The sequence below is a fragment of the Bradyrhizobium sp. S3.3.6 genome (assembly GCF_040546905.1).
Classification (GTDB): Bacteria; Pseudomonadota; Alphaproteobacteria; order Rhizobiales; family Xanthobacteraceae; genus Bradyrhizobium; species Bradyrhizobium cytisi.
On sequence record NZ_JBEPOT010000019.1, the window covers coordinates 1 to 56,084 of the forward strand.

A 56,084-nucleotide genomic window follows, 5' to 3' on the forward strand; every position below is an offset into this window, starting at 1 on the left:
GCTATTGGTCGCATCGTCGACACCTACACGCCCGCAGAATCCACAAACTACTTCGTGGCCGCAGGGTACTTGCAACCTGATCGGCTAACGCTCTAGCGTGTCCAAACGTACCGGACGTCCGGCTCCTTCTCCTCGTTCCGCGTTCCGTCGGTCTCCTCGGCCAGCCTGAACCCGCGCGCTTCATAGAAGCGCCGGCCCGGTGTGTTGCGCTGGAAGGTCCAGAGCTCGAGCCGCTCGCTGGCGGCTTTGGCGATGTCGAGCAGTGCCGTGCCGAAGCCACGGCCCTGCACGCCGGGACGAACGTAGAGCTGCTCGATCCAGCCGTCACGAAACGCGATGATTCCGCCCAGCTCATCGCCGTCGAAGCGTCCCCAGACGCGGCAGGTCGGAAAGACACGCTCGCGGTAGAACCAGCGGTCCTCGTCCGGCGTGTGCAGCCCGGTGAGCCACGGCATCGCCTGGTCGAACGCGATCCGGTGGACCTGCGCAGCCGCGCCCATGTCGGCGAGCGCGAGCGGCCGGAGCATCAGTATTCGATCCCGAGCGCGTTGTAGATCCGCCGGTGCACGGCCGGCAGCGTCTCGGTGAGATCTTCTGCGATCAGCCCGGGCCCCGCTTCGCTCGCGGCCTCGCCGTGCATCCAGACGCCGATGCTGGCGGCCTCGAACGCCGGCACGCCCTGCGCCAGCAGCCCTGCGATGATGCCGGCGAGCACGTCGCCGGCGCCGGCGGTGGCGAGCCATGGCGGGGCGTTGGCGGCGATGGTGGCGCGGCCGTCAGGCGCGGCGATCGTGGTGTCAGGGCCCTTCAAGAGCACGACGGCGCCGGAGCGTTCGGCAGCGGCGCGGACGCGCTCGAGCTTCGAGCGGCCCGGAGTCTTGTTGCTGAGGTCGGAGAACAGCCGCGGAAACTCGCCCTCGTGCGGCGTCAGGACCACCTGGGCCTCTGGCGAAGACTTGATCGTTTCAAACAGTCGCTCGGGATTGGCGGCAAAGCTCGTCAGCGCATCCGCGTCGAGCACGACATGGCGCTGTGCCGAGATGGCGGTATGAACGATATCGCAGGTTTGCTCACCGACGCCGGCGCCGGGACCGATCATGCAGGTGTTGTAGCGCTTGTCGCCGAGCAACTCACCGAACTCGACCACGGTGTCGACGGGGCGAACCATCACGGCGGTCAGCGCGGCTGCATTGATCGCCAGCGCATCGCGCGGGGTCGCGAGCGTCACGAGGCCGGCGCCCGCACGCAAGGCGGCCCGGGCGGCGAGCCGCGCAGCACCGGTCGCGGCCGCATCGCCGGAGATCGCCAGCACATGACCGCGTGCGTATTTATGGCCGTCGATGCGCGGCACCGGAAAGGCGGTGCCCCAGAAATCCGGATCGTTCTCAAAGGTCTGCGGCGCGATCTCGTCGAGCACCTGCGCGTCGATGCCGATGTCGGCGACGCGCACGCGGCCGCAATGCATGCGACCCGGCAGCAGCAAATGCGCGGCCTTCTTGCGAAAGAACGTGACGGTCTCGGCGGCGTTCACCGCCACGCCCAGCACGGCCGCGCTGGTGCCGTTGATGCCGCTTGGGAGATCGACCGCCAGCACCGGCGCGCCATTGGCATTGATCGCCTCGATCATCGCCCGCGCCTCGCCGTCGACGGGACGGCTCAAACCCGCACCGAACAGCGCGTCGATGATCAGCGCCGGTTTTCCAATCGCCTGCGGATTGAACGGCAGCACCGGGTGCTTCCAGCCGCGCGCGGCGGAGGCTGCGTCGCCCTGGAGCTGATCCCGCTCGCACATCAGGATGACCGAGACCTCGCGCCCTTGTGCGGCGAGCTCGGCGGCTGCGACAAAACCGTCACCGCCATTGTTGCCGGGGCCAGCCACGATCAGGATCGGCCCCGCCTCCACCAGTCCTCTGGCGGCGCCCGCGACCGCCTGGCCCGCGCTCAGCATCAGCTTGAAGCCGGGCGTGCCGGCCGTGATGCTGAGTTGATCAGCCCGCTGCATTTCGGCGGTGGTTAGAACTTCCATGCCACTTCCCTGGTCCAAACGCCTTTTCAACAGGCACGTTCCGTGCCGATCCAGACAACGGGACAACGATCTGCATAGATATTGAACCGTTTGCCTATTTCGTAGTCTGCGGTATTTTGAGCGGTCGGCTCCACCTATCAGAGATGCTCGTTAAAAGGCTGATAACGCTCCAATAATCAGGGCATTTGCAACTTGGCATAGACCCTGCTTTCGAGGAAGCCGCTTCGGTTCGTCGTGCTCACTGCAATATCTGGGTGTGGCCGGCCGTTGTTGCCGGGCTGGTCAGGTCCCGGCATAGCGAAGACAAGATCGTGCGTGAGATAAAGCGCATCCTGACGAAGACGTTGCTATTTGATCGACCAGGCCGGGAGGCGCGCAGTGAAGAAAATCGAAGCCATCATCAAGCCGTTCAAGCTCGACGAGGTGAAGGAAGCGCTTCAGGAAGTCGGCCTGCAAGGCATCACCGTGACCGAAGCCAAGGGCTTTGGCCGGCAGAAGGGCCATGCCGAGCTCTACCGGGGCGCAGAATACATCGTCGACTTCCTGCCCAAGGTGAAGATCGAGATCGTGATCGGCGACGACCTGGTCGAGCGCGCGATCGACGCGATCCGCCGCGCCGCGCAAACCGGGCGCATCGGCGACGGCAAGATTTTCGTCTCCAATATCGAGGAGGCGATCCGCATCCGAACGGGCGAATCCGGGCTGGACGCTATCTGAGCCGGGTGCTATCCCGAATCTTGCGACACTCTGAAAGAAAAAAGGCTGCTTCGGCGGCCTGATTTCGTTTGTGCGGTTGCGCCAACTCGCCGAAAGCGAGAACGAATCTGCTCACCTGGAAACCGACCCGCAGAGCCAAAAGGGGTATGCATGAAGACCGCCAAAGACGTCCTGAAATCGATCAAGGACAACGACGTCAAGTACGTCGACCTGCGCTTCACCGATCCGCGCGGCAAGTGGCAGCACGTGACGTTCGACGTCAGCATGATCGATGAGGACATTTTCGCCGAAGGAACGATGTTCGACGGCTCCTCGATCGCCGGCTGGAAGGCGATCAACGAGTCCGACATGTGCCTGATGCCCGATCCGGTGACTGCGACGATCGATCCGTTCTTCGCCGAGACCACCATGGTCATCACCTGCGACGTGCTCGAGCCGACCACCGGCGAGCCCTACAACCGCGACCCCCGCGGCATCGCCAAGAAGGCCGAAGCCATGGTGAAGTCGATGGGCGTGGGCGACACCGTCTTCGTCGGCCCCGAGGCCGAGTTCTTCGTGTTCGACGACGTGCGCTTCTCCTCCGGTCCCTACAACACCGGTTTCAGGCTTGACTCCTCGGAGCTGCCGACCAACACCGACACCGAATATGAGGGCGGCAATCTCGGCCACCGTATCCGCACCAAGAGCGGCTACTTCCCTGTCCCGCCGCAGGACTCCGTGCAGGACATGCGCTCCGAGATGCTCGGCGCCATGGCCAAGATGGGCGTCAAGGTCGAGAAGCATCACCACGAGGTCGCATCAGCCCAGCACGAGCTCGGCATGAAGTTCGACACGCTGACGCTGATGGCCGACCATCTGCAGATCTACAAATACTGCATCCATCAGGTCGCCCACATCTACGGCAAGACCGCCACCTTCATGCCGAAGCCGGTCTTTGGCGACAATGGCTCGGGCATGCACGTGCACCAGTCGATCTGGAAGGACGGCAAGCCGGTGTTCGCCGGCAACAAATACGCCGACCTGTCGGAGACCTGCCTCCACTATATCGGCGGCATCATCAAGCACGCCAAGGCGATCAACGCCTTCACCAACCCGTCGACCAACTCCTACAAACGTCTGGTCCCGGGCTATGAAGCGCCGGTGCTGCTCGCCTACTCCGCGCGCAACCGCTCGGCCTCCTGCCGCATCCCCTACACCGCTTCGCCGAAGGCCAAGCGTGTCGAGGTGCGCTTCCCCGATCCGCTCGCCAATCCCTATCTCGGCTTCGCGGCGATGCTGATGGCCGGCCTCGACGGCATCAAGAACAAGATCGATCCGGGTCCGGCAATGGACAAGGATCTCTACGACCTGCCGAAGGAAGAGCTGAAGCAGATCCCGACGGTGTGCGGCTCGCTCCGCGAGGCGCTGGAAAGCCTCGACAAGGACCGCGCCTTCCTCAAGGCCGGCGGCGTGTTCGACGACGACTTCATCGACAGCTACATCGAGCTGAAAATGACGGAAGTCGAGCGCTTCGAAATGACACCGCACCCGGTCGAGTTCGACATGTACTATTCGGGCTGATCTGGCCCGACTGTATGCGATCAAGCAAAAGGCGCTCCGCGAGGGGCGCCTTTTCGTTTGCGAACGTAGAAACTTGCCAGCTACGGGTTATCCCGTCGCGGAATTAGATGATCGAGCAGGCCTGCCGGCAGCGGGAAGACGATGGTTGACGACCGCTCGCCGGCGATGTCGTGCAGAGCCGCGAAATAGCGCAGCTGCATTGCCTGCGGCTCCTGCGCGAGGATCCGGCCAGCCTCCACAAGCTTCTCCGCGGCCTGCTGCTCGCCCATCGCGTTGATCACCTTGGCGCGCCGCAACCGTTCAGCCTCGGCCTGCTTGGCGATCGCGCGCACCATGTTTTCGTTGAGATCGACATCCTTGATCTCTATGCCGGTGACCTTGATGCCCCAGATGTCGGTCTGCTTGTCGAGTATCTCCTGGATATCGGCGTTCAACCGGTCGCGCTCGGCGAGCATCTCGTCGAGCTCATGCTTGCCAAGCACCGAACGCAGCGTGGTCTGGGCGAGCTGACTGGTCGCGGCCATGTAGTCGCCGACCTTGATGATGGCGCGCTCGGGGTCGACAATGCGGAAGTAGAGAACGGCATTGACCTTGACCGGGACGTTGTCGCGCGAAATCACGTCCTGGGGCGGCACGACCTGCACCATCACCCTGAGATCGAGCTTGACGAGTTGCTGCACGACCGGAATGAGGATGATCAGCCCCGGCCCCCTCACGCCGGTGAAGCGGCCGAGCGTGAAGATAACGCCGCGCTCGTATTCCCTGAGGATGCGAATGGCCTGGGTGAGAAACATCACAACGATTAGCGCAAGCACTGCATAAATCGAATATTCAATCATCAGATTGGTCTCCCTTGCCGCTAGCAGGGTTCGGACGCCGGACCACCAACGTCAAGCCGGCGATATTGGCGACCTCGACCCTCTCGCCGGGCTTGAAGCTGTCGGCGCCGCGCGCTTGCCAGCGTTCGCCATGCGTAAAGACGTGTCCCTCGTTCTCGTTCCAGTCGAGGACCTCGGCGGCCAGGCCTCGCATGGCTTGCGCGCCAACCCTTGGCGGGCCGCGGCGGGCGCGCCGAAGCGCGCCAAGCACGACCAGAACGAGACCGGTGAGCATCGCCGCGACAACGGCGATGACCGACCATGACAGCCGGTAGCCCGGCGCTTCGACCCTGAGCAGCATGATGGCGCCCAGCACAAAGGCGACGACGCCCCCAAGGCCGATCACGACGGTCGGATTGAACGCTTCGATGGCGAGGAGCGCGATTCCGACCATCATCAAGCCGAGTCCGGCATAATTGATCGGCAGCAGGTTGAGGGCGTAAAGGCCGAGCAGCAGGCAGATGGTCCCGACCACCCCCGGAGCGACTGCACCGGGCGACATGAACTCGAAGATCAAGCCGTAGATGCCGACCATCAGGAGAATGAGCGAGACGTTGGGATCGGTGATGACCGCCAGGAATCGGGATATCCACCCGGGGTCGACGGCTTCGATGACCGCGTTCTGCGTTGCCAGGCGTTGCGTCGCGCCGCCCGCGACCTCGACGACGCGACCATCGATTTGCCTGAGCAGGTCAGCCGGATCGCGCGCGACGAGGTCGATGGCGTGCGCCTGCAACGCGCCGTCGGCGGACAGGGTGGCGGCTTCACGGACCGCCTTCTCGGCCCAATCGGCATTGCGGCCGCGCAGTTCGGCGAGGCTGCGGATAAAGGCAACGGCATCGTTCGTCACCTTCGCCGTCATCGGGTCCTTCGGCTCATCCTTCTTGTCCTTGCTGTCCTTGTCGGGTGCACCGCTCGGCAGACCGGGAAGCGGTCCGCCAATCTGCACCGGCGTCGCGGCACCGATGTTGGTGCCTGGCGCCATCGCCGCGATGTGGGTCGCATAGAGGATATAGGTCCCCGCACTCGCCGCATGGGCGCCGGAGGGAGCGACGTAGCCGACGACGGGAACGGACGAGCCGAGCACATCCGCGATGATCTCGCGCATGCTGGAGTTGAGACCGCCGGGCGTATTCATTGTCAGAAGCACGACCTCGGCGCGCCGTTCGCTCGCCTTGGCCAGTGCCTCCTTCACGTAGCTGGCCGACGCCGGCCCAATGGCTCCATCGATTGTGACGGTGAGTGCAAGACGGCGATTCTCCTCCGCCAGGCCGGGACGGAGACAGGACAGAAAAGCGACGATGCCGATCGTCGCAACGAGGGCCGCCTTCATGGTCTGCACGGCAAGGGCTCCCTTGCCGAAGATATGGCGTCCAGTTCCGGAACCTCAATGCCCGAATTAGGAATAAAGGGAATCATGAGCACCGTTGTGCGATGCGATTGATCTGGGCAACCAAAGGACTTTTGGTGCGAGCGCGTTACCAGCAGCGTTCACGACATCTGCTCAATATCCGACTTGAGTGCGACCATGAAGCGGGCAGCTTCACCACCGGTCACGACGCGATGATCGAAGGTAAGCGACAGCGGCAGCGTGCGCCTCACAGCAGGCTGCCCCCGATGCGGGACGACGCCTGGCGAAATCCGTCCGGCACCGATGATGGCCGTCTGGGGCGGCACGACGATCAGATTTGCGAACCGGCCGCCGATCATCCCGAAGTTCGATAGGGTGATCGTCGCGCCACGCAGCTCCTCAGGCGGTATCGAGCGCGCGATGGCATCGGCCTGCAGCCGGTCGAGCCCCGTCCGCAAATCCGATACGCTGCGCTCCGCGACATTGCGCAACACAGGAACAATCAGGCCGCCCTCGGTATCCACGGCAATGCCGAGATCGACACGCGTCATGAGACGCCGTTCTCCTGCGCTGGGATTGTACCAGGCATTAAGGGCGGGCTCCGCCGTGCAGGCGGCAGCAATGGCCCGCACCAGACGGATTGTCACGTCCTCGCCCGTCGGCCAATCGTCGATGTCGGCTTCATCGGTCACCGTGGCGGGAACAACTTGCGCATGGGCTGTTGCCATGCGCTGTGCCATGGCACGCCGCGTGCCTCGGAGCGGCTCGGCGCTGCCGGCTTGGGACACAATCTTCGCGGCCCGCTCGACATCGGCCCGCGTGACGGTGCCGCCGGGACCCGTGGGCTCCACGCTCTCAAGATCGACGTCGAGCTTGCGCGCGAGTGCCCGCACAGCCGGAAACACCTGCGGTCCGGTCAGGGGCTCGGCAGGCGTTCCTGGAGCGGGCCGACGTTCGCCGCTGCCGAGGTCGCCAACGATGGTGCCGGTGTCCTGTTCGGCGCCCTCGGCAAATTCGACGAGCGGCGCGCCGACCTTGACGATATCGCCCTTGGCGCCAAACACGCGTGCGATGCGCCCGCTCGACGGAGATGGTATCTCAACCACCGCCTTGTCGGTCTCGACGGACACGAGGGGCTGATCGGTGACGACGTGATCGCCCTCGCCGACATACCAGCTCACGATCTCCGCCTCCTCGAGGCCTTCTCCAAGATCCGGCAATGTGAACTGGCGCATGGGCCCAAGTCCGTGAAAATCCGGTCCGTTGAAATCCGCTCCGTTGACATCTAGCTGAACTGGCAGACCTTGCGGGCAGCAGTCATGATGCGTTCGACCGACGGCATGTAGTATTGCTCCAGGCGCGCCATCGGAACGACGGTGTCGTAGCCGGTCACGCGGGTCACAGGCGCAAGCAGCGAGGAGAGGCGGCGCTCAGCAATTGTAGCGGCGATCTCGGCGCCAAATCCGCCGGTCCGTGCGGCCTCATGCACGATCACGCAACGGCCGGTCTTGGCGACCGAACCGAGCACGGTGTCTTCGTCGTAGGGCTTGAGCGTGGCGAGATCGATGACCTCCGCGGCGATGCCTTCGACGGAAAGTGCCTCCGCCGCAGCCATGGTTTCCTTCAGCATGGCCCCCCAGCTGATCAGCGTGAGATCGCGGCCTTCCCTCAAGACAAAGGCGGCATCCAACGGCAAGGCTTCGCCATTGTCCTCCACCTCGCCTTTGGCCGCACGGTACAGGCGCGTCGGCTCGAGAAACACGACGGGATCGGGATCGCGGATAGCGGCGAGCAACAATCCATAGGCACGTTCCGGCGAGGAAGGCATGACGACGCGCAAGCCGGGAATATGGGCGAGCATTGCCTCGGTGCTTTCGGAATGATGCTCGGGCGCGCGGATGCCGGCACCGTGCGGCGTGCGCAGAACCATGGGACAGGTGAGCCGTCCCTGGGTCCGGTTGCGCAATCGGGATGCATGGTTCACGAGCTGATCCAGGCAGGGATAGATGAACCCCATGAACTGGATCTCGCCGACCGGTTTCAGTCCCTGCGCGGCCATGCCGACGCAGAGCCCAGAGATCAAGAGCTCGGCAAGCGGCGTATCGAGGACCCGCTCCGTCCCAAACCGTTTCTGCAAACCTGCGGTGGCGCGGAAGACGCCGCCGTTGACGCCAACATCCTCACCAAGCACGACCACGTCAGGATCATCCTCCATGGCGCGAGCGAGCGCCAAGTTGATGGCTTCGACCAACGTTGCCTCAGGCATCGTGCTCTCCCGCAAGTTCGCGGCGTTGCGCGGCATAGGCTGCCGGCAGATCGGCATAAAGGTGATCGAACATGGTTTCGGGACGGCGCGGCGCTGTCGCCAGATAGCGTTCGGCCGCCGCCTCGACGCGCGCATGGCATTCGGCGGCGAGCTGCTCCTCATCCGCCTTGCTCCACATCTTCTGCGCAACGAGATAAGCCCTCAGCCGCGCAATCGGCTCTTCCTTCCAGTGCGCCTGGACCTCCTCGGCGGGGCGATAGCGCGCAGCGTCATCGGATGTGGTGTGGTCGCCGAGCCGGTACGTGACCGCCTCGATGAACCGGGGTCCATTGCCGTCGCGGGCGGCGGCAATGGCCTCCTCGCTGGCGGCCCGGATCGCCACCACGTCACCGCCGTCGACCTGCTCACCGATAAAGCCTGCGGCGATCGCCTTCTGTGCCAGCGTTTCGCACGTGGTCTGCTGTCGCAACGGTACCGATATGGCCCATTGATTGTTGGCGACGACAAAGACGAGTGGTAATCTGTGCACGCCGGCAAAATTCATCGCCTCATAGACGTCGCCTTTCGAGGTGGCACCATCGCCGAACAAGCACACCGCGACACGCGGTTGCTTGCGCAGCTTGAGGGCGTAGGCGACACCGGCGGCATGCGGCGCCTGGGACCCGACCGGAACACAGAATGGGAAATCGTGAACCGGCCCTGAAAACCGGTTGCCGCGTTCGTCGCCGCCCCAGAACAGGAGGATCTCCTCCAGCTTGACGCCGCGCCAGAGCAGAGCCCCGTTGTCGCGATACGACGGCAATAGCACGTCCTCCTTCCGCATCGCACTGGCGATCCCGACCGATACGGCCTCCTGGCCAAGCGAAATGGCGTAAGTCCCAAGCCTGCCCGTGCGCTGCAATGCAACAGCCTTCCGGTCAAACAGCCGCAGCAGCACCATCGACCGGTAAAGCTCAGTCAGCAGCTTGGAATCGGAGGCGAAAGAAGGAAGCGGTCGCTGGATCGAGCCATCTGGCGCGAGGTAATTGCGGTGGCGCACCTCGAAGCGCGCGATGACGGGGAGATCCTGGTTTACCCTTCGGCTGGCCACGCTCTCACTCCCGGAGCGATTGTGCCTTCTACAACTCATTCAGGTGGTGTTTGTGCCAGACGATGCAATACCGCCGAAGGACTACTCCGCAGGGCTCGCAGTCCTTGCTGCACCGCCGCTTGCGGCAATCGATTCACACCATCACAGGTCGCGTCATTGAGAAGGATCAACGAATCGACGCCAGTTTTCTGATGGGGTCTTGGAAGGGTTAGCCCGCGCCACCTCGTGGCACGGCATGAACCATGGGCGGTTGGTCAATCCAAACTATGCCGTCGCGCGCTGTCGCTCCGCCATCGCTTCGCCAAACGCCTCGAACAGCTTGCGGTTGATGGGATTGCGCTGCGGGTCGTATTCGGCGTGCCATTGCACACCGAGTGCGAAGGTCGCGGCTTCCGCGATCTGGATCGCCTCGATGGTGCCGTCCTCGGCGATGCCTTCGATCAGCACGCGCTTGCCGGGATCGAGGATGCCCTGCCCGTGCAGCGAATTGACCCGGATCTTCTCGCAGCCGAGCAGCGTTGCGAACGCTCCGCCCGGCGTGAGGTCGACGTCGTGACGGTCGGCGAACACGACGGTCGGATCGGGATGGATCTCGCCATTCTCGAGTCTGGGCATGCGATGGTTCATGCGGCCCGGGATTTCGCGGATCTCCGGGTGGAGCGAGCCGCCGAAGGCGACGTTCATCTCCTGCAAGCCGCGACAGATGCCGAACAGCGGTATGCCGCGCGCGACGCAGGCGACCGAGAGCGCGAGCGCGACCTCGTCGCGATGGATGTCGTAAGGCTCGTGCTTCTCACAGGGGTCGACGTTGAAGCGGGTCGGGTGCACGTTGGCGCGCGCCCCGGTGAGCACGATGCCGTCGACGGTATCGAGCAGAGCGGCGATATCGGTGATGTCGGGCGAGCCCGCGAACATCACCGGCAAGCCGCCGGAGACCTCGGCCACGGCGCGCAGATTGCGCTCGCCGACCATCTGGACCTGAAATCGATTTTCGACGCGATGGGCGTTCCCGATCACGCCGACGACCGGCTTTCTCATCTCCCGTTCCGACCTCCCCGCCGAAGAAGATTCTCCAAAGATGCCCCTCTGAGGGAACAAATTCAACAGAAGGGATCGCGGGACGGCAATGCTATTTCGCGCAAATGCCCATCAGGTGACGGCCATGGCACTCCTTCAATGGGCCGGCGTTGGCTCTCAGGAGGTCGCGGACGCGTCAAGCCGGCGCGGCCGCAGCCTTTTGCTCCCTGGCGGGATTTCACGAATGAGTGGCCCTGCCGCGCCTTCCGAAAGGAAACGATGTGACCAATCCTGTTGATGAACGGTCCCGGACCCGCACCGACCTGGCCTGGGCCATTTCGGCTGGGGGCATCGGCGTCGTGCTGTTTACCGTCCTGCTGGCCTTCACCTGGTACTTTGCCGCCACCCTGCTCCTGATCTTCGCCGGGATGCTGCTGGGCCTCGGGCTCAACGCGCTGACCAACGCGCTCGGGCGACGCGTGCACCTGCCGCATCCGCTTCGGCTCGCGATCGTCTGCGCTGCACTGGTCCTGATGCTCGCGGGTGTGGCCCATCTCGGCGGCGCCACCATCGCCGAGCAGGCTTCACTGCTCAGCAACACCATCAAATCGCAGATTGCACACGTCAAATCCTTCCTCGACAATCGCGGCATCGACACCAGCTTCTTCGATCTCGGCAGCGCCGCGCCCGCCTCTTCCACCAGCGACACCGCCTCGGCGCCTGCCCCGAGCTCGAATGCACACGGCCCATTGCCGGGCGCAGGCGCGCTTGCCTCCAGCGGCGGGGCGATCGTGAGCCGTACCTTCAAGCTGCTGTTCGGGGCGATCAGCGCCGTCGGCAACATCTTCATCGTGCTGTTCCTGGGGCTGGCCTTCGCGGCGCAGCCCAGCGTCTATCACGACGGCCTGCTGGTTCTCGCACCGGCGAAATATCGCATCCGCACGACCCTTATCATCGACCGCATCGGCGAGACGCTGGAGCGTTGGCTGATCGCGCAGATCATCGTCATGCTGGCGGTCGGCGTGGTGACCTGGATCGGGCTTGCCATCATCGGCATTCCGGGCTCGTTCATCCTGGGAATCCAGGCCGGCCTGCTCGCCTTCATCCCGACCGTCGGCGCCATCATCGCCGGCGTGGTGGTGGTGCTGGCGAGCCTCGCCTCGGGCTGGATTCCCGCGTTATCGGCGCTGATCCTGTTCCTCGGCGTCCACGCGATGGAGAGCTACGTGCTGACGCCGCTACTCCAGCGCCAGGCGCTGGACATTCCGCCGGCCACGCTGTTCGCGTTCCAGATCCTGCTCGGCGTCGTCTTCGGAATCTGGGGCCTGGCGCTGGCGCTGCCCCTCGTCGCCATTGCCAAGGTCATGATCGACCATTTCAAGACGTATGAGACGCCGCCCCTCGCAGAGGTGGCCTGACCTCGCTCAGGTCGTCAGCACGGTCTCGGTGTGCTCGACCTCCGGGGGCGAGGCAAAATACTGACCGACGAGTCCGCGCCATTCCGTGAAATTCTCGGAGCTGCGGAAGTCGACGGTATGGTTCTCCAGCGTCGCCCATTTCACCATCAGCCGATAGCGCTGCGGCTTCTCGATCGATTTGTGCAGCTCAAACCCATGAAAGCCCGTGGAGCGGCCGAAGGCGGCCTTGGCCTTGGCGACGGCGGCCTCAAAATCCTTCTCGCTGCCCGGCTTGACGTCGATTTGCGCGATCTCGGTGATCATCGGTTTCACCCTTTTGCTTGGTGACCGTATCTACCGCAGCCGGCACCAAAGAAAAAGGCGCCGAAACGGCGCCCTGCCCGGCCGAAAATGCGGCGCTCTCAGGCGAATAGCAGCACGGTGCCTGCAACGATGAGCGCGCAACCGAGAAACAGCGCGATCGGCCAATAGCTGCGGCTCGGCGTGTAACGCCCCTGGGCGCGGCGCTCGGCAATCAGGGCGGTCTCGTATTCGTCCGCTGTCGAGAACAGACAGGCAAAGCCGCCGCGCGTCGAGGCCGCGGCGGCTTCGAGCGACATCAGGGCGGCCTGCGGGTTCTGTCGACGGATCGATTCCATGACCGCAATGGTAGGAACCGAATGGTAAACAGAGGATTACCGCGAAGCCCTTTCGTCTCAGGCCGTCGCCGGCTGTGTCTTGGACTCTGGCTTCGCTGCACCGATCCGCGCGGCGCTCTGGCGGCGCCAGTTCTCCAGCGACAACGGCAGCTCCTCCGCGGCCTCGACACGATTACGGCCGCCGCGCTTGGCCTGGTAGAGCGCGGTGTCGGCCGAGGCCAGCAGCACCTCGAGCTCGGTGCCGGCGGGGCCGCCGGCCACACCGATGCTGACGGTGGTGTCGACCGGTCCTTCGTCGACCACGACGCCCGAGGTCTCGAACGCCTCGCGTACGCGCTCGGCGACGAGCACACCCTCCTCCAGCGCGCAGGGCAGCAGTGCGGCGAACTCCTCGCCGCCGATGCGGCCCGACAGGTCCGAGATGCGCAGATTATTGACGACCACGGTCGAGAACAGCTTCAGCATCTCGTCGCCGGCGGGATGGCCGAAGCGGTCGTTGATCGACTTGAAATGGTCGATGTCGAAGATCATCACGGTGACGGGCCGGCCGCCCTTGGCCTCGCGCTCGATCGTCCGCGCACAGGCTTCCGAGAAGCCACGGCGGTTGAGCATGCCAGTCAGCGGATCGGTCGACGCGGCAGTGCGGTGCGCGGTGACGGTGCGCTCTGACACCAGCATGAAGATCACGAACACGGTGCCGACGGCATAGAGCACGAGCTCGACCGCGAACACGGTGACCCAGACGCTGTGGGAGAAGCCGGCATCGTTCGGGCGCAGGAAGCTGCCGAGCAGGATCGGCAGCATCAGCACGCAGCCGTGCATCACCGGCACCACGAAGGCCGGCCAGCGCCGTTGCAGGCTCTTGCGCCGCTCGACCCAGAGCTCGCTCGCGGTCAGCGCCGCATAGACCGAGACGATGCCGGCGCCGATGATCATGCGCAGCATCGACGCGGTGGGATCGAGCAGTGTTACGGTCGCGACCCAGGCGAGTGCACCAAGCACGAGACCGGGCCAGTTCGGCTTGCGGCCGTGGAAGACGCGCGCCGCATTCCACACCATGCCGCAGGCGACGAAACCGACCGCGTTCAATGCGAGATAGAGGTGCGAGCCGAGCTTGTCGCCGGTCGCCGTCCACAGCGCGACGGAAGCTGCGCCGAGCAGATAAGCGGTGCCCCACCATTTCAGCGCGGGGCTGTTCTCCTGTCTGCCGAAAAACACCATCATGGCGCCGAGCAATGCGGCGACCATCGTGGCAACCAAATAGAGCGTCATGCTATCGAGCGACATCATGTCGGCCCCCTCTTGAACATAGCAGTTACGCGATCGGCACATCCGATTTGCGCGCCCTTCCAGATGCGACGCTATGTCCCGCGAGTTCCATTCAGGTTTTCACGCGGCCCCAAGTTTTCGGGAAACTCGTCTTCAATTTGCGTACAAACGAATGACAAAAAGGGCGCTGAAATCAGCGCCCTTTTGCTTCTCATTGAAGCCGCTTTCGCGGCGAATGCGACCGAAGCGATTAACGCTTCGAGAACTGGAAGGACCGGCGGGCCTTGGCCTTGCCGTACTTCTTGCGCTCGACCACGCGCGAGTCGCGGGTGAGGAAGCCGCCCTTCTTGAGCACGGTGCGCAGCTCGGGCTCGAAATAGGTGAGCGCCTTGGAGATGCCGTGACGAACAGCACCAGCCTGACCGGACAGGCCGCCGCCGGCGACGGTGCAGATCACATCATACTGGCCGGAACGGGCGGCCACGGAGAACGGCTGCTCGATCATCATGCGCAGCACGGGACGGGCGAAATAGACCTCGACCTCGCGCGAGTTGACGGTGACCTTGCCGGCGCCCGGCTTGATCCAGACGCGGGCGACTGCGTCCTTGCGCTTGCCGGTGGCGTAGGCGCGGTTGAATTTGTCGACTTTCTTCTCGTGCTTGGGCGCATCGGGCGCCGCCGCGGTCTTGAGCTGCGAGAGCTGGTCGAGCGACTGAATGGATTCGGCCATGATTATGCGGCCCTCGTGTTCTTGCGGTTCAACTTGGCGATGTCGATCTTCTCGGGCGTCTGGGCCTCGTGCGGATGATCAGCACCGCCATAGACGCGGAGGTTGCCCATCTGGACGCGACCGAGCGGACCACGCGGGATCATGCGCTCGACGGCCTTCTCGAGCACGCGCTCGGGATGCTTGCCTTCAAGGATCTGGCGCGCGGTGCGCTCCTTGATGTGGCCGACATAGCCGGTGTGCTTGTAGTAGGTCTTCTGCTCGCGCTTGCGGCCGGTGAGGACTGCATGCTGGGCGTTGATGATGATGACGTTGTCGCCGCAGTCAACGTGCGGGGTGTAGGTCGGGAGATGCTTGCCGCGCAGACGCATGGCAACGATGGTGGCGAGACGGCCGACGACCAGACCCTTGGCGTCGATCAGCACCCACTTCTTCGTCACCTCGGCCGGCTTTGCCGAAAAGGTTTTCATGTCAGAGTTTCCGTGGACGGGGAATAGCGGCGCGAACACCGCACCGGACTGCGCGGGTTTCTAGAGAAGAGACGCGCAACGGTCAATGCCTGGACACGTAAATTATACCAATAAAATCAGTGTCTTAGAAATAAGGTGCTATAATACCTCCAAAAAGATCAAACATTTGGAATGGAATAGGTCGATGTGACATGGGCGATCGGATCGGGCGAGGTCCCCGACAACAAGTTCACCTCCCCGACCGCCAGGCGCTTGCCGAGCTTCAGCAGCCGGGCCTCCGCCAGCACATCCTGCCCCGGCTGGCCCTTGCGCAGGAAATTGATGTTGAGATTGGTGGTCACCGCCAGCCCGATCGGCCCGATGGCCGACAGCAGCACCACGTACATGGCGAAATCCGCCAGAGCCATCAGCGTGGGGCCGGACACCGTTCCGCCCGGCCGCAGCATCCGTTCGCTGTAACGCTGGCGCAAAAGGCAGGTCTGGCCGTCCGCGCTCTCGATCATGATGTCGTCGCCGCTGAAGGCTTGGGGAAATTCGTCGCGGAGAAACTGCTCGAGCTCCGCCACGCTCATTTTCGCTAACGCCATGCCCCCTCACCCTCGCTTCACGTTGCTTGTTACATTAAGTTATCTGCGTCATCCAACTGCAATAACCCAAGCGGAATCTTCAATGTCCGTCCAGCCCGCCCGACCCCCCTCCCCGGAACCGCCGATCTTGCTGCGGGAGATCGTCGGCAGTGTCGCCGTGCTGACACTGAACCGCCCCGCCGCGCGCAACAGCCTGTCGGAGGCGATGATCGGCCAGCTGCATGCAAGCTTCAACGCGATTGCCGAGGACAAGCGCATTCGCGCCGCCGTCATCGCCGCCAACGGCCCGGCCTTTTCCGCTGGCCACGACATGAAGGAGCTGACCGCACGCCGCACCGATCCCGATCGCGGCCGCGCCTATTTCGCCGAGCTCATGAACGCCTGCAGCGCGATGATGCAGGCGATCGTGCACCTGCCGAAGCCGGTGGTCGCAGCAGTCCAGGGCATCGCGACCGCCGCCGGCTGCCAGCTGGTGGCGAGCTGCGATCTTGCGATCGCGTCGGAGGCGGCGAGCTTCGCCACACCCGGCGTCGACATCGGCCTGTTCTGCTCGACGCCGATGGTGGCACTATCGCGCAACGTGCCGCGCAAGCAGGCGATGGAGATGCTGCTCACCGGCGAGCCGGTCCCGGCCCAGCGCGCCCGTGAGATCGGCCTCGTCAATCGCGTGGTCGCCGCCGGCACCGAGCGCGACGCCGCGATCGCGCTGGCGCAACAAGTCGCGCTGAAGTCGGCCTACACCGTCAAGCTCGGCAAGGAGGCGTTCTACCGCCAGGCCGAGATGGGCCTTGCGGACGCCTATCGCTATGCGGCAGAGGTGATGACCGAGAACATGATGGCGCGCGACGCCGAGGAAGGCATCGGCGCCTTCATCGAGAAGCGCGCGCCAACATGGCGGGATGAGTGACAACAAGAAAAGACGCCAGATGAACCACGACGCCTATCCCGACAATTACATCCGCGCCATCCTCAACAGCGTCAAGTCGATCGCGATGGTCGGCGCCTCGCCGGTCAATGTGCGGCCGAGTTATTTTGCGTTCAAATATCTGGCGCAGCGTGGCTACGACATGATCCCGGTCAATCCCGGTCATGTCGGCAAGGACTTGCTCGGAAAGCCCTTCGTCGCCTCGCTGCGCGACATCGGAGGTCCCGTCGACATGATCGATATTTTTCGCAGTTCCAGCCACATCGTGCCCGTCGTCGACGAGGCCCTCACGCTCGATCCGCTGCCGAAGGTGATCTGGATGCAGCTCGGTGCGCGTGACGATGCGGCGGCGGAAAAGGCCGAAGCCGCAGGCATCAAGGTCGTGATGAACCGCTGCCCAAAAATCGAATATGGCAGGCTGTCGTCGGAAATTTCCTGGATGGGCGTCAACTCGCGCACGCTCAGCTCCAAGCGCCCGCCTGCGCCGACGCAGGGCATGCGGCTGTCCCTCAATCGGATGAGTGTCGGCGGCGGCGAGACCGCGGCCTCGGATCGCGCCGCCAAAAACAAGACCGAACAAAACTGACGCAATAAATTTCCATTGCGCGAACGTGACAATGCGTAGCGCCGAGCTGTGAAGCGGCGGCTTGACGGCAGCCGTGACGCCGATCAGCATGCCGCGCGATTTCAGACCATAAGAACAGGACGCCCCCCAAATGAGCGATCGCCTTCCGGGATTTTCGACCCTCGCCGTGCATGCCGGTGCACAGCCCGATCCCACCACCGGTGCGCGCGCGACTCCGATTTATCAGACGACATCGTTCGTGTTCAACGACGCCGACCACGCGGCCTCGCTGTTCGGCCTGCAGGCGTTCGGCAACATCTATACCCGCATCGGCAATCCCACCAATGCTGTGCTGGAGGAGCGCGTGGCCGCGCTCGAGGGCGGCACCGCCGCGCTTGCGGTGGCCTCGGGCCATGCCGCGCAGGTCGTGGTGCTGCAGCAATTGCTCCAGCCCGGCGACGAATTCATCGCCGCGCGAAAACTCTATGGCGGCTCGATCAACCAGTTCTCGCATGCGTTCAAGAGTTTTGGCTGGAACGTTGTGTGGGCCGATCCCGATGACGTCGCAAGCTTCGAGCGCGCGGTGACGCCGCGCACGAAAGCGATCTTCATCGAGTCTATCGCCAATCCCGCCGGCAGCATCACCGATATCGAGGCGATCTCGACGGTGGCGCGCAAGGCGGGCGTGCCCTTGATCGTCGACAACACGCTGGCCTCGCCCTATCTGATCCGCCCGATCGACCACGGCGCCGACATCGTCGTGCACTCGCTGACGAAGTTTCTCGGCGGCCACGGCAATTCGCTCGGCGGCATCATCGTCGATGCCGGCACCTTCGATTGGTCCACCGGCGGAAAATATCCGATGCTGTCGGAGCCGCGGCCGGAATATCACGGCATCCGTCTCCAAGAGACGTTTGGCAATTTCGCCTTTGCCATCGCCTGCCGCGTGCTCGGCCTGCGCGACCTCGGGCCCGCCCTGTCACCGTTCAATGCCTTCATGATCCTCACCGGCATCGAGACGCTGCCGCTGCGCATGCAGAAGCACTGCGACAACGCCAAGGCGGTCGCCGAATTCCTCGCCGGCCACTCCGCGGTGTCCGCGGTGAACTATGCCGGCTTGGCAACCGACAAGTACAACCAGCTCGCGCGCAAATATGCCCCGAAGGGTGCGGGCGCCGTGTTCACCTTCAGCCTGAAGGGTGGCTATGACGCCGGCGTCAATCTGGTGTCGAAACTGCAGCTGTTCTCGCATCTGGCCAATGTCGGCGACACCCGTTCGCTCGTGATCCACCCGGCCTCAACCACGCACAGCCAGCTCGACGACGCCGCCAAGATCAAGTCCGGCGCCGGCCCCGACGTGGTCCGGCTCTCGATCGGCATCGAGGACAAGGAAGACCTGATCGCAGACCTGGAGCAGGCGCTGAGCGCGTAGAGCTTCAACGCTATCCATCCGCACCGGGATTTGGCGCTTCGCCATGCCGAAGGCTCCGCGCCAGCTTCCGTCGCTACCGTCGCTCAACGCTCCCACGACTCAACCGAGCGTGATCGCGACTGCACAAGGATGGCCATGAATATCGCCGTGCCGGACATCGGAACGCTTTTCCCAATTCCCTCGCAAACAAGCGCTCACGATAAAAGGTTCCTGTTGCAGACCATAGCTCTCACCAAGAGAGTCCTGGGATCGTTTTCTTACGTCGAGATCGGCTCTTATCTCGGCGGGAGCCTGACCCCGTTTCTGCTGGACCCCGCATGCAAGGCGGTGCTCTCAATTGATGAAAGAGGGCGGCAACAGCCAGACGAGAGGGGCGCCAAGTACGACTATTCCGGAATTACGCACCAGACCATGATCGATAATCTGGTGTCGCGTGGCGTTCCGACGTCCAAGCTGACAACGTTCGATGGCTCGGTAGATTCGGTCCAAGGGGCGGAAAACAGCTTCGATGTCGCTTTCATCGATGGCGAGCACACCGATATCGCCTGCTTCAGGGACTTCCTGTGGACGCTTCCGCTGGTGAAGAGCGATGCGATCGTTCTCTTTCATGACAGCGCGCTGGTCTACAAGGCTCTCCGCATGATCAGCCTGTACATGAAGAAGTCGGGACAAAAGCATTTGTTCGCGAAGAACAATGAGTCTGACGTCACGGCCCTCTTCCTTGGAAAATTCGCCGAGATCGATTTCGCGAGAGAGTTCGGTCAAGCCGCGAACTGGGATGAGTTTTTCGACAAGTCGGAAACGGAGGTCATCCAGCACGTTCTGAAGAACAGGGTGAGCATTCAATTCGACGCGGTCGTCACCCCGGTCAGGACATTCCCTGCCTGATCAGCGCAGCCCGTGGAAGCGCGCCCGCGGGCGGCAGTTAACAGTCATTAACCATATCTGCCGCATACATGGACTTTGGATCGCGCCTTTGATTCGGAGCCGAAAATGCTGCGCTGGATGGTACCTGCCCTGGCAGCGATGCTGACGGTTTCAGCCGCTGTTGCCGCCGATCTGCCGGCGACGCCGAAGCGACGGGCCGCCGCTCCGCCGCAGGAACCGCCAAAGGTCTATGTCGAGACCGATCCGGATGCGCTGATCTCGCCGGCCTATGGCATCGGCAGCTACATCCGCAATCTGCCGGGCACGCCGCTGCTGCCGGGCTCGCATACCCTGCCGGGTTACTACGGCCGCCCTTGGGACTACGACTATCAGGGCTCGTATTACGGCGGGAAGCAGGTCGATTATTTCTGGCGCCTGCCCTACTCGTGCGGCATCTACGGTTATTGCTGATCAGCCGGGATCAGCCGGCCTGGCCGACCGGCACCACGCGCGGCTGCATCTCGGCCGATCGCCGAGGAGCGAGCCGCTCCGCCTGCATCACCGCAAGCGTGAGCACCACGATCGCAACCGTCTGGTGCGAGAGAGCGAGATCGATCGGCACCTGGTTGAGCAGCGTAAGGATGCCGAGCACCGCCTGCACGCTCACGGCCGCGAACAACCAGAGCGCACCGCTCGCCGCCGAGCCGGCGCGTGAACGCACCGCGTCGAACGCGTGCAGCGCCGCCAGTGCGAACAGCAGATAAGCCGTCATGCGGTGCTCGAACTGCACCGTCAGCACATTGTCGAACATGTTGCGCCACCACGGCGTCTCGAACCACAGCCGCTCCGCAGACGGAATGAAGGCGCCGTCGATCTGCGGCCAGGTGTTGTAGGCGCGTCCGGCGCGCAAGCCCGCGACCAGCGCACCGAAATAGATCTGGATGAAGGTCACGATCACCAGCACCGCGCTCGTGAACCGCAGCCGCGCGGGAACGGCAAGCTGCGGCCGATCGGCGAGCCGCCGCACCGTCCAGACGATGCCGGCGAAGATCAGCAGCGCCAGCACCAGATGCGTCGCGAGCCGATATTGCGACACTTCGACCCGCTCCGACAGACCCGATGCCACCATCCACCAGCCGACCGCGCCCTGGAGACCGCCGAGCCCGAACAGCAGCCACAGCCGCCGCTTCAATTCGCCGGAGAGACCGCCGCGCCACAGGAAGAACAGGAACGGCAGCAGATAGGCAACCCCGATGAAGCGGCCGAGCAGCCGGTGGCTCCATTCCCACCAGAAAATCTGCTTGAACTCGGAGAGCGACATCCCGGCGTTGAGCTCGCGATATTGCGGGATCTTCTTGTAGGCCTCGAACGCGTCGGTCCATTGCGTCTCCGACAGCGGCGGCACGCTGCCGGTGACGGGCTTCCACTCGACGATCGACAGGCCGGATTCCGTCAGCCGCGTCGCGCCGCCGACCAGCACCATCAGCGCGATCAGGGCGGCCACGGAGATCAGCCACCAGCGCACGGCGCGTGAGTTTTTCGGGGCGGAATTCGTCGTCATTTCAGGGGCAAGACCAAGCCTTGTATCTAAGCTACTTGAACCGGACTGCGTGCCCCTTATAGTCCCCCGCTCCCGCAGCGCAAGTTACGCGAAAGCCGCAATATTCCGCCATGACGATCCGCACCCGCAAGTTCTTCGGCGCCATCCTGCTCCTGGTGCTGGCCACCGTCTGGGCCCTGCTCGGCATGGCGGCGGCGCAGATGCCGTGGATCGCCGAGTCCGGCTGGCGACAGGCGATCTACTATGTGGTGGTCGGCATGGGCTGGGTGCTGCCGGCGATGCCGATCGTGAGCTGGATGCAGCGGCCCGATCGCGCCTAACCCCGCAAACGCGCTTGCGCGCTTGTCGGATTTGAAGGCTCTAACCATCGTTGAGTCAGCTCGTAACACTGCCCGTCGGTTTCACCGGCGCAAACGCCACACCGGACACCAGCACGCGCATCATGCGCAGCGAGCGCATCCTCCCGTCCCAGAAAATCCGCGGCAGCGCACGCAGATTGGTGCGGCCTTCCGCATCTACGATTCCCGAAATGGTCGACACCGCGCTGGCAAAACCGGCCTCCTCCGCCATCACGACGTGGCTGCGCCGAAACGAGGCGCGATCGCCGAACGGAAACGCCAGATGCCGAATCTCGCGGCGGAAGGCCGCTTCCGCCACCGCCCTGCCCATCGTCATCTCGCGCAACGCGGCGACGTCCTTTATGTTGGCGAGAACGGGATAGTTCACGGTCGCGCTGCCGATCGTGACACTCGGGTCGGCAGCTAACTTGGCCAGATCCTCCCAGTCCATCGACGCCTCGCGCGAGAGTGCGGCAAGATCGATCCGGTAGCGCGTGCAGAGATCGGCGATCGCCACCGACAAATCTGCCGGCGGCAGCGAGCGCAGCCAGCTCTCGAGGAACGAAAACAGCGCCTGCTTCTCGGCATTATCAGTAACGGTAAAGCGCTGCTCCCTGTCGCCCATTATCAGGTTGATCCGGCTCTCGCGCGCGATCACCTGCTCGAGCCCGAGCCACCACGCCTCGCCGACGCCATCAGGAAAGGCGGTGGGAACGTAGAGCGTGAACGGCACGGCGTGGCGCGCCAGCACCGGATAGGCGAAGCTGATGAGGTCCTTGGCAGCACCGTCGAAGGTGAGCGCCACGAAGCGCCGCTTCTCCGGCAGCGTCACCGCGCGCCGGCAGACCTCGTCCATGCCGAGAAAATCATAATTCCAGCGCTTCAGCGCGCGAATAGCACGATCGAGAAATTGCGGCGTGATCTCGTTTTGGCGCAGTGGCTGGAACGCACCGCTCCGCCGCGGCCGCACGCGCTCGAAGCGCAAGATTGCGCCGGCGCCACGGCTGCGCAGCAGCGGCTGGCCGGTGAACCAGGCCAGCTCGAGCCGCAACCGCTCCAGCCATCTGTCGTCGGATGCCAATATCCCACCTTCGCGTTCGCCGGCGGCCCGTTCCCTCAGCTATTGTCATTACCCTTTGTTGACATTTATTTGCAAAGGTCGGCCACAGGCCGAAATACGCATTTTTCGTTTTCTCGACAGGTTTCGCGGATGACCATGGCTGCGGCGATGCAAAGCCGGACGGCAGAATCGCCAGCGCGGTCGAAAGCGAGCCGTATCGCGCATGTCGACCTCATCAGCGATATTGCAGAGGCTGAGGCGGTCTGGCGCGCCCTCGAGGAGCCCGGTCATCTCTTCACGCCCTATCAGCGGTTCGAGCTCCTGGGCTCGTGGCAACGATCGGTCGGGGAACGCGAAGGCGCCCGTCCCTTCGTCGTGATCGCCCGCGACGCCGGGCAGACACCGCTCGCGCTGCTCCCCCTCGCGCTACGCCAGGGCCACGGTGTGCGCACGGCCTGCTTCATGGGCGGCAAGCACACGACCTTCAACATGGCGCTGTGGAACGCTGAGTTCGCAGCACAGGCTGTCACCGCCGATCTCGACGTACTGTTCGCGCCTTTGCATGACCAGGTCGACGTGCTCGCGCTGAGACAGCAGCCGAAGCGCTGGCACGACCAGCAAAACCCGTTTGCCATGCTGCCGCAGCAGAGCGCGATCAATGGCTGCCCGCTGCTGGCGATGGAGCCGGGCGGCCCGCCGGCATCCCGGATCAGCAACTCCTTCCGCCGCCGGCTGAAGAGCAAGGAGAAGAAACTACAGGCGCTCGCCGGCTATCGCTACCACCTTGCGACGACGGACGCGGACGTCACCCGCCTGCTCGACTGGTTCTTCCGGCTCAAGCCGGTACGGATGGCCGAGCAGAAGCTGCCGAACGTCTTTGCCGAGCCGGGCGTCGAACAGTTCATCCGCAGCGCCTGCCTCGCGCCGCGCGGCGAAGGCCGTGTCATCGACATCCATGCGCTCGAATGCGACGACGAGGTGATCGCGATCTTCGCCGGCGTCGCCGACGGCCAGCGCTTCTCGATGATGTTCAACACCTACACGATGTCGGAGCACGCCCGCTACAGCCCGGGTCTGATCCTGATGCGCTACATCATCGACCGCTACGCCGAGCGCGGCTATCGCTCGCTCGACCTCGGTATCGGCACGGACGAGTACAAGCGCATGTTCTGCAAGGACGACGAGGACATTTTTGACAGCTTCGTGCCCTTGACCTCGCGCGGCAAGCTCGCGGCGATGGCGATGTCCTCACTCAACCACGGTAAGCGCCTGGTCAAGCAGAACCAGATGCTGTTCGACCTGGCGCGACGGCTGCGGCAAGCGTTCGGTTAAGCACCGAGGCGCTCCCTCTCCTTACGCCGCCACCACGCGCGGTCCTTCCATCCCTTCCGACGGCTGCACCGGCCGGCTCAGCATCGTCACTTCGCTGAAGCCGACGGCCTTGAGCTGCTCGCACATCAGCACGCGTGCATCCGCCTCCATCGAGACATCGGGCACCACGACGGCGCGAGCATTCGCCGTCAGCAGCTCTGCAGGCAAGTCTTCGGCACTGCCGGCGTCAACGAGCACGTGGTCGTAGGCGCGCAGCAGGGCATCGATCGCGAGCGTCACCCGCGGCGACTGAAGCAGGCTGCGATCGAAGCTGGGACGGCCAGCCATGACCAGGTGCAGCCGCGAGAGCTTGTCGCGCGTGATGACCTGCGCAAACGAGACCTGCCCTTGCATCAATTCCGCAAGACCGGGCGCCGTCGGATCGACCGACACCGCAGCAATCGTCGGCGAGGACGCGGCGAGATCGACCACGACGACGCGCGCGCTGCGTGCGAGATGGCGGGCGAGCGTCAGGGTCGACAGCGTGATGGCATCGCCCGAGGCGGTGCCGAGCACGGTGATCTTCTTCGCACCCGCCCCTGCAGCAATCAGGCTTTCGGCCAGTTGCCCGATCTCTGCAAACTCGCTGACATCGGCATTGGCCGTCATCGTTGGCTGAAGCGGGGCCGGCTCGATCTCGACCGCATCGACAACCGGCGCATCGACGACCGGCTCCTGGCGAGCCACAGACCGCGGGAGCGCAGCAAGGGCGCGCGGCGCGGTCTGGCGCAGAAGCTCACCGGTGACCACGAGACCTGACGAGAGCAGCAGTGTCGCCAGCGTCGCGATCAGCACGATCGGCAGCTTCTTCGGATAGGCGGGCGTGTTTGAGACGATGGCGCGCGAGATGATGCGGCCTTCCGCCGGCGCGGAATCGATGCTCTCGCGAGTGCTGGCCTCGCGGTATTTTCCAAGATAGGTCTCGAGCAGGTCGCGTTGCGCCTTGGCTTCACGCTCGAGCGCACGCAGCTGAACATCCTGACCGTTGGTCGAGGTCGCCTGCTTCTTGAGCTGCTCGAGGCTCGCGGTCAGGCCGTCGACCCGGCCGCCGGCGATCCGCGCGTCGCTTTCGAGCGAGCGCGAGATCTTGGCCGCCTCGTCACGGATCTGATTGTCGAGGTCGCCGAGCTGCGCCTTCAATTCCTTGATCCGCGGGTGATTGCCTAGCAGCGTAGACGACTGTTCGGCGAGCTGAGCACGCAGCGTCACCCGCTGCTCCGACAACCGCCGCATCAGCTCGGAGTTCACCACCTCGGAGGCCTCGATCGGCTTGCCGCTCTGCAGCATCTCCTTGATCAGCCGAGCCCTGGACTCTGCGTCAGCCCTCATCGAGCGTGCATTGTTGAGCTGGGTGTTGACCTCGCCCATCTGCTGGTTCGACAGCGTGGTGTTGTTGGTGCCGACGAACAGCGACGATTTGGAGCGGAAGTCCTCGACCTTGGCTTCGGCGTCGGAGACCTTCTTGCGCAGGTTCTCGATCTCGCCCGAAAGCCACTGGCTGGCGTTGCGGGCCTGATCCTGGCGCGCATTTTGCTGGAGCACGAGATAGCCATCCGCGATCGAATTGGCGACGCGCACCGCCAGCTCGGGATCCTGCGACTGGAATTCGACCACGATGACGCGCGACTTGTCGACGGAGTAGGCCTGGAGGCGATCGTAATAGGCGTCGAGCACGCGCTCTTCCGGCGTCATCGAAAACGGATCGCGGCCGATGCCGACCAGCGCCGCGAGCGACTTCAGCGGGGAGACGCCTTGCAGCACCGGGTCGAACTCGGGGCGCTCCGCAAGCTTGTTCTTCTTGATGATCTCACGCGCGAGGTCGCGCGACAGCACGAGCTGCACCTGGCTGGTGACGGCCTCGGGGTCGAGCGCCTGCCGCTCCTCGGTGCTGCGGTCGCTGCTCGGGCGCAGGAACACGTTCTCGCGGCCGTCGATCAGGATGCGCGACTCGGATTTGTAGCGCGGCGTGATGAGATTGACGATCGCGACGGAGGCGACGAGAGCCAGCATCGTCGGCACGATGATCCAGCCGCGCTTGCGCGCAAGCGCGCCGCCAAGCGCGTGCAGATCGATGTCACCAGATTCGGCTGATGCCGGCTGCGCAACGGCCGGCGCGGGCCGAGCTTCAACTCTGGGCTTGGTCTCAGGCTTAGCCTCAAGCTTGGCCTTCGAAACGGCCCGCTCGATGACGGCCTTGTCCTTGCCGGCACGCCAGAACGCTAAACGCATCGAACACTCCCGCAGGGCAACGCCACACATGTACCTCAATGGGGCCGATTACACTCCATTAAGGTTGCCGCTGGGTTAATCGCCACGTCTCGCGAGCAACGCACGCGCGCTCGTCACCGTTTGTTAACCACGAGGCCCCTTAATCCATCTCGATATTTCGAGAACATTGTTCGGCATTCGCCGTCGAGCGCTGGCTTTGATCATGCCCCCCTCTCCCGACCAGCCGCTTCGCATCCTTCACGCCGTACGTGCGCCCGTCGGCGGCATCTTCCGGCACATCCTTGACCTCGCCAACGGCCAGGTCGATCGCGGTCATCTTGTCGGGATTCTCGCCGACGGCCTGACCGGCGGCGAACGTGCGGACAAGGCGCTGGCTGAACTCGCGCCGCGGCTGAAGCTCGGCGTGCATCGGCTGGCGATCCGCCGCGAACCCTCGCCGGAGGATTTCCTGGTTTGGCTGCGCATGCGCCGCCTGATCGCCACGCTCAAGCCGGACGTCCTGCACGGCCACGGTGCCAAGGCCGGCGCCTTCGTGCGCATGCGGCGCCGCGCGGACGACACCATCCGCATCTACACCCCGCATGGCGGCTCGCTGCACTATCCGCTCAATACCCTGAAGGGCGAGTTCTACGCGCGGCTCGAGCGTACGCTGATGGATGCGACGGATTTGTTCCTGTTCGAAAGCGCCTTTGCCCGCGACACCTACCAGCGCATCGTCGGCACGCCCAAGGGCGTCGTGCATTGCGTCTTCAACGGCGTGACGCCAGAGGAGTTCGAGCCCGTCGTTATCGCCGACGATGCCACCGACCTCGCCTATGTCGGCGAATTCAGGCACATCAAGGGCGCCGACCTCCTGGTCGACGCAGTGGCGCGGCTGCACGAGAACGGCAAAAGGGTCACGCTGACGCTCGGCGGCGACGGCGAGGAGACGGCGACGTTGAAAGCGCAGGTCGGGCGGCTCGGCCTGGCGGACGCGATCCGCTTCACCGGCCACGTCAAGGCGCGCTACGGCTTTTCCAAGGGGCGCCTGTTGGTCGTTCCCTCGCGCGGCGATTCCATGCCTTATGTCGTGATCGAGGCGGGCGCGGCCGGCGTCCCCATGATCGCAGCGCGCGTCGGCGGCATCCCCGAGATCTTCGGGCCGGAGAGCCCGGCCCTGTTCGCGACGAGCAACGCCGAAGCCATGGCCGAGGCGATCGCGACCGCGCTCGATAATCCGCAGGGAACCGCCCAACGCGCAGTGTCGCTCCGCGAGCGGATCTCGACGCATTTCTCCCAGCAGGCGATGGTTGACGGCGTGATCGCAGGTTACCGCGACGCATTTGCAAATCATTAACCATCATTAAGGCCGCTTTAGAGAATCTTCCGATTTGTCCGATAATCGAGGTGCCAGGGGATGCTTGCCCGGGGATGCAAAGCCGCGCCCGCGGGTCGTTGGAATGGACGTGGACGCCTGTGGAACCGCTCAACGCACGCTCGATGCTCGATGCCGCAACCAGCGCCGCGGCCAAGCCGGCTGACCAGCCGTTTGTCGAGCGACGCCGCCGCCTGACGCCGGCCGCACTCGACGTCGTGAACCAGAAGGTCGCACGCGCCTATTCGCCGATCGTGATCACCGGCTTTGCGCGCGCCATCGATTTCGCGCTGCTGAGCGTGATCGGCATCGCCGTGTATGTCGCATACGTCATGCCGCTCGTCGGCTTCAGCTGGGTCTATCCCGCAGAGATCATAGCCGTCGCGCTCGCCGCCGTGGTCTGCTTCCAGGCCGCCGACATCTATCAGGTGCAGCTGTTCCGCGGCCAGCTTCGACAGATGACGCGGATGATCTCGTCCTGGTCGTTCGTGTTCCTGCTGTTCATCGGCATCTCCTTTTTCGCCAAGTTCGGCAGCGACATGTCGCGGCTGTGGCTTGCCGCGTTCTACTTCCTCGGCCTTGCGGCGCTGGTTGCCGAACGCCTGGTCCTGCGTTCGCTGGTGCGCAGCTGGGCGCGCCAGGGCCGGCTCGATCGCCGCACCATCATCGTCGGCTCCGACAGCAATGGCGAGCAGCTGGTCGAGGCGCTGAAGGCGCAGGAGGATTCCGACATCCACGTGCTCGGCGTGTTCGACGACCGCAACGACAGCCGCGCGCTCGATACCTGCGCCGGCGCGCACAAGCTCGGCAAGGTCGACGACATCGTCGAATTCGCCCGCCGTACCCGGGTCGATCTGGTGCTGTTCGCGCTGCCGATCTCGGCGGAGACGCGAATCCTGGAGATGCTGAAGAAGCTCTGGGTGTTGCCGGTCGACATCCGCCTCTCCGCGCACACCAACAAGCTGCGCTTCCGACCCCGCTCCTATTCCTATCTCGGCGAGGTGCCGACGCTCGACGTGTTCGAGGCGCCGATCACCGACTGGGATCTGGTGATGAAATGGCTGTTCGACCGCGTCGTCGGCAGCCTCGCGCTGCTCGCTGCACTTCCCGTGATGGCGCTGGTGGCGCTGGCGGTGCGGCTCGATAGCCCCGGCCCGGTCCTGTTCCGCCAGAAGCGGTTCGGCTTCAACAACGAGCGTATCGACGTCTACAAGTTCCGCTCGATGTATCACCACCAGACCGACCCGACCGCATCGAAGGTCGTGACCAAGAACGATCCGCGCGTCACCCGCGTCGGCCGCTTCATTCGCAAGACCAGCCTCGACGAGCTGCCGCAGCTCTTCAACGTGTTGTTCTCCGGCAATCTCTCCCTGGTTGGCCCGCGTCCGCATGCGGTACAGGGCAAGCTGCAGAGCCGCCTGTTCGACGAAGCCGTCGATGGCTATTTCGCCCGCCATCGCGTCAAGCCCGGCATCACCGGCTGGGCCCAGATCAATGGCTGGCGCGGCGAGATCGACAACGAAGAGAAGATCCAGAAGCGCGTCGAGTTCGACCTCTATTACATCGAGAACTGGTCGGTGCTGTTCGACCTCGTCATTCTCCTGAAGACGCCGCTCTCGCTGCTGACCAAGAACGAGAACGCGTATTGAGTTGTGGTCCCCCAGCCCCACTGTCATCGCCCGGCTTGACCGGGCGATCCAGTAATCGCCGGCAGCGGAAACTGCCACGAACAGCTCGGAGTACTGGATGCCCCGCCCCAGTGCGCAAGTGCGCACAAGGCGGGGCATGACGACGGAAGTATTGTGTTTCCAGTAGCGTGAGCGTGTGATGGTGTATGCGGCAATAGCCGGGGAAATGAATGCAGCGGTTCGCGCTGCGCCCGGCGTGCTGGCCCTCCAGCGCGCGCTGGTGTGGCTGGTCGGTGCGTCCGGCGCGATCGTCTTCATCGAGCCGAGCCCCTACGAGATCGCGACGCTGCTCGCCACCGTCGCCTTCTTCGCCACCGGCCTGCGGCTCAAGCTCGTGCTGATGCCACTGGTGCTGGCTCTGGTCCTGCTCAATGTCGGCTACACCATCAGCGCGATCCCGCTGCTCGACCAGTCCGAGGTCGCAAGCTGGATCGCGACCTCGTGGTACATGGCGGTGACCGTGGTGTTCTTCGCCATGGTGACCTCCGAGGACACGGCGGCGCGCCTGGACATGCTGCGCCGCGGCCTCGTGGTCGGCGCGATGATCGCATCGCTTTCGGCGATCGCCGGCTACTTCAACCTCGTTCCGGGCGGCCACGATCTCCTGACGCTGTACGAGCGCGCACGCGGCACCTTCAAGGACCCGAACGTGCTCGGCGCCTTCCTGATCCTGCCGGCGCTGTTCGCGCTCCAGAGCGTGGTCTCGGACAAGCTGGCCAAGGCGTTCCGCAACGTCATCGCCTTCGGCATCATGTCGCTGGCGATCCTGCTCGCCTTCTCCCGCGCCGCCTGGGGCGGGCTGGTCCTGACCTCGGCCTTCATGCTGGCGCTGATGGTGCTGACCAGCCGCACCAATGCGCAGCGCTCGCGCATCATCATCATGGCCATCGTCGCGGTGGTGCTGGGTCTCGCGCTGATCGCGGTGCTGCTGTCGTTCGATTCCATCGCCGAGATGTTCAAGCAGCGCGCGAGCTTCGACCAGAGCTATGACGAAGGCCGCTTCGGCCGGTTCGGCCGGCACATTCTCGGCGCGGAGATGGCGCTCGACCTGCCGTTCGGCATCGGTCCCTTACAATTCCACCGGTTCTTTCCCGAGGACACCCACAATTCCTATCTGAACGCCTTCATGTCCGGCGGCTGGCTCTCCGGCGTGTGCTATCCCGCGCTGGTCTTCACCACCGTCATCACGGGCCTCCGCCACGTCTTCGTCCGCGTGCCCTGGCAGCGCGCTTATCTCGCGGTGTTCGCGGCCTTCGTCGGCACCGTCGGCGAGAGTTTCGTGATCGACACCGACCACTGGCGGCACTTCTGGATGATGCTCGGCGCGATGTGGGGCATGATCGCGGCCGCACAGGCCTACAAGATCAAGTCTGGCGAGGATGCTTCTTCAGCTTGAGCGCGGGCCGCTTCTCCGGCGGCGTGTCGAGCAGGCCCTTCAGTGCAGCGGTCGCCGCAAGCACGCCCTTGTAGCCCTCGTTGGCGAAACGCAGCAGCAGGCGCAGTTCCTCGTCGGAATAGGCGTTCCAGACCTTCTCCATCGCCTGTTGCATCGGCACATAGAGCTCGCCGATCTTCATGGCGGTCTCCGGCACGACGGCGATGTAAACCTTGCGGCGATCGGCCTCGTCCCGCTCGCGGCGCACGAGGCCTGCCTTCTCGAGCCGGTCGACTACGCCGGTGATGGCGCCGGTCGTGAGCCCCGTCACCTCGGCAAGCCGACCCGCGGTCACGCGTCCCTCGAGATAGAGGATGTCCATGCATTCGAGGTCGGAGTTGGCAATTCCGGCTACGTTTGCAACGGCTTGCCCATAGAGCACGCCCTGCGCGGACGACCGCCGCATCGCCTCTTCCAATTCTCCCAGTAGTGCCGTGCGCGCCTTCGCCCTTGACAAGGCTCACCTCATCTCTTAGTCGATATATATCTTAGTCACTAAGAGATTTAGTGACCGTAATTTTTCCTAGCATCACGGAAACGTCGGGAGCAAGCCAATGCCTCATCGTCCCCGCAAGGCCCTGATCATCGGCGCCGGCATCGCCGGGCCCGTAGCCGCGATCCTGCTGCGCCGCGCCGGCATCGAATCCGCGATCTACGAGGCCTGGCCCTACTCAAAGGGCATTGGTGGCGGTCTCCAGATCGCGCCGAATGGCATGCAAATCATGGACGAGATCGGGCTCGCTGGCGAATTGATCAGCCGCGGTTCGATCGCAGAGTCCTTCGACTTCTATTCGCAAGAAGGCCGAAGGCTCGGCTCGATCAACCGCGACATGGCTCGGCGCTTCGGCCAGCCGGCGGTCAATGTCTGCCGCGCCACGCTGAACGAGATGCTGATCGACAAGGCCTGGTGCGCCTGTGTCTCGCTCTATTTCGACAAGCGCCTGATCAAGATCGAGGATCGCGGCGACCAGCCGATCATCGCCTATTTCGCCGACGGCACTACTGCCGAGGGCGACTTCCTGATCGGCGCCGATGGCGTGCATTCGATCACGCGGCGTCAGGTGGTGCCGGACGGGCCAACGCCGTTCAACACCGGCCTGATCGGGTTCGGCGGCTTCGTGCCCCATGCCGTGCTCGACGGCCGCGCGATCGGCCGGCATGTCGAGACCACCTTCGGGCAGAGCGGCTTCTTCGGCTACGGCTATTGCAGCCCGGATCCGAGCGACGGCGTGATGTGGTGGAGCACGCAGCCGGCGCACGGCATGGATGCCGCGATGTTCCGTGCGCTCGACGCGGCGACGCTGAAGCAGCATCTGCGCGGCTTCCATCACGGCTGGCACGATCCGATCCCCGCCATCATCGAGGCAGCCGAGAACATCGTGGTCACCGACACGCTCGACGTCGCAACCTTGCCGACCTGGTCACGCAAGCGCTCGCTGCTGATCGGCGATGCCGCGCATGCAACCAGCCCCCATGCCGGCCAGGGCGCTTCGCTCGCGCTGGAAGATGCGATGCGGCTCGCCCGTCTGATGCAGGAGGGCCAGGAGCTAACCGCCACCTTCCAGGCCTTCGAGGCCGAGCGACGCCCGCGCGCGGAAAAGATCGTTGCTCTGGCGCGCCGCAACGGCAACAGCAAGCGCGAATTCAGCGCCACCGGCGCCTGGATGAGAAATCAGATGATGAAATGGCTGTTGCCGTTGGGATCGAAGAGCATGGAGTTCATGTACGCGTACGACGCGCGGGCGGTGTAGGAGTCCTCCTCCCTCTCCCCGTTCTTACGGGGAGAGGGTCGGGGTGAGGGGCTGCCTCCGCGAAAACGGTGAAAGTTGGACTCGCGGAGACTCCCCCTCACCCGCCGCGCGTTCCGCGCGTCGGCCTCTCCCCGCAAGCGGGGCGAGGCGAAGAAGGCACCTACTTCTCCACCGCGAACGTCAGCCCCGCATGCTCCCGCAAGCGCTTGATCAGCTTGTGCTGCATCGCTGCGCCTGGGGTCCAGAGCCCGGCCGGAACATCCGGCGTGTCGCGCAGCAGGCAGATCGCACATTCGGAAACCATCTTCGCCGTTGAGGCATAGCCCGGATCGAGATCGCCCTTCACGGCCGCGCGGACCTGACGGCCGTCGGGCGCAATCGCGACATAAAGCAGGTCGTAATGGCCGTTGTCGCGCTCTTCCTTCGACGGTCCCTCACCGGGCTTGAGCGCCTCGGGGCCGGTCTTTTCGCTGTTGGCGGCCATGACGCGCCTGGCGTTGACCTGTCCTTCGTCCCCCGCTCCCGTCAGCACCATCTCGTCGTAGACGAAATCCCTGCCATACGGGAATCCCATCAGCATGTTGGAGCGATGGACGTTGCGCGTGTTGAGCGTCGCCATCGCGAACGGGGCGGACCAGGATTGCAGGTCCTCCTCGAAAACCGGCTTGTTGCCACGCGGCTGCTTGGGTCCTTCGAAGCCGGGCGTCAATGCAAACGGGTCCTTGAGGATCGAGACCAGGCTGAGGTCCTGCGCAACCGCCTCGAAGGTGACCCTCGCGCTCGCCGAGGTGCCGCCGGAGAACTTCCAGCTGAGGTCGCGGACGCGCCCTTTGACGCGCGGCGCCGGCGCTCCGAACACGCGCCTGGCTTCCTCTTGCACGAAGAACGTACCGAGCTCAAAGGGGATTGAGTCGAAGCCGCAGGAGAATATGACGCGCGCGCCACTCGTCCTGGCGGCCGCTTCATGCTTGTCGATCATCTGCTTAAGCCAGATCGGCTCGCCGCAGAGATCCATGTAGTCGGTACCCGACGCAACGCAGGCGGCAAGCAGGTCGGACCCATAAAGCTGGTACGGACCGACCGTGGTGACGACCAGCTTCGCCTGACCGACCATCGCCCGCAGCGACGCAGGATCGGCGGCATCCGCAACGATGAGCGGTGTGTCCGCGGGTGCGCCGATCGCGTCGCGAACGGATTCGAGCTTGTCTCTGCTGCGCCCCGCCATCGCCCATGCCGGCGCCCCCTCACCGAGGTAGTGCGTGGCGAGATATTCGGCGACGAGCTGGCCGGTATATCCCGTTGCGCCATAGACGACGATGTCGAACTTCGCGGACACGGATCACGCCTCCTTGGGGATCGCAGACCCTATGCTTCCACTGCGAACGTCAGCCCCGCATTGTCCCGCAGCCGCTTGATCAGCTTGTCCTGCATCGCTGCGCCCGGGGTCCAGAAGCCGGCGGCGACATCGGTCACGTCGCGCAGCATGCAGATGGCGCATTCGGAGATCATCTTCGAGGTCGAGCCGTAGCCGGGATCGCGGTCGCCGGTGACACCGGCGCGGACCATGCGGCCGTCGGGCGCGATCGCGACATAAAGCAGATTGAAGAGCCCGTTCTCGCGCTCTTCCTTCGACGGTCCCTCACCCGGCTTCGGCGCGCTCGGGCCAGTCTTCTCGGCGTTGGCCGCCATCACGCGCTTGGCGTTGGCCTCGCCCTTCTCGCCGGGACCTGTCAGAACCATCTCGTCGTAGACGAAGTCCTGACCGTAGGGAAAGCCCATCAGCATGTTGGAGCGATGGACGTTGCGGGTGTTGATCAGCGCCATCATGAACGGCGCGGCCCAGGATTGCAGATCCTCCTCGAGCAGCGACCTGTTGCCCTTCGGCTGCTTCGGACCGGTGAAGCCCGGCGTCAGCGCGAACGGGTCGTTCAGGATTGCAATGAGGCTGATGTCCTTGGCGACAGCATCGAAGGTCGCCTTGGCGCTCGCCGCGGTGCCGCCCGACAGCGTGCCGCGCATGTCGCGCACGCGGCCTTTTACACGCGACGCCGGTGCGCCGAACACGCGTTTGGCCTCTTCCTGCACGAAGAACGTACCGAGCTCGAACGGCACGGAGTCGAAGCCGCAGGAGAATACGATGCGCGCGCCGCTTTCCTTTGCAGCCGCCTCGTACTTGTCGATCATCTGCCGCATCCAGATCGGCTCACCGCAGAGATCGAAATAATCCGTGCCGGTGGCGACGCAGGCCGCGAGCAGTTCCTCGCCGTAGAGCTGATACGGACCGACCGTCGTGATCACCGACATCGTCTGCTCTGCCATCGCCTTCAGCGAGGCGGCATCCGATGCATCCGCGACAATGAGCTGCGTATTGCCAGGCGCGCCGATCGCATCGCGCACCGATTTCAGCTTCCCAAGGCTGCGCCCCGCCATCGCCCATTTGAGTGTCTTGTCGCTCTTATAATGCTTAGTCAGATATTCTGCGACGAGCTGACCGGTGAAACCGGTCGCGCCGTAGACGACGATGTCGAATTTCGCAGAGCTCATGGTCGACCTTTACTTCTTGGCGTAACTCACGCCCATGCCGGCGCGGACGTCGCTTTGAATCCCATAGGGCGGAATCGGATAGCGCAGGCCGTTCCTGGCCAGCGCCTTCATGCCCTCGATCGCCTTGGCGAGATGCGCAGGCTTCAAGGCCATCAGCATCTCCTCGTCCGGCACGCCGCCATAGCGCCGTTCGGCATAGCATGGCAAGGACAGGCTGGGCTCGCCGCTCTTGAGCGCCCGCCCCCAGGAATCCGCGCAAGCGGTCTCACCGACCACCCCCCATTCGAACTTCTTGTAGCCGGTATATTGCAGCCCGTTGATCAGGATGATCATCTGCCCGGGCGTCGCGTAAACGAGGCAGATGTCGGGCGGATCGAGCCGCCCGCTCGCAAGCGGACTGACCGCGAGCGCCTGATATTGCCCGAACGGAACCACGTCCAGTGCCTCCTGGCGCTTGCGCGCATCCTCCGCGGTGCCGTGCCAGACGCCGACATAATTTTCGCCGGCAAGCCATTTCTCGTCCTGCGGGCTGAGCCCGATCACAGCGCGGCACTGCGCGCCGACGAGATCGTCGCCGGTAATGCCGACGGTCCACCCCAGGCGCGAGGCCATGCTGACGATCTGGTCGGTGGTGTGGACCGCATTCGGCCGCCTGATCTTCGGGATCGCCTCCATGTCCGCGGCATGCGCGAACAGCTTCATGCCGATCACCGTGGTCTTCAGCCGCAGCAGGCTGTTGAGATCGGCCACCAGGCCGGCAAGATCGATCGTATCAGCGGCTTGCTGCTGCATGGCATCCTCCCGGCGCGCCGATTCCGGCGCCTCTGTTGGGCCTCTCGGGCCCGTTCTAGTCCTTGGCCGGCCCGGGAAGCAACTCGCTGGTCCGGCCCACGAGGCGGGAGGCCACAAGCCCGATCCATTCGCGCATAGCCGTATCGGTCCGGCCGAGACCATCCGCGCCGATATTGGTGAACGAGAACAGATCGTCGCGTCCGCCCATCCGCCAGTCCACGGGATAGGCTTCGACGTCAAATCCAGCCGTGCGGAAAATTCCGACCGAACGCGGCATGTGATAGGCCGACGTCACCAGCAGCCAGCGCTCGCCCGGCTTCGGCGCCACCAACCGCTTCGTGAAGATCGCATTCTCGTACGTGTTGCGTGACTCGCGCTCCAGGATCAGGCGTTCTCTGGGTATGCCGGTATTTTCCAGGATGGGGGCAGAATAGTCGGCTTCCCTGGCTCCCGTTGCGACCAGGTTGCCAGAGCCCCCTGTAAAGACGATGCGCGCATTCGGATAGCGGCGCGCAAGCTCGGCAGGGGCAAGCAGGCGATCGGCCGCGTGCGAGACCACCGGCGTGTGATGTGCTGCCGACAGATCGGTATCGACTGAGCCGCCCAGCACGACGATGCCGTCGGGGACACCGCGCGACGGATCCCACGCGGGAAAGCGCGACTCCAGCGGATAGAGCAGCAAATTGCCGAGCGGCGAAAACGCGGCGAGCGCGAGCAGAACCAGCGTGGTCGCGGCCAGTTTCCGGCCGAGCCCGGCAAAGCGCGTTGCCATCAGCACGACCGAGATGATCCCGAGCTCGACCAGAAGATTGATCGGCACCATTGCGGCGCCAAACGTCTTGGAAAGAATGAAATACAGGAGAAACCTCGCTGAAATGATCGTGGTGCGCGGGCTTGACCCGCCCGCCCATTCAGAAATCTTCTTGGGAGAGGATCGATTGCCAGGTCAAGCCGGGGCATAACAGGATCTGCATAACAGGATCTCACGACAAGTTCTGATGAAACCGATTGGACGCGGCAAATGACCCATCATCACCTGCATTCAAGTCCCGAAACCTGCCATTGGGGCTTCTTTGAAGCCGCGCTCAAGCCCGCCCTCACCATCGCCAGCGGCGATGAGGTGACAGTCGATACCATCAGCGGCGGCCCGGACATGCTGCCGGACCGCAGCAAGTTTCACATTCCGCCGGAGATGTTCGAGGTTCATGCCAAAAACGAGCGCATGCTTCCCGGCCACATCCTGACCGGCCCGATCGCGGTCGAAGGCGCCGAGACCGGCGATGTGCTCGCAGTCGAGATCCTCGACGTCCAGCTCCGCCAGGACTGGGGCTGGAACATGATCAAGCCGCTGTCCGGCACCCTGCCCGACGACTTCCACGAGACACGAATCCTCAACATCCCGCTGGACCGGTCGCGGATGGTCGGCCGGATGCCGTGGGGCCTCGACCTGCCGCTAAAACCATTCTTCGGCGTGATGGGCGTCTCGCCGCCGCCGGCCTGGGGCCGCATCTCCTCGCTCGTTCCCCGCGCCATGGGCGGCAATCTCGACAACAAGGAGCTCGGCGCCGGCGCGACGTTGTATCTGCCGGTGTTCGTCCCGGGCGCGATGTTCTCCTGCGGTGACGGTCATGGCGTGCAGGGCGACGGCGAGGTCTGCGTCACCGCGATCGAAACGGCGTTGCAGGGCCGCTTCCGGCTGACGCTGCGCAAGGATTTGCGGTTCGACTATCCGCGCGCGGAGACGACGACCCACTACATGACCATGGCGATGGACCCCGACCTCGACCAATGCGCGGTGCGGGCGCTGCGCGACATGATCGTGCTGCTTGGCGAGACGCGAAACCTGTCGCGCGAGGACGCATATACACTGTGCAGTCTCGCGGCCGATCTGCGGGTGACCCAGACCGTCAACGGCTCCAAGGGCATCCATTGCATGATCGAAAAGGCGATCGTGCACGGCTGACCGCGCCGGCACTTCCTGACCACTCCACGCGCGCCCACCGCCTGGACATGCCGGCGGCGCGCTGAATCACGTCTGATTTCGTTCGCGATTCCAACGGGCTAAGCGATGGGCTCAGCCTGCATTTGACTTCTGCCCCTGAACCTAAATAGAGTCTTAATCGTTACTTTTATGTACCCGAGTAAGAGGCTAGCGTTCGGGCCATGGCCACCGAAAAAGCCGAGACTGACCGAATTCCCGTAACCTTGGCGCTCTCGACCATCACCTACCTGGAGAAGTTGGTGAGACAGGGCACCCACGGCACCAGCGTTCCCGGCGTCGCGCGGACATTGATCGAGGAAGGCATCCGTCTCGCCATCAAGGACGGGCTTTTGTCGATTCGCGACAATGGCAGGACGTGAGCGCACGCCGAACGTGAAGCGGACGGATCTCGAGGAGCGGTTGGTCGATTGTCGCAACCTGGGACCGTTACAATGCCTGTTCTCTCACCAACCTGGACCAACGAACGCATCGAACTTCTGAAGCAGCACTTCGAGGCTGGCCTGTCCTGCCGCGAGATCGCCGCCGACATCGGCGTCAGCCGCAACGCCGTGATCGGCAAGCTGTCACGCCTCAATCTCACGCGTGGCCGCTCGGTCGACGAACGCAGGCTCCAGGATAGGAATCAAGACAGGAATCAGAACAGGCCTAGCGCCCCACGCGCGCCAAAAGCGGTGCCCCGGCTGCAATTTGAGATGCTCGCCACGATCTACGGCGAAGCGGATGGGCCTGTCGCGACCGGGCCGATCGACGAGGCCAATCGCTGCTCGCTGATGGAGCTCGGCGAAAACCGTTGCCGCTGGCCGATCTCGACGCCCGGCGCCGAGGATTTCTGCTTCTGCGGCAACGCCGCGCACGACGGACAGTCCTATTGCACCGGCCACAGCCGCCTCGCCTACCGGCCAAACTCGCGTGGGCGTGTCATGCGCGGCTGAAGCCCGCCGTCCCCCTGCCCCACAACGAAAAACCTCCGGCAGGGCACTACCGGAGGTTCTCTGGAGGCTTAGCGTGAAGCTAAGAGCCGAGATCATTTGGAACCGGCTGACAGATATATACCTGAGCAACTCAGGTAAGTAAATAAGTTTGGTGGCGATGGATTCGCATAGCTCGTCTTCGCCGTCCGTGCAGGAGAGTTCGGTTTCTCGAAATCACCACCGCTCCAGAAAAAAGCCCCGGCGGTTTCCCGCCGGGGTCTCTGATCGATTTGCGCGATCGATATTAGAAGTTGCGCTGAGCGCGCAGCATCATGGTCACCGAGTTCTGGTCCTTCAGCTCATACACCGCAGCCGGCTTGGCGGCAGTCGAAATCGCCGGGACAGTGACGGCGCCGGAGTACTTCTGGTCCAGACGCGACCAGCTCAGGTCGGCCGTGAACGCCAGGTTCTTGACCGGAGTCCAGACGGTGTTGACACCGACGACGCCGAAGTTGAAGTCCGGGTTACAGGTCGAACCGGCCACCGCGATCGGAGCGAAGTTGGCGCAGATCAGGGCCTTGCCCGTGGTACCGTACTTCAGCTGGGCATAACCGCCGTACACGGCGCTCGCCCAGTTCGGGCTCCAGTTGTGGGTATAGCCACCACGGATACCCCAGGTCTTGACGGTGTCGATGCTGCCGCCGGCACCGAAGACGCCGTCAGCAAGACCGGCAAAGCCGATGCTCTGGTACGCCGTGCTGCTACCGCCGAACATGAAGAAGCTCTGCGGGAACAGGCTCTGGAAGTTGTAGCGCGTAGCACCGTCCGTGTAGACGGCCTGCAAGTTGACAACGTCGCCCGCACCAGTCGGGATGTTCTTGATCGACAGCGAGCCCTGCACAGCCCAGCCCCACTTGTCCGACGGATGACCGGACGGTTCCGTTTGTGCGTAGTAACCAGGATGCAGGTCATGCGCGGCAACCGAGAACTGGGCAAGCCCCCAGGCCTGGTCAACACGAACAGCACCGGTGATATCGGGGACGCGCGTTCCACCCCAAGCGTTGACGCCGTAGTTGCCCTGGATGAGAGCGTTACCAGCGTTTGTAGCAGCGGAGGAAAACAGCGGGACACCCGCACCACTAACAGAACCGCTGGCCGTGAAGGCGGTAACGTTCCACAGGTTCGACTGGCCGTTCGACGCCGTCGTCTCCTCCTCCAGCGCGATCGAACCGGTGATGCCCTGGCCGAAGTCAGCGGTATAAGCGAACTGGTTTATACCGTTGGTGTGATTGCTGCCGCCCGGAATGGAGTCGGGACCGCCAGCCGGATAGCTCTGCCACGGGGCATCGAAGATCGAGACCGTGCGGCCCATGGTGAACCCGGCGAACTGGATGAACGCATGGAAGAGACCGAGCGCAGGCGCACTCGGCGAGATCGCCGACGGGCTGCTGCCGGTGACGTTGGACGTATCATAGGTGAAAACCATGTCGGCGTAGGTGCGAACAACGCCGTACTCGGTCGCCGTGCGGGTATCGACATTGAGGTCCATACGGGCGCGGCTGTAGTAGTAGTTGGTCAGACGGTTGTTCGACCCACCGTTTGCACTGCTGGTGCTGTTATTGAAACCATAGTCGCCAGCGCCGCCGAGAATGGCGTCAGCGCGGACGTAACCACCCAGCTTGATGCAGGTGTCGGTGCCGGGCATGTAGTAGAAACCCGCACCGTAGAGCGAGCAGATCTTCACGTATTCGACCGCCTTGGCCTTGACCGGAAGATCAGCCGCCTGAGCTCCACCGACGGCGATCAGGGTCGCCGCAGTGCCGAGCAAAAGGCTCTTCACCACTTTCATATTAAAACCTCCAAGTTGCTCATTTTACAGAGACCGGACCGTGAGGCCCCCCAGATCTCCGTCTCTTCAAATCCGCTCGGCCGCTTAGCGCTTTCGGACACACCCGCATTCGACGCGAGGGACGTGGGCGAACCACCTGCAACGGGACGATCGAGAACCCCCCACCGTCACGGATCAATATGCCTGCGCTGTTCCCTTAATCAAAATAGTTTATTAGATCAGGTTTATGGTTTCGCCAGCTCTGTGTCCGTGGCGCAACACCGGATCTGGCGCGCCAAAAAAGCTGATCGGATCATGTTTGTAATTTCGGTGATATAATTACCCTGCTCTGCACTTGCGTCAGGGCAGACTTGCGTGAACTATGGCAGCCACGAACACCAGCCGGAAAGAAATCGGCTCGCGGGAGTGACGCTGTGTCAGCGACGAGGAAAGAAGGGGCGCGCCTCCGCTCCACCGGCAATCTCGATATCATCAGGCGATTCACCTGGGAGATATCGTCGATCAACATGTATCTGGAGGAGCTGCGTCAGTTCTGGGCCAGGACGCTCGGCATCAGCGGACCGCAATGGCTTATCCTGATGGCGATTTCCGACCTCGACAAGGAAGACGGCGTGCCCGTCAACGTGGTCTCCAAGCTGCTTCATGTCGACCCGTCCTTCGTCACCACCCAGTCCAAGCTGCTGGAGAAGAAGGGCCTGCTGCGCCGTCGCCCCTCACCGACCGACGCCCGCGTGGTGCGGCTGTCGCTGGTCGATAAGACCCAGAAGCACATCGCGAGCCTTAACGAGCAGTACACGACGATTCGCGAATTCGTCTTCCAGGAGTTCGATGAGAACGAGCTGACGGAGTTCACCACCAAGCTCGCGACGCTGAAGACCCGGCTCGAAAAGGCCTGCGTCAGGATCTCCCTCGACTTCTGAGGCGCGCATCGGTTCTCGAGCTGGCAGGCCGCGCTCAGACCCGCTTGCCGGCTGCACCGAGTCGCGATTCGAGCCAGTCGAAGATGTATTCGTTGGCAAGGCTCGGATTGTCGGCGTGAGCCTGGGCAGCGCCGGTCTCCGCCGCGGTGAACACTTTCAGCACGATATCCGAGCTGCCGAGCTGGGATCTTTGCAGGATCTGACGCGCCCGATCGGCCTTGAGCCAGCCGTCCTCGCCGAGCGTGATCAACACCGGACATTCGGCGCCGGACGCCATCAGCGGCGCATGCGGCACCGGGACGACGCTGAGGTTGCTCATTGCAAAACGGCTGGCAAAGAAGGACCGCTCGTGCAGGTCCCACAGGCCGCCGTCGCAGACGGCCGCGGCGAGACGCGGCTCCTGCAGCACCGCACGCGCCACGAACGAAGAGCCCCACCCGTCCGCCACGATCGCAACGCGATCGAAATCGACGTCCTTGCGCTGCTCCAGATAATCCATCGCGCTGGCAACCGAGCTTTCGAGATCCCGGCGCTGCATAAGCGTGTCGGCGTAATCGTCACGCTGGTCGCCGAGCAGGTCCAGCGCGAGCATCGACAACCCGCGCTCGCGCGCATGTGGCGCGAGCTTGAACAGGAACTCTTCCTTGCGGTGACCGGGCTCACCGATGCAGATCACCGTCGGAGCGCGACCGTTCGCCGCAGGCGCAGGCAGGAAATAGCCCTGCAACGAATGTCCTTCGATCCACGGGATTGTCACGACTTCGCCGGCCGGCCCGCGCGCCGTGAGGAAACGGCGGGCGCATTCCTGCATCGCGAGCACTGCGACCCAGCGGCGCTCGTCGGCGGGATCGAGAGGCATCGCGGCCGCACCGTAGTAGTTCATCGCGCGCAGCCAGTTGCGCTGTGCCGTCGCCATATGGCCTTCCGCGAACGCCGCCTCGGCACGATGCCGGTTGGCCTGTGCCAGCTTCTTCCACTCGCGATGCCAGGACCGCTCGTCGCCGCGCTTCAGCTGCCGCGCGATCATCAGGCATTCGGCGATGGTGGCGCCGCCCTCTTGCGCCGCCGTAAGCAGCCGCGTGAACTCAGCGGAGATATCCTCTCCCTCCGGGCAGAGGATAAAGTCGTCGGAGAGGCATGCCGGTATCATCGGAGCTACGCTTTGTCGTGGCGCTATCCCGATTCACTAAACTATTTCAGTTCGCCAACCAAGCTGCCGCGCGCCGAATGGGACCCGTTCGAGATCACCATCGCTTGAACGCGTGTCATATGTCGCATGCGCGACATTCCGTATCGTCATAAGAGCATGCACGCGCGTGGCGCAGGTAAAATTTCCAAGTAAAATTTCCAAGTAATTGGCCGAGTAAAATTACCTGAACAAATCACCTGCGCACCTCTTGCGATGATGCTCATCATCCCTACATCTGCGGGCGCTCGCTGACAGTCCCCGCCAGAGAGAGTCAGCCGAGCCGCCAGCCGGCTTCCTGGGTGAAACTTTCGTAGAATGCGCGATCATACGCCTGCTCGGGCGCCGCGCGCACGCGTTCGTCGAGCAGCTTGGCATCCTCGCCGACCAGGATGCGCCAGCGCTCCGCCTTCACGCCGTCAAGGATGATCCTGGCGGCCTGCGCCGCCGTCGTTGGCGCCTCCTCGAGGAAGGTGCGGGCGCGTTCGGCGAACGCCGCCTGGATCTCCTCGTCCGACTTTTTGTCAGCATCTGGCACACCGGCCGCAACCATGCGCTTGCGCGTCAGCACGACCTCCTCGGCGTTGAGACGCTCCGATCCGTCGCCGCTCAGCACCTTGCGTGAGTTGGAGACGATCGAGGTGCCGATATGGCCGGGCATCACCACCGAGCATTTGACGTGCGGCGCGTGCAAGCGGAGGTCGTTGATCAGCGCCTCGCTAAAACCCTTCACCGCGAACTTGGCCGAGCTGTAGGCGGTGTGCGCCTGGTTCATGCCGATCGAGGCCCAGAAGCCGTTGACGCTGGCGGTGTTGATGATGTGGGCTTCGTCGGCCTTGACCAGCATCGGCAGGAAGGTGCGGACGCCGAGATAGACGCCGCCCCAGCAGATGTTGAAAGTGCGCTCCCACTGCTCGCGCGTGTTGGTGAACAGGCTGCCGCCACCGCCGATACCGGCGTTGTTGAACAGCAGATGGATCTTGTCCGTCTTCTGCTGCTCGGCGAGCTCGTCGCGGAAGCGCTTGAGGTGATCCTCGATCGAGACGTCGGCGACATGGGTCGTGACGCGCAGGCCCTGCGGCAGCTTCTCGACCTCGCAGAGCCGCCTGGTCTCCGCCATCGCGGCCTCCGAGACGTCGCACATCGCGACGTTACAGCCCTCGGCAACAAGCTGCCGGGCGAGCTCGCGCCCCATGCCCGTGCCACCACCGGTGATGACGGCGATCTTTCCAGTAAACTCCTTCATGGGACTTCGGCCCCTCCCCTTATCGGCATGTTTCTTCGTCGTTGGCGCGCCGCGCAGGCGACGCGCGTGAAATGTAGCAGCGCCGCCGCCGCAGGTAAAAGCGGATCGGCGCTGCTGCTCGACATCAGTTATTTCGGGGTGCGGGCTATTCGGCCGCCTCGACTTGCGGTCCCTTCAACGCGCCGAGGGCTTCCAGCGCCTTACGGGTCGCAGCCTGCTGTGCTGGCGAGGCCTCCGGCATCGGCGCACGCGGATAGGTTCTGGGCAGGCCCTGGAGGGTCTGCGCGTAGCGGGTGCAGGCCGGCAGATTATCGGCGATAACGGCGTTCCACAGCGTCAGCAGCTTCTTGTGCAGGTCGAGCGCACGCGGATGATCGCCTGCCTTCACCGCATCCCACAGCGCGACGGAGGCGTGCGGCGCCGCGGTCAGGATCGCGGCTATCGAGCCGTGCGCTCCCAACGTGTAAGACGGATACATCAGGGCGTCGACTGCGCTGTAGATCAGCTTGTCCGGCGCCATCATCATGAGGTCTGCGAACAGCTTGAGGTCGCCCGCGCTCTGCTTGACACCGACGACCAGCGGCACCTCGGTCATGATTCGCGTCAGCAAGGCCGGCGACAGGTACGACCACGGCACGACGTTGTAGATGATGATGGGCATGCCGGTCTCATCCGCTATGGCGCGAAAATGCGCCACCATTGCCTCGTCATCAGGCTTGAACAGGTAGTGCACCGGGGTCACCTGGAGCGCTACGACATTCATGTCGCGCACGAGCCTGCCGCGGCGGATCGCATCGCGCGTGGAGTCCACGATGACGCCGGCGATCACGGGAATGCGTCCCTTCACCGCATCCACGGTCGCTTCCATCAAGTCGCGATATTCCTCGTGGTCGAGCGTGTGCCCCTCGCCGGTCGAGCCTCCGGCCGCAACGCCATGCGCGCCGGCGCCGATCATCCAGTCGACCTGGGGCGCCACGAGCTTGGTGTCGATCTCGCCGTCCTTCCGGAACGGCGTCGTCATCGGCGGGATCACGCCGGTCGGTCGCACCTTCATGTTCTGCCCTCGCGTTTCCTTGGTCCCGTGGCGGCCCCGCTCTTTTGACGAGTATCCGCACGGCTGCCGAGCGTATCGGCTGCGCCGGCCTTGTGAAGGGCGGATCGCGCGGCGCTGCCCCCACAATCGCTCATTCCTGCGCCTTGTCCCTGTTGGTTCCCCGTATTTGTCCGGCTTCGGTTTATGGGCAATCTTTTTACAATCCGAATCATCAAATGGGGAACGCTGGGGCGAGCAGGCCCAGCTGGCGTGTCGTTTCCGACACAGGTTGTGGCACTCGGCTTGCATCCTCCTCGTGGTCGAAACTACCGAAGAGGTGACTGGAATGTTTATTACCGTCGTTGCCGTGCTCTGCCGGCTTAGCGCTGCTGCCTCGGGCAGCTGTGTCGAGGAAATCGTGACCGACAGCAACATGACGCCCGATATGTCGATGATGGCGTGTGCGGTCGGTGCGCAGGCACCGCTTGCAAAGTGGATGGGCGAGCATCCGATCTATCACGCCAACTGGCGCCTCGACCGCTACAAATGCGTACCGGGTCACTACGAGATCAAAGGCCACGCCTAAGGCCCCGCAAAACGACGTCTATCGAGGAAACGCCCGGGGCCGCCTTTTCCCCGCGCGAGCACAGCTAGCGCCAGACCCGTTGCGGCGGCGCGCTTTGTGACAATCGTCACGCACCCACCCTCAAGCAATCGCACGCAAGATGATCGCCCGGGCCTGCCGCCCCTCCGGCGTCGGCATCAGCGCGTAATTGTGCGGCTGGTCACGGAGCAGATGCAGCTCGACCGGCACGCCCGCGGCCCTCGCCCGCGCGGCAAGATCGACGCTATCAGGGTACAGCAGATCGCGCGTGCCCGAAAAGATCGTCATCGGTGCCAGCGAACGGAAGGCACCGTTGAGAGGGCTGACGAAGGGATGGCCGACTTCGAGCTCGCCTGCATAGAGCCGCCCCGCTTCGACGATTCCCGGAATGTCCTGTATCGGATCGCGCACAGCGATTTCAACCTGCTCCGGACGGCTCACCGAGGCATCGGCTGCGGGCGAGATCAGGATCAGCCGGTTCGGCTGCCGATGCCCGCGATCGCGCAGCCACTGGCAGGCGGCGAGCGCGAGGCCGGCGCCGGCCGAATTGCCGACCACCGTGACCTTCGCGGATCCCGCATCCTCCAGCAGCATCCGCACCAGCTCGGCCGTCTTCGGCACGACATCCTTCGCGGTCGCGCGCGGCGCGAGCGGATAGATCGGTACGACGCAGACGACGCCCGCCTTGCGCGTCATCTGGCCGACAAAGCGCCAATGCGCCGGCACGATCTCGTTGATGTAGCCGCCGCCATGCAGGAACATCACGTGGTTGCAGCCTTCGTGCCCCGATGACGGCGCCGTGTAATAGACCGGCCACCCGCCCATCTTCGTCAGCGTCACCTCGACGCCGCGGCCCAAACCGGTCGGCTCATGCGAGGCTGGCGCCAATGCGAGCTTCCGCACATGCGCCTGCACGGCCTCGGCTGAGGCAAGCTGCTGCTTGTAGGGAAGCTGCCGCAGCAGCACATTGAAGACGCGGCTCTGCAAGCTCGGCGCGGGATCGTTTGAAGGCTTCGCCTGCGCGAAATTGCCTTCGCAAAGCCGCACGATCGACAGCATCTTCGCAACGCTCATGCTCCTGCCCTCACCTGCTGCGCTTGGCCGGCACCAACTTGCTTCTATCCATCGGCCGCCGATCCTGCCTATAATGCGAGCATTCACTCGCTTTTCCTACTCGCATTCGGAATGCAGGATCATGGCGCGCAAACCTCCGACAAAACCCCGGAAAAATGCCTTGCAGGAGCGATCCCGCGCCACCGTCGACGCGCTGGTCGAGGCAACTGCTCGCATTCTGGTCCGCGAAGGTTTTGAGAAGACGAGCACCAACCGGATCGCCGAAATCGCCGGCGTCAGTGTCGGCTCGCTCTATCAGTATTTCCCGAGCAAGGAGGCGCTCGTCGCCGCCGTGATCAATCGTCACAACGAGGAGATCATGGGCATCGTCCGTTCAGCGCTGATCGAAATCACCGACATGCCGCTCGACAAAGCCGTGCGCCGCCTCGTCACCGTCGCGATCGAGGCGCACCGCATCAACCCCGAACTGCATCGCGTCCTCGCCGAGCAGATCCCGCGCGCCGGAAAGCTCGACGTCGAAGCCTTCAACCGCGAGATCCACACTCTCGTCCGCGCCTATTTCGACAGCCACCGCAAGGAAATCCGCAAGATCGACCTCGATGTCGCAACCTTCATCTGCGTCAGCACGATCGAAGCGATCGCGCACAACACGGTCCTGAACCAGGCCGAGATGCTGTCGGACAAGATGGTGCGGACGCTGGTGGACGAGACGACACGGATGGTGGTGGGGTTTTTGAGGTGACAGATGCTCTTCTCACGCGGTGAGAAGCGAGCATCCGACATTGCTCAGTTCTGAAAGAACGTGACCACGCTACATACCATGTGAAATTCTGCAGAAAGCCGACGGAACTTGCCTTCAGCATCGCGTTTCATGCAACTATCGCGAGTGATTCTTTATACTTGTCTGAATTGGACAGGGCATGCCTGATCTATCGGCTGAAATCCAGCTTCGGCCCACGCGAATGGGTTTCCTTGTTCATCCAACCGATATTTCTTCGGTCCGCAAGATCATGCGGATGTGTACCTGCCTTTGGGGAGGTCTGTTCAATCCCATCATCCCGATTTTCGATCGCCCGCCAGGAGAGTGGAAGTCGCCATACGAACGTCTCAAGGGCTCTGCGATCGCCAAGGGGTACGTAAGGTTTTTTGAGCCTGACGTATACGTCGAGGCCGAAGCAGGTTTGCTAGAAAGGGCTGGTCTTGGCGCGCTCCGACAGGAGCACGGCCTCCACACCCAGGTGATAGTGCTCGCTGACCTATTCAAACCAGAGAATGGCCGAAGCTATTCTGAGCCGGCGTTCGGGCTCAACCTTCACGATGTGCTTGCCCACATCTATCGAACGGAGCAGAGGTTCGTTCTTCGCGATAAGGGAGAAAGTATCTTGGTCAAGCCTCAGCGCGGCAATGCTCTCGCTGAGGCGGTATTTGGCGTTTTTCCTACCACTGATGACCTGAATTATATCCAAGCCGCTTATGCCGACGTCTTAAAGCCGACAACGATAGATGCCAGCCCCGAAGCTTGGAGAAGTACATTTCTCAACGGAGCAGCGGTGCCGCTGCGCGTTACGAGCCACGGTATAGAGACAACTCGTTATTGGCACCACAACTTAATCTTCTTTGTTTTCGATCCGGCACGAGCAACTGATTTAATCGACCTTTGGAATCTCAGACTCGAGCCATCTCCTGTCATCCCCATTCCGATTGAGTGGTTCGAGGCGCTGTCGGGGGACATTCACAAAATGCTTAAAGACGAGCACCGTCCTGTCGTAGGCAATCCAAACGGCATAATGCATAACGCAACTATTGAATTTGGCAGATCAATACAGAAATCCGACGCCGAAGCTTTGATTGACAAATTACCACCAGGACTTCCGCCGGGAGCATTGGCTGTAAAATACTGGCGCAATTCCATTTGGGTCGAGCACCGAGATGATCGAATACACCGCGACGCCCGGATGAAAATTGTAGCGAAGAAAAAGCAGGTCACCTTGAGCGCAAAGGATGACGGGACTGGGCTGCATAGCACGTTCGAAGTGTTGCAGCCGGAGTTCGCTAGTGATTTTGCGCGGAGCGATTGCCGTTGGGTCAACTCTCTTCGTGTATCTACTTTTGGAGAAGAGAGGGTCGCACAAGTACTCCCATTTAACACTTTCGATCACAAGTGGCCCGCCTTGGGGCTTGGGGGCGAGCAAGTTGCGATCGGAAGTGAGGGCTGGATTTACCCCCAGCGCTATGCGGGTAGCAGTCAATTCGTTTCGCTACTGACCTCCGAGCGGGCTATGATTGGCTCTTTGCAGCAGCTTGGCATCAAAGCGAGCCTCTCTGAGCCCGGGCACATCGCGAAGCAGATGCTGGAACACCTTGGCGGTCTCCGCGGCGTCGGTCTGCTTGCTGATCTGAACACGCTCAAGCTTCTAAACAAGATGGCAGGTGGGCTTCGGCGCAGGCATCATGGAGATGAAACCCTAGAGGAAAACTTCGGTCTCAGAACAGCGACGCTGAAGGATTGGACAGATCTAGCTGCGCGTCGACAAGAAGCATGGACGCGGCGGCAATCGGTACTGGCTCGATTTACCGAGCATAGCGTTATTCGGCTCGGCCTAGAAACTGATTGCCCTCACTGCAACGCCGTAAACTGGAATACCCTATCCTCGATTGACTATAGAGTTGTGTGCGAGAGGTGCCTCAAGTCATACGAATTTCCACAAGCACATTTGCGCGAACACAATCGCAATTGGACCTATCGAGTAGTGGGTCCCTTCTCGATCCCCGACTTCGGCAGGGGGTCCTACAGCGCCCTTTTGGCCCTGAGAACCTTAAGTCAACACCGTACTTCGTTGGATCGCATGACTTTCGCCACAGCCATGAACGTCAGCTTTGACGGAGTCGATCGCGAAATTGACTTTCTCGCTTGGTATGGAGATGAGCGGATGCACGATATGAATCGTCCTCCTCAGCTCATCATCGGAGAAGCTAAGTCGCTCGGCAAAGGAGAACTCATCAGTCCGAACGAACTCGCCAAACTCAAAATGGTAGCAAGCAAATTGCCGAACGCGGTAATAGTCATCGCCGTGCTTCGCGACCACTTCACAAATTCCGAAAAATCAACATTGAAGAGCTTCGTCAATTGGGGACGCAGACCAAATGACTACGGCGAGCCGACAAATCCCGTCCTGCTCCTAACCTCGCACGAACTCACGATGGACCTTAGGGTGAGCTCTACTTGGAAGAAGCTGGGAGGCAAGCACGCCGAATTCGAAGGGTATGAGCACACTCGGACACTTTCCAGTTTTGCGGATTCCACCCAGCAGATTTATCTCGATATGCCGTCCTTTAACCAAGTACGTAGAGAGTATTGGAAGAAGCGTCGAGGTCGGCTGGCCAGTACCACACGCCCTCAGACAGCAGAAGCGAGCTCAGTCACAGCCACTCAAGAAATGGCGCCTAAGCCGACTGGCCCATGAGGGCGGCGTTCGCCCGCCGACGTGGGTGAGGGGTCAGCGCGAATATGCAAAGCAGTCCGATACAAGACCCGTCCGATAGGCGGGCATGATGACATCATGCCCCTGTTTTGCCCGACGTGTCAAATCGCTTCGGAAAAACGTCATCCCGCCGATGGTGGCGCTACTGTGCATGGGGTTGTTTTCTGCATTTTAGTTTCCCCAGCCGCCGAAGTAGCCACCCGCTACTCGTCGTCACGCATACGTCACGGGCGGCAGCTGGCTCAGCGCCGGCCGTCAATCCGCCCGACAGATGATTTGAAAAAATGGTCGGAGCGAGAGGATTTGAACCTCCGACCCCTAGTCTCCCAGACTAGTGCGCTAACCGGGCTGCGCCACGCTCCGAACGTCGTTCCATTAGCTAGGATCGCTGCTTTGCGCAAGGCGAGCCAAACCATTTTGGTGTCTTCGCCCAAAGCCCCCGGAACCGACCGCAAAGAGGACGGAAACCGCCTCAGCCGTCCTTCAGCGCCTGATCGAGCATCTCCCGGCAGGCAACGAGGTCGGCGAGCACCCGTCCGAGCCGCTCGCGATCCAGCGCACTGGGGCCGGCGGGCCCGGCGGGGGTGCCGCCTTTGCGGAAGGTGGTGAGGATGTCCTCGTCGTCGACCTCCGCGAAGCGGAAGTCGATGCCCTCCTCTTCGTCGCCCTGGTAGTCGTTTTCGTCGGCTTCAGTGACGCCTTTGATGGGCGCCTCGTCGTCCGGCTCCACCAGGCTTGCCCCGATGGCGTCCTCGATGGCCCCGAACGAGACCGCGGCCGAGCCGTCAGCCAGGCCCTGCACCGATTTGACGCCGTGCTCCTTCAGGATCCGCTGCACCCCGCGGATGGTGTAGCCCTCGCCGTAGAGCAGACGGCGGATGCCCTTGAGCAGATCGACGTCGTCCGGGCGGTAATAGCGGCGACCGCCGCTGCGCTTCATCGGCTTGATCTGGGAGAATCGCGTCTCCCAGAACCGCAGCACGTGCTGCGGAATGTCGAGTTCCTGCGCTACTTCGCTGATGGTTCGGAACGCATCCGGCGCCTTGTCCAAATGCCAAATCCTTCGCGCGGGGCGGCTTACGCCTCGGGTTGAGCCTTGCTGGCGTCGCCATTGGTGCGGTGCTGGGCGTTGATCCGCTGTTTCAGGATCGCCGATGGCTTGAACACCATCACCCGGCGCGGCGAGATCGGCACCTCGGTGCCGGTCTTCGGGTTGCGGCCGATGCGCTGGCCCTTCTTGCGAACCATGAAGGAGCCGAACGAGGACAATTTCACCGTCTCGCCCTTCTCAAGGCAGTCGGTGATCTCCTTCAGCACGAGTTCCACGAAGGCGGACGATTCCGTGCGCGACAGCCCCACCTTCTGGTAGACGGCCTCACAGAGATCAACACGCGTTACGGTTTTACTTGTATCGGTCATCGCCCTGCCCCACATCACGGCGAACAATTGTCGTCTGAAATTATGAGCTTACGTTACAGCGGTCAACACCGCTCATCAATGCAGACGCATCGATAATCGCGGCCAATTCCGGCAAAATTTTATCGAATGTGGCTTTACCAGCGCACCAGCGCGGAGCCCCAGGTGAAGCCGCCGCCCATCGCCTCCATGAGAATCATGTCGCCGCGCTTGATGCGGCCGTCCTTGCGCGCCACCGACAGCGCCAGCGGGATCGAGGCGGCGGAGGTGTTGCCGTGACGGTCCACCGTCAGCACCACCTTCTCCGGCGCGATATGGAGCTTGTGGGCGGAGGCGTCGATGATTCGCTTGTTGGCCTGGTGCGGCACGAACCAGTCGATGCTGTCGGCATTGAGCCCGGTCGCCTCGAAGGCATCGACGATGACGTCGGTGATCATGCCGACCGCATGCTTGAAGACCTCGCGGCCTTCCATGCGCAAATGGCCCACCGTCTGGGTCGAGGACGGCCCGCCGTCGACGAACAGCTTTGCCTTGTGGCGGCCATCGGAGCGCAGATGCGTGGTCACCACGCCGCGGTCGGTTGCAGCTTTGCCCGGCTGCTCCTGCGCCTCCAGCACGACCGCGCCGGCGCCGTCGCCGAACAGCACGCAGGTGCCGCGGTCGTTCCAGTCGAGGATGCGCGAGAAGGTCTCGGCACCGATGACCAAGGCGCGCTTGAAGGCGCCAGAGCGCAGAAAATTATCGGCAGTCGCAAGCGCGAACAGGAAGCCCGAGCACACCGCCTGGAGGTCGAAGGCCGCGCCGTGATTGATGCCGAGCGCGTGCTGCACAGCAACCGCAGTCGCAGGGAACGTGTTGTCCGGCGTCGAGGTCGCGAGCACGATCAGGTCAATCGACTGCGCGCCCAGCCCCGCATCGGCGAGCGCGGCCTGCGCCGCCTTGATCGCGAGGTGCGAGGTGAACTCGCCATCGGCGGCGATGTGGCGCTCGCGGATGCCGGTCCGCTGCACGATCCACTCGTCGGACGTGTCGATGCGCGTCGCCAATTGGGCGTTGGTCATCACCTGCTCCGGCAGATAGGAGCCGCAGCCCAGCACGACCGAACGAATCTTGGTCACGAAACATCCTCCGGCGCGGTTGGCGCGGAACCGAGCGCGCCTCCATCGCGGTTGAGCATCTGATTGATCTTGTTCAGAAGATCGAATTTGGCCATGTCATATCCAACATCGATCGCATAGGCAAAGCCTTCGGCGTTGATCCCGCCATGGCTCTTGACCACGAGCCCGTTCAACCCGAGCAGCACGCCACCGTTCGACTTGTTCGGGTCCATCTTGTCGCGCAGGGCCTGGAAGGCATTGCGGGCAAAGAGATAACCGAGCCTGGAGAGCCAGCTCCGCTGAATCTCGTTCCGAAGCAAGTCCGCCATCTGGCGCGCGGTTCCTTCGGCGGCCTTGAGCGCGATGTTGCCGCTGTAGCCCTCGGTCACGATCACATCGGCCAGCCCCTTGCCGATACCGTCGCCCTCGACGAAGCCAATGTAATCGAGTTCCGGCAGGTTCATCGCGCGCAGGGTTTCACCGGCCTCGCGGATCTCCTCGTGCCCCTTGATCTCCTCGGTCCCGATGTTGAGCAGGCCGACCGTCGGGCGCTTCTTGCCGAACACCACGCTCGCCATCGCCGCGCCCATCACCGCGAGCGCCACCAGATGGCGCGCATCGCCGCCGATCGTGGCGCCGAGATCGAGCACGACGGACGAGCCGCGCATGGTCGGCCACACTGCGGTGATCGCGGGGCGGTCGATGCCAGGCAGCGTGCGCAGATGGAAGCGCGCCATCGCCATCAGCGCGCCGGTATTACCGGCGGAAACGGCAACATCCGCCTCCCCCTTCTTCACCGCGTCGATGGCAAGCCACATCGAGGAGGTCTTGCGGCCGCGGCGCAGTGCCTGGCTCGGCTTGTCCTCGCCGCTGACGGCAACGTCGGTATGAATGATCCGGGAAGCGGCCTTGAGCCTGGGGTGGCGGTCGAGCTCGGGCTCGATCCTGGCGCGGTCCCCGACCAGCAGGAACTCGGTCTCGGGATGCCTGCCGAGCGAGACGGCCGCGCCTGGAATGACGACAGGGGCGCCGACGTCGCCCCCCATGGCGTCAAGCGCAATACGAACCTTGCTTGGCATCAAAATCCCGGAAACCTGGTCTGGCGCGGTCGTCCGCCGCTAGCGGGACCGCGAAATGGGTTCGCCATGGACATGGCGACCGGCCAAGCGCCACGCCGCACCCGGACCGGCCGGGACAATAGCGTTTTGTTATCCCGAAACAACCTCTTGCCCCCAGCCTTTTGGATTAAGGGCGATCCGCTAGCGGATGCTCGAATTCACAAAAATAACTTAAATATCAAATAGATGGAGTGAGCTTTCAAACTAGCGCCGCAAGCACCTCACGCCCCCGTAGCACAGCGGTGTTACGGGGAATGCCCAGCTATTTGTCTTTCTTCTTGCCCTGCTTATTCCCCTGGAGCGCCTCCAGCGCCGCGAACGGATGGTCCTTGGGGTCGAGTGCGGTGACCTCCGCCTCGAACACGGCCCCGGGCTTGCGGGGATAAGGATCGATCGCCAGGAACAGCGCGTCGGTCGCGATACGGCCGAGATCGATGATTCCGTTGACGATGGCCTCCGCCGGATCGGCGACCTCCGTCGGCTCCTCGCCGTCCTGCCCTTCCTCGATCAGCTCTTCCAACCGTCGCGTCTTGGCCTCTGGCGCAAACGTCAGATCGATCTCCTCGTCGATCTCGCTCTCGATCGGATCGAGCGTGACCACGCAGGTCTGGCCGACCCGGGCACGAACACGGCCGGTGACCTGGAGCCGGCCGCCACTCTTCGGCACGACATCAAAGGTGGCCTGAGCCGACAGAATGTCGTGCACGCCCGCAAGACCCGCCATCGCCTGTCGCTCCGCGGCCGAGGCCTCCAGCTCACGGTGCAAGCCGGTGTCGGGAATGTGCGCAACGGTCACAGGCGCGCGCCAGGGGTCGGGCTCAGTTGCGGCTAAAGGTCGGCTCATAACGTTCCATCCTCGCGAGGCGGTGCGGGAAATTTGAAGGATCCGAGCAGTAGCGCGGGATCGTCGATCTGAACGAGACCCGCACTCGCGGCCTGTGCGTAACCGGCAAGCCGCCGCGCCTGATCCAGCCCGACGCCGTTCAAGATATTCTTGCAGATCGCCTGCGCCAGCCCCTCGGCGCCGGCGTCGATCGCCTGGTCGTAAGCCTGGACGCGGCCGTAAAAGGCCTCGCCGAAGGCCCGCATCCGCTTCGGGACGGTCTGGTCGCCTACGCCCATTTCGCGCAGATTGTCGTCCATGTCCTCGCAGAAGCGGTCGAACAGGGCCTGCGACAGCTCCACCCCGCCCTGCGCGGTCCTTAAGCGCCGCAGCAACAGCCAGAGGTGCAGCAGCAACAGGTCGAAACGGCCATTAACCGTATCCGGCACGCCCAAGTCCCGGTAAAATATGGGTTCTCGCGCCTGCGTCACGATCATGCCATAGATGGCCTCAATGGTGCCGGCCGGGGCTAGCCGGGGTTTCGTGAAGTGATTGAACGGCCAAAGCATTGTGGTTTCCGCAAGCGGGCGCGCGCGAGTTGCATTCAGAGCCTCCGCCCGGTACTTCAGCGCCTCGCGCGACGCAAGGGGACGGAATCAGTTCCGCTATGACGATAACGAACCAGACTGGCCTGCGCGCAGACAAGCGGCGCGGCCTTCATGCATGCTGGCGCGGCTTGCGCCTGCTCGCAGCCGTGGCTCTGGTCGGCGGCGCCCTTGCGGCATGCACCGGCGAGCAGTTCCAGAAGGGCTACATCCTGCCGCCGGGCGCACTCGAGCAGATTCCGATCGGCGCGAGCCAGGACCAGGTGCTGATCGTGATGGGCACGCCCTCCACGGTCGCGACGCTGGACGGTGAAGTGTTTTACTACATCTCGCAGCGCTCGGAGCGCATGGTCGCCTTCATGAACCAGAAGGTGGTCGACCAGCGCGTGATCGCCGTCTATTTCGACAAGAATCGGCGCGTGCGCCGCCTTGCGAATTACGGCCTCCAGGACGGCAAGATCTTCGACTCCATCAGCCGAACCACGCCGACCTCGGGTCAGGAGATGAGCTACCTCGCGCCGCTGTTCAAGCTGCTCAGTTTCAACTGAGATCGTGAGCTGACATTTCGGCCTGCGGCGTCGTGCCGCTCTCCGCCCGCCGCCCAATGCGACTTGCCGTTGCACGCCGGGTTCCATACGCTCGCTGCAAAACAAGAAGCAGGGAGTGGATTCGTGCCCAACAAAGTTCTGTCTCGCCGCCGCGTGCTCGCCGGTGCCGCCGGTCTGTCGGCCGCAGCCATTCTGCCGCGGTCGAGTCTTGCGGACTGGAAGCCGACCGAGAACATCCGCGTCA

General features: G+C 63.4%; 56 protein-coding genes and 1 tRNA gene (1 of these 57 running past the window's edge). 23 read left to right on the forward strand and 34 right to left on the reverse strand.

Annotated features, from left to right (window positions below):
- Positions 1-92: 92 nt before the first annotated feature.
- Together ABID59_RS35230 and ABID59_RS35235 are read right to left on the reverse strand one after the other, a co-directional pair.
- Entirely contained in the window at positions 93-527 is a 435-nt protein-coding gene (locus ABID59_RS35230; RefSeq protein ID WP_148753601.1) for a GNAT family N-acetyltransferase, read from the reverse strand.
- Complete coding sequence (locus ABID59_RS35235; protein WP_354086413.1) at positions 527-2,026, reverse strand: NAD(P)H-hydrate dehydratase; 1,500 nt, start codon at positions 2,024-2,026, stop codon at positions 527-529. Before ABID59_RS35235 ends, ABID59_RS35230 begins: the two co-directional genes overlap by 1 nt.
- Positions 2,027-2,404: 378 nt before the next feature.
- On the opposite strand from ABID59_RS35235, the gene ABID59_RS35240 reads away from it, so the two are divergent.
- Together ABID59_RS35240 and glnA are read left to right on the forward strand one after the other, a co-directional pair.
- Complete coding sequence (locus ABID59_RS35240) at positions 2,405-2,743, forward strand: P-II family nitrogen regulator (protein WP_007603495.1); 339 nt, start codon at positions 2,405-2,407, stop codon at positions 2,741-2,743.
- A gap of 150 nt (positions 2,744-2,893) precedes the next feature.
- A complete protein-coding gene (gene glnA, locus ABID59_RS35245) occupies positions 2,894-4,303 on the forward strand; it encodes a type I glutamate--ammonia ligase (protein ID WP_354086414.1) in 1,410 nt (469 codons plus the stop codon).
- Positions 4,304-4,383: 80 nt separating this feature from the next.
- Here the strand turns inward: glnA and ABID59_RS35250 are convergent, their stop codons facing one another.
- The 6 genes from ABID59_RS35250 to ABID59_RS35275 form a co-directional block, all read right to left on the reverse strand.
- Positions 4,384-5,145 (reverse strand): slipin family protein, encoded by a 762-nt coding sequence (locus ABID59_RS35250; RefSeq protein ID WP_354086450.1) that lies wholly within the window; start codon positions 5,143-5,145, stop codon positions 4,384-4,386.
- Positions 5,135-6,523: an NfeD family protein gene (locus ABID59_RS35255; RefSeq protein WP_354032725.1), complete on the reverse strand. Its 1,389-nt coding sequence runs from the start codon at positions 6,521-6,523 to the stop codon at positions 5,135-5,137. The genes ABID59_RS35250 and ABID59_RS35255 overlap by 11 nt, the downstream gene beginning before the upstream one ends.
- A gap of 149 nt (positions 6,524-6,672) precedes the next feature.
- Entirely contained in the window at positions 6,673-7,767 is a 1,095-nt protein-coding gene (locus ABID59_RS35260) for a dihydrolipoamide acetyltransferase family protein (protein ID WP_354086415.1), read from the reverse strand.
- Positions 7,768-7,817: 50 nt separating this feature from the next.
- Complete coding sequence (locus ABID59_RS35265) at positions 7,818-8,798, reverse strand: alpha-ketoacid dehydrogenase subunit beta (protein ID WP_354086416.1); 981 nt, start codon at positions 8,796-8,798, stop codon at positions 7,818-7,820.
- A complete protein-coding gene (gene pdhA, locus ABID59_RS35270) occupies positions 8,791-9,888 on the reverse strand; it encodes a pyruvate dehydrogenase (acetyl-transferring) E1 component subunit alpha (protein WP_502916851.1) in 1,098 nt (365 codons plus the stop codon). The genes ABID59_RS35265 and pdhA overlap by 8 nt, the downstream gene beginning before the upstream one ends.
- A gap of 264 nt (positions 9,889-10,152) precedes the next feature.
- The gene (locus tag ABID59_RS35275) at positions 10,153-10,926 is read right to left on the reverse strand and encodes a gamma-glutamyl-gamma-aminobutyrate hydrolase family protein (RefSeq protein ID WP_354086418.1); all 774 of its coding nucleotides are present in this window, start codon (positions 10,924-10,926) and stop codon (positions 10,153-10,155) included.
- Positions 10,927-11,186: 260 nt separating this feature from the next.
- Between ABID59_RS35275 and ABID59_RS35280 the strand changes: the two genes are divergently transcribed.
- The gene (locus ABID59_RS35280) at positions 11,187-12,323 is read left to right on the forward strand and encodes an AI-2E family transporter (protein WP_148753593.1); all 1,137 of its coding nucleotides are present in this window, start codon (positions 11,187-11,189) and stop codon (positions 12,321-12,323) included.
- A gap of 6 nt (positions 12,324-12,329) precedes the next feature.
- On the opposite strand, the gene ABID59_RS35285 is transcribed toward ABID59_RS35280, so the two are convergent.
- The 6 genes from ABID59_RS35285 to ABID59_RS35310 form a co-directional block, all read right to left on the reverse strand.
- Positions 12,330-12,626, reverse strand: coding sequence for an antibiotic biosynthesis monooxygenase family protein (locus ABID59_RS35285; protein ID WP_148753592.1), 297 nt, complete (start codon positions 12,624-12,626; stop codon positions 12,330-12,332).
- 98 nt (positions 12,627-12,724) lie between these two features.
- Positions 12,725-12,961, reverse strand: coding sequence for a hypothetical protein (locus ABID59_RS35290; RefSeq protein WP_148753591.1), 237 nt, complete (start codon positions 12,959-12,961; stop codon positions 12,725-12,727).
- A 57-nt stretch (positions 12,962-13,018) separates the two neighbouring features.
- A complete protein-coding gene (locus ABID59_RS35295) occupies positions 13,019-14,251 on the reverse strand; it encodes a GGDEF domain-containing protein (RefSeq protein ID WP_148753590.1) in 1,233 nt (410 codons plus the stop codon).
- Positions 14,252-14,480: 229 nt separating this feature from the next.
- Positions 14,481-14,960 carry a 30S ribosomal protein S9 gene (gene rpsI, locus ABID59_RS35300; RefSeq protein ID WP_007611021.1) on the reverse strand — a complete coding sequence of 160 codons (480 nt, stop codon included), beginning with the start codon at positions 14,958-14,960 and terminating at the stop codon, positions 14,481-14,483.
- A 2-nt stretch (positions 14,961-14,962) separates the two neighbouring features.
- Positions 14,963-15,427, reverse strand: a complete 465-nt coding sequence (rplM, locus tag ABID59_RS35305; RefSeq protein WP_091965253.1) for a 50S ribosomal protein L13 — start codon at positions 15,425-15,427, stop codon at positions 14,963-14,965.
- Between the two features lie 158 nt (positions 15,428-15,585).
- Positions 15,586-16,014 (reverse strand): PaaI family thioesterase, encoded by a 429-nt coding sequence (locus ABID59_RS35310; protein WP_148753589.1) that lies wholly within the window; start codon positions 16,012-16,014, stop codon positions 15,586-15,588.
- Positions 16,015-16,096: 82 nt separating this feature from the next.
- Here ABID59_RS35310 and ABID59_RS35315 point away from each other — a divergent pair, with 82 nt between their 5' ends.
- From ABID59_RS35315 to ABID59_RS35335, 5 genes are all read left to right on the forward strand, one after another.
- Positions 16,097-16,921, forward strand: coding sequence for an enoyl-CoA hydratase (locus tag ABID59_RS35315; protein WP_354086419.1), 825 nt, complete (start codon positions 16,097-16,099; stop codon positions 16,919-16,921).
- Positions 16,922-16,940: 19 nt separating this feature from the next.
- Complete coding sequence (locus ABID59_RS35320; protein WP_354032721.1) at positions 16,941-17,525, forward strand: CoA-binding protein; 585 nt, start codon at positions 16,941-16,943, stop codon at positions 17,523-17,525.
- Positions 17,526-17,655: 130 nt separating this feature from the next.
- Positions 17,656-18,936: an O-acetylhomoserine aminocarboxypropyltransferase gene (locus ABID59_RS35325; RefSeq protein ID WP_148753586.1), complete on the forward strand. Its 1,281-nt coding sequence runs from the start codon at positions 17,656-17,658 to the stop codon at positions 18,934-18,936.
- A 135-nt stretch (positions 18,937-19,071) separates the two neighbouring features.
- Positions 19,072-19,824 carry a class I SAM-dependent methyltransferase gene (locus tag ABID59_RS35330; protein WP_354086420.1) on the forward strand — a complete coding sequence of 251 codons (753 nt, stop codon included), beginning with the start codon at positions 19,072-19,074 and terminating at the stop codon, positions 19,822-19,824.
- Positions 19,825-19,929: 105 nt separating this feature from the next.
- Positions 19,930-20,274, forward strand: coding sequence for a hypothetical protein (locus ABID59_RS35335; RefSeq protein ID WP_354086421.1), 345 nt, complete (start codon positions 19,930-19,932; stop codon positions 20,272-20,274).
- A 10-nt stretch (positions 20,275-20,284) separates the two neighbouring features.
- Here the strand turns inward: ABID59_RS35335 and ABID59_RS35340 are convergent, their stop codons facing one another.
- On the reverse strand, positions 20,285-21,364 hold the full coding sequence (locus ABID59_RS35340; protein WP_354086422.1) for a COX15/CtaA family protein: 1,080 nt from the start codon (positions 21,362-21,364) through the stop codon (positions 20,285-20,287).
- 110 nt (positions 21,365-21,474) lie between these two features.
- On the opposite strand from ABID59_RS35340, the gene ABID59_RS35345 reads away from it, so the two are divergent.
- The gene (locus tag ABID59_RS35345; protein ID WP_354086423.1) at positions 21,475-21,684 is read left to right on the forward strand and encodes a DUF2842 domain-containing protein; all 210 of its coding nucleotides are present in this window, start codon (positions 21,475-21,477) and stop codon (positions 21,682-21,684) included.
- Positions 21,685-21,739: 55 nt separating this feature from the next.
- Here the strand turns inward: ABID59_RS35345 and ABID59_RS35350 are convergent, their stop codons facing one another.
- Positions 21,740-22,783, reverse strand: a complete 1,044-nt coding sequence (locus ABID59_RS35350; protein ID WP_354086424.1) for a polysaccharide deacetylase family protein — start codon at positions 22,781-22,783, stop codon at positions 21,740-21,742.
- 129 nt (positions 22,784-22,912) lie between these two features.
- Between ABID59_RS35350 and ABID59_RS35355 the strand changes: the two genes are divergently transcribed.
- The gene (locus ABID59_RS35355) at positions 22,913-24,094 is read left to right on the forward strand and encodes a GNAT family N-acetyltransferase (RefSeq protein WP_354086425.1); all 1,182 of its coding nucleotides are present in this window, start codon (positions 22,913-22,915) and stop codon (positions 24,092-24,094) included.
- A 21-nt stretch (positions 24,095-24,115) separates the two neighbouring features.
- On the opposite strand, the gene ABID59_RS35360 is transcribed toward ABID59_RS35355, so the two are convergent.
- Positions 24,116-26,362, reverse strand: a complete 2,247-nt coding sequence (locus ABID59_RS35360; RefSeq protein WP_354086426.1) for a GumC family protein — start codon at positions 26,360-26,362, stop codon at positions 24,116-24,118.
- Positions 26,363-26,564: 202 nt separating this feature from the next.
- On the opposite strand from ABID59_RS35360, the gene ABID59_RS35365 reads away from it, so the two are divergent.
- From ABID59_RS35365 to ABID59_RS35375, 3 genes are all read left to right on the forward strand, one after another.
- The gene (locus ABID59_RS35365; protein ID WP_148753578.1) at positions 26,565-27,698 is read left to right on the forward strand and encodes a glycosyltransferase family 4 protein; all 1,134 of its coding nucleotides are present in this window, start codon (positions 26,565-26,567) and stop codon (positions 27,696-27,698) included.
- 119 nt (positions 27,699-27,817) lie between these two features.
- A complete protein-coding gene (locus ABID59_RS35370; RefSeq protein WP_354086427.1) occupies positions 27,818-29,365 on the forward strand; it encodes an undecaprenyl-phosphate glucose phosphotransferase in 1,548 nt (515 codons plus the stop codon).
- A 178-nt stretch (positions 29,366-29,543) separates the two neighbouring features.
- Entirely contained in the window at positions 29,544-30,800 is a 1,257-nt protein-coding gene (locus ABID59_RS35375; protein ID WP_354086428.1) for an O-antigen ligase family protein, read from the forward strand.
- Here ABID59_RS35375 and ABID59_RS35380 read toward each other — a convergent pair.
- Positions 30,769-31,245: a MarR family winged helix-turn-helix transcriptional regulator gene (locus tag ABID59_RS35380; protein ID WP_148753575.1), complete on the reverse strand. Its 477-nt coding sequence runs from the start codon at positions 31,243-31,245 to the stop codon at positions 30,769-30,771. The genes ABID59_RS35375 and ABID59_RS35380 overlap by 32 nt on opposite strands.
- Before the next feature lie 148 nt (positions 31,246-31,393).
- Between ABID59_RS35380 and ABID59_RS35385 the strand changes: the two genes are divergently transcribed.
- Positions 31,394-32,590, forward strand: coding sequence for an FAD-dependent monooxygenase (locus ABID59_RS35385; protein ID WP_354032712.1), 1,197 nt, complete (start codon positions 31,394-31,396; stop codon positions 32,588-32,590).
- A 160-nt stretch (positions 32,591-32,750) separates the two neighbouring features.
- On the opposite strand, the gene ABID59_RS35390 is transcribed toward ABID59_RS35385, so the two are convergent.
- From ABID59_RS35390 to ABID59_RS35405, 4 genes are read right to left on the reverse strand one after another with little or no spacing between them, the layout of a single operon-like run.
- Entirely contained in the window at positions 32,751-33,926 is a 1,176-nt protein-coding gene (locus tag ABID59_RS35390; protein ID WP_354032711.1) for a saccharopine dehydrogenase family protein, read from the reverse strand.
- 29 nt (positions 33,927-33,955) lie between these two features.
- Complete coding sequence (locus ABID59_RS35395) at positions 33,956-35,134, reverse strand: saccharopine dehydrogenase family protein (RefSeq protein ID WP_354032710.1); 1,179 nt, start codon at positions 35,132-35,134, stop codon at positions 33,956-33,958.
- 9 nt (positions 35,135-35,143) lie between these two features.
- Positions 35,144-35,926 (reverse strand): DUF169 domain-containing protein, encoded by a 783-nt coding sequence (locus ABID59_RS35400; RefSeq protein ID WP_148753571.1) that lies wholly within the window; start codon positions 35,924-35,926, stop codon positions 35,144-35,146.
- A 55-nt stretch (positions 35,927-35,981) separates the two neighbouring features.
- Positions 35,982-36,749, reverse strand: coding sequence for a YdcF family protein (locus tag ABID59_RS35405; protein WP_354032709.1), 768 nt, complete (start codon positions 36,747-36,749; stop codon positions 35,982-35,984).
- 198 nt (positions 36,750-36,947) lie between these two features.
- Here ABID59_RS35405 and ABID59_RS35410 point away from each other — a divergent pair, with 198 nt between their 5' ends.
- The 3 genes from ABID59_RS35410 (at position 36,948) to ABID59_RS35420 (ending at position 38,860) form a co-directional block, all read left to right on the forward strand.
- On the forward strand, positions 36,948-37,889 hold the full coding sequence (locus tag ABID59_RS35410; protein ID WP_354032708.1) for an acetamidase/formamidase family protein: 942 nt from the start codon (positions 36,948-36,950) through the stop codon (positions 37,887-37,889).
- Positions 37,890-38,089: 200 nt separating this feature from the next.
- Entirely contained in the window at positions 38,090-38,287 is a 198-nt protein-coding gene (locus ABID59_RS35415; protein WP_007603456.1) for a hypothetical protein, read from the forward strand.
- 72 nt (positions 38,288-38,359) lie between these two features.
- The gene (locus tag ABID59_RS35420; RefSeq protein WP_354032707.1) at positions 38,360-38,860 is read left to right on the forward strand and encodes a GcrA family cell cycle regulator; all 501 of its coding nucleotides are present in this window, start codon (positions 38,360-38,362) and stop codon (positions 38,858-38,860) included.
- 283 nt (positions 38,861-39,143) lie between these two features.
- Here the strand turns inward: ABID59_RS35420 and ABID59_RS35425 are convergent, their stop codons facing one another.
- Positions 39,144-40,688, reverse strand: a complete 1,545-nt coding sequence (locus ABID59_RS35425; protein WP_354086429.1) for a porin — start codon at positions 40,686-40,688, stop codon at positions 39,144-39,146.
- 413 nt (positions 40,689-41,101) lie between these two features.
- Between ABID59_RS35425 and ABID59_RS35430 the strand changes: the two genes are divergently transcribed.
- Positions 41,102-41,608, forward strand: coding sequence for a MarR family winged helix-turn-helix transcriptional regulator (locus ABID59_RS35430; RefSeq protein WP_354032705.1), 507 nt, complete (start codon positions 41,102-41,104; stop codon positions 41,606-41,608).
- Between the two features lie 34 nt (positions 41,609-41,642).
- On the opposite strand, the gene ABID59_RS35435 is transcribed toward ABID59_RS35430, so the two are convergent.
- The 3 genes from ABID59_RS35435 to ABID59_RS35445 form a co-directional block, all read right to left on the reverse strand.
- Positions 41,643-42,758: an alpha/beta hydrolase family protein gene (locus ABID59_RS35435; RefSeq protein ID WP_354032704.1), complete on the reverse strand. Its 1,116-nt coding sequence runs from the start codon at positions 42,756-42,758 to the stop codon at positions 41,643-41,645.
- 310 nt (positions 42,759-43,068) lie between these two features.
- Complete coding sequence (locus ABID59_RS35440) at positions 43,069-44,040, reverse strand: SDR family NAD(P)-dependent oxidoreductase (RefSeq protein WP_354086430.1); 972 nt, start codon at positions 44,038-44,040, stop codon at positions 43,069-43,071.
- A 145-nt stretch (positions 44,041-44,185) separates the two neighbouring features.
- Positions 44,186-45,094 (reverse strand): dihydrodipicolinate synthase family protein, encoded by a 909-nt coding sequence (locus ABID59_RS35445; RefSeq protein WP_354086431.1) that lies wholly within the window; start codon positions 45,092-45,094, stop codon positions 44,186-44,188.
- Positions 45,095-45,419: 325 nt separating this feature from the next.
- On the opposite strand from ABID59_RS35445, the gene ABID59_RS35450 reads away from it, so the two are divergent.
- A complete protein-coding gene (locus ABID59_RS35450) occupies positions 45,420-45,659 on the forward strand; it encodes a hypothetical protein (protein ID WP_148753562.1) in 240 nt (79 codons plus the stop codon).
- Between the two features lie 120 nt (positions 45,660-45,779).
- On the opposite strand, the gene ABID59_RS35455 is transcribed toward ABID59_RS35450, so the two are convergent.
- A complete protein-coding gene (locus ABID59_RS35455; RefSeq protein ID WP_354086432.1) occupies positions 45,780-46,751 on the reverse strand; it encodes an alpha/beta fold hydrolase in 972 nt (323 codons plus the stop codon).
- A 160-nt stretch (positions 46,752-46,911) separates the two neighbouring features.
- Here ABID59_RS35455 and ABID59_RS35460 point away from each other — a divergent pair, with 160 nt between their 5' ends.
- Together ABID59_RS35460 and ABID59_RS35465 are read left to right on the forward strand one after the other, a co-directional pair.
- Positions 46,912-47,493, forward strand: coding sequence for a TetR/AcrR family transcriptional regulator (locus tag ABID59_RS35460; RefSeq protein ID WP_354086433.1), 582 nt, complete (start codon positions 46,912-46,914; stop codon positions 47,491-47,493).
- Between the two features lie 178 nt (positions 47,494-47,671).
- A complete protein-coding gene (locus tag ABID59_RS35465) occupies positions 47,672-50,215 on the forward strand; it encodes a hypothetical protein (protein ID WP_354086434.1) in 2,544 nt (847 codons plus the stop codon).
- Between the two features lie 303 nt (positions 50,216-50,518).
- On the opposite strand, the gene ABID59_RS35470 is transcribed toward ABID59_RS35465, so the two are convergent.
- The 7 genes from ABID59_RS35470 to ABID59_RS35500 form a co-directional block, all read right to left on the reverse strand.
- Positions 50,519-50,596, reverse strand: a tRNA-Pro gene (locus ABID59_RS35470).
- A 109-nt stretch (positions 50,597-50,705) separates the two neighbouring features.
- The gene (locus ABID59_RS35475; RefSeq protein WP_148753531.1) at positions 50,706-51,284 is read right to left on the reverse strand and encodes a MerR family transcriptional regulator; all 579 of its coding nucleotides are present in this window, start codon (positions 51,282-51,284) and stop codon (positions 50,706-50,708) included.
- A 26-nt stretch (positions 51,285-51,310) separates the two neighbouring features.
- Positions 51,311-51,652, reverse strand: a complete 342-nt coding sequence (locus ABID59_RS35480) for an integration host factor subunit alpha (RefSeq protein ID WP_177243187.1) — start codon at positions 51,650-51,652, stop codon at positions 51,311-51,313.
- A gap of 134 nt (positions 51,653-51,786) precedes the next feature.
- Positions 51,787-52,767, reverse strand: a complete 981-nt coding sequence (locus tag ABID59_RS35485; protein ID WP_148753530.1) for a beta-ketoacyl-ACP synthase III — start codon at positions 52,765-52,767, stop codon at positions 51,787-51,789.
- Positions 52,764-53,825, reverse strand: coding sequence for a phosphate acyltransferase PlsX (plsX, locus tag ABID59_RS35490; RefSeq protein WP_148753529.1), 1,062 nt, complete (start codon positions 53,823-53,825; stop codon positions 52,764-52,766). Before plsX ends, ABID59_RS35485 begins: the two co-directional genes overlap by 4 nt.
- A 301-nt stretch (positions 53,826-54,126) precedes the next feature.
- Entirely contained in the window at positions 54,127-54,708 is a 582-nt protein-coding gene (locus ABID59_RS35495; RefSeq protein WP_354086435.1) for a YceD family protein, read from the reverse strand.
- Positions 54,705-55,256 (reverse strand): ubiquinol-cytochrome C chaperone family protein, encoded by a 552-nt coding sequence (locus ABID59_RS35500; RefSeq protein WP_354086436.1) that lies wholly within the window; start codon positions 55,254-55,256, stop codon positions 54,705-54,707. The genes ABID59_RS35495 and ABID59_RS35500 overlap by 4 nt, the downstream gene beginning before the upstream one ends.
- Before the next feature lie 98 nt (positions 55,257-55,354).
- Between ABID59_RS35500 and ABID59_RS35505 the strand changes: the two genes are divergently transcribed.
- The gene (locus tag ABID59_RS35505) at positions 55,355-55,840 is read left to right on the forward strand and encodes an outer membrane protein assembly factor BamE (RefSeq protein WP_354086437.1); all 486 of its coding nucleotides are present in this window, start codon (positions 55,355-55,357) and stop codon (positions 55,838-55,840) included.
- Positions 55,841-55,963: 123 nt separating this feature from the next.
- Positions 55,964-56,084 carry the 5' portion of a Bug family tripartite tricarboxylate transporter substrate binding protein gene (locus ABID59_RS35510; RefSeq protein ID WP_354086438.1) on the forward strand. The gene runs 881 nt beyond the window's last position, so the window shows 121 of its 1,002 coding nt (coding positions 1-121); the start codon lies at positions 55,964-55,966; its stop codon lies off the right edge, out of view.

Excerpts from the sequence above, each read along its gene's own strand:
- ABID59_RS35230 (WP_148753601.1), bottom strand. The coding sequence starts at position 527 with ATGCTCCGGCCGCTCGCGCTCGCCGACATGGGCGCGGCTGCGCAGGTC.
- ABID59_RS35235 (WP_354086413.1), bottom strand. The coding sequence starts at position 2,026 with ATGGAAGTTCTAACCACCGCCGAAATGCAGCGGGCTGATCAACTCAGC.
- glnA (WP_354086414.1), top strand. The coding sequence starts at position 2,894 with ATGAAGACCGCCAAAGACGTCCTGAAATCGATCAAGGACAACGACGTC.
- ABID59_RS35260 (WP_354086415.1), bottom strand. The coding sequence starts at position 7,767 with ATGCGCCAGTTCACATTGCCGGATCTTGGAGAAGGCCTCGAGGAGGCG.
- ABID59_RS35265 (WP_354086416.1), bottom strand. The coding sequence starts at position 8,798 with ATGCCTGAGGCAACGTTGGTCGAAGCCATCAACTTGGCGCTCGCTCGC.
- ABID59_RS35275 (WP_354086418.1), bottom strand. The coding sequence starts at position 10,926 with ATGAGAAAGCCGGTCGTCGGCGTGATCGGGAACGCCCATCGCGTCGAA.
- ABID59_RS35285 (WP_148753592.1), bottom strand. The coding sequence starts at position 12,626 with ATGATCACCGAGATCGCGCAAATCGACGTCAAGCCGGGCAGCGAGAAG.
- ABID59_RS35290 (WP_148753591.1), bottom strand. The coding sequence starts at position 12,961 with ATGGAATCGATCCGTCGACAGAACCCGCAGGCCGCCCTGATGTCGCTC.
- ABID59_RS35295 (WP_148753590.1), bottom strand. The coding sequence starts at position 14,251 with ATGATGTCGCTCGATAGCATGACGCTCTATTTGGTTGCCACGATGGTC.
- rpsI (WP_007611021.1), bottom strand. The coding sequence starts at position 14,960 with ATGGCCGAATCCATTCAGTCGCTCGACCAGCTCTCGCAGCTCAAGACC.
- rplM (WP_091965253.1), bottom strand. The coding sequence starts at position 15,427 with ATGAAAACCTTTTCGGCAAAGCCGGCCGAGGTGACGAAGAAGTGGGTG.
- ABID59_RS35310 (WP_148753589.1), bottom strand. The coding sequence starts at position 16,014 with ATGGCGTTAGCGAAAATGAGCGTGGCGGAGCTCGAGCAGTTTCTCCGC.
- ABID59_RS35315 (WP_354086419.1), top strand. The coding sequence starts at position 16,097 with ATGTCCGTCCAGCCCGCCCGACCCCCCTCCCCGGAACCGCCGATCTTG.
- ABID59_RS35320 (WP_354032721.1), top strand. The coding sequence starts at position 16,941 with ATGAACCACGACGCCTATCCCGACAATTACATCCGCGCCATCCTCAAC.
- ABID59_RS35325 (WP_148753586.1), top strand. The coding sequence starts at position 17,656 with ATGAGCGATCGCCTTCCGGGATTTTCGACCCTCGCCGTGCATGCCGGT.
- ABID59_RS35330 (WP_354086420.1), top strand. The coding sequence starts at position 19,072 with ATGAATATCGCCGTGCCGGACATCGGAACGCTTTTCCCAATTCCCTCG.
- ABID59_RS35335 (WP_354086421.1), top strand. The coding sequence starts at position 19,930 with ATGCTGCGCTGGATGGTACCTGCCCTGGCAGCGATGCTGACGGTTTCA.
- ABID59_RS35340 (WP_354086422.1), bottom strand. The coding sequence starts at position 21,364 with ATGACGACGAATTCCGCCCCGAAAAACTCACGCGCCGTGCGCTGGTGG.
- ABID59_RS35345 (WP_354086423.1), top strand. The coding sequence starts at position 21,475 with ATGACGATCCGCACCCGCAAGTTCTTCGGCGCCATCCTGCTCCTGGTG.
- ABID59_RS35355 (WP_354086425.1), top strand. The coding sequence starts at position 22,913 with ATGACCATGGCTGCGGCGATGCAAAGCCGGACGGCAGAATCGCCAGCG.
- ABID59_RS35360 (WP_354086426.1), bottom strand. The coding sequence starts at position 26,362 with ATGCGTTTAGCGTTCTGGCGTGCCGGCAAGGACAAGGCCGTCATCGAG.
- ABID59_RS35365 (WP_148753578.1), top strand. The coding sequence starts at position 26,565 with ATGCCCCCCTCTCCCGACCAGCCGCTTCGCATCCTTCACGCCGTACGT.
- ABID59_RS35375 (WP_354086428.1), top strand. The coding sequence starts at position 29,544 with ATGGTGTATGCGGCAATAGCCGGGGAAATGAATGCAGCGGTTCGCGCT.
- ABID59_RS35380 (WP_148753575.1), bottom strand. The coding sequence starts at position 31,245 with ATGCGGCGGTCGTCCGCGCAGGGCGTGCTCTATGGGCAAGCCGTTGCA.
- ABID59_RS35385 (WP_354032712.1), top strand. The coding sequence starts at position 31,394 with ATGCCTCATCGTCCCCGCAAGGCCCTGATCATCGGCGCCGGCATCGCC.
- ABID59_RS35395 (WP_354032710.1), bottom strand. The coding sequence starts at position 35,134 with ATGAGCTCTGCGAAATTCGACATCGTCGTCTACGGCGCGACCGGTTTC.
- ABID59_RS35400 (WP_148753571.1), bottom strand. The coding sequence starts at position 35,926 with ATGCAGCAGCAAGCCGCTGATACGATCGATCTTGCCGGCCTGGTGGCC.
- ABID59_RS35405 (WP_354032709.1), bottom strand. The coding sequence starts at position 36,749 with ATGGTGCCGATCAATCTTCTGGTCGAGCTCGGGATCATCTCGGTCGTG.
- ABID59_RS35410 (WP_354032708.1), top strand. The coding sequence starts at position 36,948 with ATGACCCATCATCACCTGCATTCAAGTCCCGAAACCTGCCATTGGGGC.
- ABID59_RS35415 (WP_007603456.1), top strand. The coding sequence starts at position 38,090 with ATGGCCACCGAAAAAGCCGAGACTGACCGAATTCCCGTAACCTTGGCG.
- ABID59_RS35420 (WP_354032707.1), top strand. The coding sequence starts at position 38,360 with ATGCCTGTTCTCTCACCAACCTGGACCAACGAACGCATCGAACTTCTG.
- ABID59_RS35425 (WP_354086429.1), bottom strand. The coding sequence starts at position 40,688 with ATGAAAGTGGTGAAGAGCCTTTTGCTCGGCACTGCGGCGACCCTGATC.
- ABID59_RS35435 (WP_354032704.1), bottom strand. The coding sequence starts at position 42,758 with ATGATACCGGCATGCCTCTCCGACGACTTTATCCTCTGCCCGGAGGGA.
- ABID59_RS35440 (WP_354086430.1), bottom strand. The coding sequence starts at position 44,040 with ATGAAGGAGTTTACTGGAAAGATCGCCGTCATCACCGGTGGTGGCACG.
- ABID59_RS35445 (WP_354086431.1), bottom strand. The coding sequence starts at position 45,094 with ATGAAGGTGCGACCGACCGGCGTGATCCCGCCGATGACGACGCCGTTC.
- ABID59_RS35450 (WP_148753562.1), top strand. The coding sequence starts at position 45,420 with ATGTTTATTACCGTCGTTGCCGTGCTCTGCCGGCTTAGCGCTGCTGCC.
- ABID59_RS35455 (WP_354086432.1), bottom strand. The coding sequence starts at position 46,751 with ATGAGCGTTGCGAAGATGCTGTCGATCGTGCGGCTTTGCGAAGGCAAT.
- ABID59_RS35465 (WP_354086434.1), top strand. The coding sequence starts at position 47,672 with ATGCCTGATCTATCGGCTGAAATCCAGCTTCGGCCCACGCGAATGGGT.
- ABID59_RS35480 (WP_177243187.1), bottom strand. The coding sequence starts at position 51,652 with ATGACCGATACAAGTAAAACCGTAACGCGTGTTGATCTCTGTGAGGCC.
- plsX (WP_148753529.1), bottom strand. The coding sequence starts at position 53,825 with ATGCCAAGCAAGGTTCGTATTGCGCTTGACGCCATGGGGGGCGACGTC.
- ABID59_RS35495 (WP_354086435.1), bottom strand. The coding sequence starts at position 54,708 with ATGAGCCGACCTTTAGCCGCAACTGAGCCCGACCCCTGGCGCGCGCCT.
- ABID59_RS35500 (WP_354086436.1), bottom strand. The coding sequence starts at position 55,256 with ATGCTTTGGCCGTTCAATCACTTCACGAAACCCCGGCTAGCCCCGGCC.
- ABID59_RS35505 (WP_354086437.1), top strand. The coding sequence starts at position 55,355 with ATGACGATAACGAACCAGACTGGCCTGCGCGCAGACAAGCGGCGCGGC.